The sequence below is a fragment of the Rhodococcus globerulus genome (assembly GCF_019334125.1).
GTDB lineage: Bacteria > Actinomycetota > Actinomycetes > Mycobacteriales > Mycobacteriaceae > Rhodococcus_F > Rhodococcus_F globerula.
Genome location: NZ_CP079698.1, coordinates 6206215 through 6263885 on the forward strand (window position 1 = coordinate 6206215; position 57671 = coordinate 6263885).

Consider the following 57671-nt stretch of genomic DNA (forward strand, 5'->3'; position numbering starts at 1 on the left):
ACTCGAGACGGGACTGGCCGGGTTTCTGTTTGGCTCCGGCTGTCACTACAACCAGATCGGACCCTGCGGTGACCGCGATGTCGTCACCACCGTCCACCGAACACGGTGGGGTGAACTGAGTGCCGTGGTTGAGATCGAGCACTTCCGCTCGCACCTTCGCGGCATTTGTGTCGTAGAGGGCCAGTACGTCCGCTGATCCGCGGATGAGGCACGCATAGGCGATAGCCGTGCCGACACTGCCGGCGCCGACGATGGAAACCTTCTTCTTCCGAGAGCGATATGCCGTCGTCATAGCTTTGATGGTGCGCCCTTTATAACGATTCTGCAGGATATCGGGATTGCCAGCGTTCTCTCAGGCTTTGATCGCAGACCTCTCAGAATTGCCGTAGACCATGGTGAACATGACAGAGGTAACGGTTTTTGCAGTCGGCGGCACCGGCGAGTCGTACGACGGTGACACCCGCACCCACGTTGTCGGACTACTGAGCGCTGTCACACGTGAACTCGACGATAGGTTCGACGCGAAGTGGGTGAGTTACCCCGCATCGTACGGACCTGTTGCCGACGGCGGCTCCAGTTTTCGCCGGAGCACCGAAATGGGTGCCCGGGCACTCTTGGCAGCTCTCGCCGAGGTCCGCGGACCCGTCATGCTCATCGGATACTCCCAGGGATGCTCGGTTATTCGCGCCGCCCTGCCAGAAGCGAACAGCAGCAACATCATCGCGATCGGGCTGATCTCCGATCCGCAGCAACCAGTGGGGGTTCTCCCAGGTTGCGACGGGTACGGCGTTGCCGGCGACGGCCCGGAAATCCCGTCGTGGATTCCCGCCAAGTGGATCGGACACCCGCAGGACTTGATCTGCAATGCCAGCGACGACAGCTACATTCGCGACATCGCCGACCTCACCGGCTGGATGTCCTTCACCCAAGCGCGAGTGTGGGCGAACAAGGTGTGGGAACTACTCCGCAGCAACACATTTCAGAACGCACAGAAGACTCGCTTCAGCCCGAGCCAATGGCGCAAAGATCTACGACGCCTACGCACCGCCTTCCTCGAAGTCCTCGGATACCTACCGAGCCTTGTGAGCTGGCGACGCTTTCAGATCCGGAACCCCCGTGGCGGCCGGCATGTCAGCTATGCGAGCGAGGCCTTCGACGCCAGCGGACGCACGGGCTGCCAAGTGCTGGCTGATTGGATGACGGCACAGGCTCAGGACGTCAGGGAGCACGTCGCCGCAGCATAAATGCGCAGCCCTGCGGGTAGTCGTCGTTATGCCGGCTCTCTCATCACTCCGATATGGCGCACCGTCCCGGACAGACCCGGAAGCTCTTGCGCGTCAGACCACGTGCTCAACCCATCCGTGCTGTCGGAATAGAGATACCTCCCCTCGGTATAGGCGTCGAGATAGAGCCGCCAGGTGCCGTCCGGCAACTGAGCCAAGGCTGGGCCCTCCACCAAGGTGCCCCAATTTCCCGGCGGGACAAAGGAATAGGGTCCCGTTGCCGACGGCGCGACCGCATGCTCGATGACCTTCTTCGTCTCGTTCTTGGTGAACGCGTGATAGGTCGATCCCACCTTGACCACGGTGGTGTCGATGTGGTCCGCACCGATCCCGGCGAGCGGAACAGGCAGGCTCCACAACCGCAGCGACGGTTCCAGTGCCGTCATCAGATACGGCACAAATCCTCCACCGGTCGACATAGACACGATGACGTTGACGCGGCCGCCGTCGACGAACCACTCGGGCGCCCAGGCTTTGGTGACGAACGGTGACAACGACGGGCCGTCGCTGAAGCCGGCCGACCCCGAGAAACCCGGCGGGCTCGCTGAACCCGTGCCGTCCCCGGTGCCTGGCATGAAGGCACAGCAGAACGGGAGTGAATAGTTCGCCAGAGGTGTCCAGGTGATGCGGTCGCTACTGCGTGCGAAGCCGATACTCGTTCCGCCCGTTGTGTAGGTGAGGTAATACATTCCGTCTGTATTCCGGAAGATGCTCGGATCACGTACCAGCCCGGACGGGGGCCGATACGCCGACGGTTTGACGAGTTGGAATCCAGTGCCGTCCGCGGACTCGAATACATCCATGTCGCGATCGCTGGCATTGCTGAACGCCACCATCGTGTATCGCCAGGCCGACGGCTCAGCGCCGCTGGCCGGGGCCGCGACCAGCAATCCCGCGACAACAAGCATCACCATCGATACAGCAGAAAGGACGGTCCGTTTTGTCGGATTCACCGGTGAAGTATCTACGACAACAGGCGAACCATGCGCAACTTTGACCGCAGGTGTCGCTGGATCGTTACCGACAATGGCGAGGACGCCGTTATAGGTACCTGGATAGGTAGTTCAGCGGATGTCTCCAGCCGCCCCCCGCCCGCATTCTGAATCGGTACTTATTCAGGCGATGAAAGGTGACTTCAGGTGATGACCTTGGCGGATCAGCTGGACAACTGTGAATACCTACTGGCTGACGCGGAAATCGCCGGCAACGGTGATGCTGTCCGGAGGTTCAGAGAACATCGTCTCAGGTTGGTCGAACAGCTGTCCCGGCTGCGGGCCTCGGGTCGTCACGTGTAGGAATCAGACGCGCACTTCGGATTTTCCTGAACCGAGAATCTCTGGGTGGCCACCGCTCCGAGTTGGTCCCGGCGTCCCCGCGGGGACGTCTCCGTCAAGGCCCACACCGAATCACCGCTGATCAGCAGTCGATGGGATGATGACCTGCGTGTCCATGTCCCCACCGCTGCCCGTCAAGAACGGAGTTGGCCCGACGCGCCTACGCATCCCACCGTCCGGGCCGTGGGCGACGATCGCCGAGTACGTCGTGGCGAAGTTCGACCATCTGGACGCCGAAAACTTATATCGGCGGTTCGACGACGGCGAGTTCGTCGGTATCGACGGCCACCCGATCTGCCGGAGCACCGAGCTCAGCGCGCACCGGTTCGTCTGGTACTACCGCGAGTTACCGGCGGAGGACCCGGTGCCGTTCCACGAGGAGATCCTGCACGTCGACGACGATCTCGTCGTGATCGACAAACCACATTTTCTCCCGACCACCCCCAGCGGGCGTTACCTGCGCGAGTCGGCGCTCGTCCGACTGCGAGTCCGCCTCGACAACCCAGATCTGACCCCGATCCATCGACTCGACCGCGGCACCGCAGGGGTGGTGATGTTCTCGGCCCGCCCCGCGACACGCGGCGCATACCAGTCACTGTTCGAGAAGCGGCAGGTCACGAAGGTTTACGAGGCGGTGTCGGCGCGACCGCCCCGGTGGGTCCAGGGCGCACCGGGGCTCAGCGAATCCGACGGTCCCCTCGTCTACCGCAACCACATCGAAGCTCGGCGCGGCGAGTTGCGGGTCCTCGTCGACGACAGCCGGGAACCTAACTCCGAGACCATGATCGAGGCCCGAGGGACGGGCGTGAGCGCCTCCGGACGTACTGTGCTGCACACGGTTCTACGTCCGCACTCCGGACGGATGCATCAATTGCGGGTGCATTTGGCGGCTCTCGGCGCCGGGATCCTGGGCGACCGGCGATACCCCGACCTGCTTCCCGACGCCCCGGACGATCATTCCCTCCCACTCCAATTGCTCGCGCGGGAACTCGAATTCACCGACCCGTTGACTGGGAGAGCGCGGCGGTTTGTGACACGTCGGACGCTCAGCGAGATGCCCGCGTCTGACTGCTAAGCGCCCGCGGGTTGACCGTGCTCTCAGGCACCTGAGGACCGTCGCTAGCCTGGCAGCCAGGCGAAGTCATGCTGGCGGGTGGACGGCGACCGGACTGCTCCAGACACTCGCGGAGCGTGTTCGGCAGTTCATCGACGTTGTCGATCAAACGGCGTGATCGTTCCCGGTGTGAGCGTGCACTGCAACCTCTCCCGACGCAGACGGCAAACCCAAAGAGCCACGGATCAGTTGTTCCGGACGCTGCGGATTCTGCTGCGGACGGACGATGAATAGGCCGCTGACCAGGGTCCACAAATATTGAATCGGAATTCCACGACATCCCGGCACACGTAAGCATCTGCTGCGGACAAATCACGTGGACGCGGCTCATGAAGCACTCCAGTGGCAATCAGTTCGACGCCGGCGTCCACGGAGAAGTCTTTGTTGTTGCGGGAAGTACGCACAACCCGAGCGGTATTGGTCGGGCCAGCCTTCGCAGGCCGTGTTCTGTCGCACCAACCCGTCATAATGACCTTGTTCGGGCTGCGCGAGGTGAAGTGAGGTCAGCAGGTGAGCGAAGTGGACGCAACCGAGCGTCGGGTTCGGTTCTATGGCGTACATGACATGGCAACAGGTTTGCACTTCCCGCGCGTCGCAGAGCTTGCTGAGGGTTTCGACCCTAAGAGTGTCCCCTCGAGCACTGAGGACATGCTTGAACTCCACAATGTTCAGCAGTATCTCGAACATGGTTTCTTTCCGAACGCCTACTCCGAGGAGCAGTGCAACCACGCCAAGGCACTGATTCCTCAGATCCACAGTGCGGTGGCGCGGTACTTTTCGTCGGTCGACAACACGAACTTCGCAGCCACAGTGGCTGGTGTCCGCCACGACTATCACGGGGATCTTCTGTACTTGCTCGGCCGGAACAAGGCATTCGAACGCTGCGAGAGCGAAACGGTCCTTCCCGCGCTCTCCGCGGCAGGTGTACGTCTAGGGGAATTGCTCGCGAGCAAGAAGCTTGTGCAAGCCTATGACGCAGAGATGCGGGATGTGTTGCGCGCTTCACCTCATAGTGCTGAGTATTTGGTTCGAAAGTACCTGCAGGACGACGTGAAAGGAGAGATCCATCTTCCACCGAGCTTCACTCCAGTCGACGCTCGCGAACTGCTGGAGGACTACGTCGACAGCGAGGACGCTAACCCCAACTACGTTGGGCTGATTGCGACCGCCAAGGAGAGTTCTCTGTCAGGAATCGACGCCAAGCTCAAGCTGCGTGCGAAGCGACGCTCCGACGAGATAAGCGCGAGTTTCTTCAACGAGAACGCGGGCTTCAAGACTGGATGTGAGGTGGGCATCTCCGAAACCCAAGATGATCCGGTTGTGTTCGAATTGGACACCTCGGAGGAGTTAGTCTGCAGGTACACATATAGCAAGCGGTGGCTGGAAGAAAGCAGCGACAACCCCGGTATCTTCAACAACTTTCTGCACCTCTTCGAGTTCGCTGACCTTCAAGCGCTGCTGCTCCTTCCGTCCTACCCGGCGCATTTAGGCGTCATGGAACGCTTCATGGGGACCACGGGAAAGAACGAGTACAAGATCGGCGCAGCATTTCGAGCCATCGACATGAGCACCCTTCTCCAGACGCACCTCTACCACTGCTTCCTAGAGTCGAAGGACATCGATCTGGAGCAGGTCATCTCTTGGTTCTTCGAGGAGTACCTCGTTCAGGAATTCGGCGCCTCAAACTTCTCATTCACCCCGTCAGACAGAGGGTCGTCATACCTCCAGAAGGTGAGGCACCTCTTCGCCGAGATGGAAAGCGTCGCAAATCAATTCACCCTGTTCGCCAGAGACGGCGAACTCGACCGCGACCTGCTCGCCATGGGATCTGAGCAGGTCAAATACAAGGCGATACCAAGCCTCCTCGACGGTAAATACGTCTGCCCATCCGAAAGTGAGGAAATTGCTGACATCCTCCACCTCCTGTTCTCCGACCAATCGAGGCTCCAGTACATCAATGAGTCCCTGAACGCGGACAACGCAGCAACGCTTCTTCTGGAGAACCAGATCGCATACGACGACTTCGAGGACTACCAGAAGCCAACCGTCGACCACCTGATCAAGCTGGGGGTTCTTGAAGATACTGGAGCGCGAGTTCAGCTCGCGAACTCGGAGCAGTTCCTCATCCTCAAAGCACTGTTCGCCACTCAAGCAGCTAGCTACTATCACCTCTCCGATGCCGGGCGGGCGACTGCGGACGACATGGTGACAAAGGGCTGGGCAACGCGCTCCTCCTCGTTGCTGACAGATGCGGAAGGGAAGTACTTCAACTACTTCCTCAACGGGGTGGACTTCAGCAACGGACCCCAGCTGCGAAACAAGTACCTTCACGGGGCACAAGCCAGTATTGATGGAGACGATCCACACTTCAGGACTTACATCACCGCGTTACGACTGACTGTGGCACTGGTCATCAAGATAAATGACGACTTTTGTCTCGCGGCGCCCGACGATGGCAACACCTGTGGAGGCTGTCACACGCTTGATTCTATGTAAATTCTCTAGAGATAACGCAGCAGGCAAACGAGGTTCGAGTTGGCGGCGACAGCTGCCGCGTGCAGTCTCCAGGACCCAAATTCGGCATTCCAACTTATCCGACCAACTTGAGCGGTTACGGGCCCACAAATTCTGTCCAGCTCACACCAACTGCAGTCACGTCCACTGCGGGCGCTTCGCGATGGACGTGCACCCTCCGCAAAGCTACTGCGAATTTCAGCCTACAAGTGCGAGGAGCACTACCATTCGGATATGCTGAGCGCGCCCACGGACCCGGGTTGCTAGCGCACGTCCGGCGGGTTCGATGCGAACTGCGATTCGGCAGACCTAGTGTTTCTTACACCCGGCCCCTAGGACGACGTTCACAAAGCCCGAGTTCGGGTACCGAAACGCCTTCCGCAAGTACCCTTTCGGCGCCACGGCAAGGGTGAATACGCAAGATGTGCATCATTTGCTCTTCACTACTCACTGTCACCTTCGAAGGCCCCACTTCGAGAGAAATCGAACGGAATACTAGCGGAGCTAATGCCAATCGTCTGAGCTGCATTGTCCATTGCAACTCGCGCGTTCACCATCGCGTGAGGAATTGCTACCGATGAGGCAAACGCTCCAACGATGTCCTCGGGGGCAGTGACCGGACGCTTCCAGATGAACTGCATACCCATGTCGAGCTCAATGCGCCCCTCGGGATTGTCCGTCTCAACTTGAACACGCACCGTCAGATGCTCCGGCGCTTCAGAAACTCGCACCTTGATGGCGAAAGCTTGCGGCGCCCCATCCTCGATCTCTCCAGACTCAGCATCCCCGTCGGCATCACTTCTACGGCAGGACAACTCGAACAGTCTGGTCGGCGTCGCTGCGATCAGATCCGTCAAGCCCTCGACGGTCGACACCACGACTGTTTCCTCGTCTGCGACTGACTCACCCTTCATGTTCACTTCCCCCGCAAGCCGACGCGAGTAGTCGTACGGACAATGTTCTCGTACGTCCTCTGCCGGGCAGGGAAACCCCGCGTCGTCTGCCATTTCGACAGAGAACCTTGCATCAGATGAGGCTCCTGATCAAGGTAAATCGCACCATCGGCACGTACTATCGAATCATCGATCCACCGTGAGCTCTCAACAGTTGACTCGGCTACCACGACACGACGAGACCGCCCACTACGTTTCCGTGGAAGTCTCGGCAGCCCCTCCTCAACGGGGGTGGCTGAGATTGCAGTCTCGTACCCCAGCGCCCGGAGATAGCGCGCTAAGGCTGCGATACGAAGATTCCCGTCTCCGTTTACCACTTGAGACACACGCTGTTCGGTCACGCCAATCTTCTCGGCTAGCCTGCGTTGATCTAGCGGAGAGATTTCAATTGCGGCCGACAGTAGGCGAACAACCTGAGCAGCCAAGTCAGCGGCGGCAAGGCCCTGGGAACCCGCATCAGTCGCTTCATACTCCTCGATCAACGAGTGTTCACGATCTGTCATGTGCTAAGTCCTCCTCTCGCACAACGTCCGAATCGCCAAGATCTTCGGCCGAGGTCAACTCGCCCAGCTTTGGAAACGCATGCCCAAGTCGAATCTGTTCATCAAAGCCCGGAATGCGCCAATGTTCACTATCAGGAAATTCCGCTTCCGCATGATTCTCAATTCGCAGCTTCATCTCAAAGCCACCAATGCCATCAGTGTCAAAAAACGAGAGCCTCTTTCCACCCCGCTTGAACTCCCAGACGCCGTCGTTTAGATCGTTGACGGCCCTGCTGTAGATCGGCTCGCCCTCATTCGCCCAGTACTTGATTGCAGCCAAGAACCAATCCCGATCTCGAATCTGCTCATCATCAGGCAGTTTCTCGGCATCCGGATCTGGCTCCCACATGCCATTCTTCAGGAGATCCAAGAACTCACCAGCTGGACACGACCAGTCGCTACGGATCGCGCAACGCACCTCATGCAACCGTCCCTTCACGATGAGCCTTCGCTCTACCCCTGGGGAATCGACTTTAGCCACAGCTTAAGTTCCTGTCTATGGATTGAGACATATCTGCAACATCCAGTAACCTGCACGCTCAGCAGTAGCCATCAAGAGGCGCGGACACGATGCCGGCAGATGCCCACCTTTGACCACATGCCGACGACAGAATCCGCAGGGCCGCGGACGCATTGGTCCGAACCTCGGCGTGTTCTACTGCAGATGCCAGCCCGCAAATCGTCTGGCCAGGGCGCCTATACGTTGAAGCGGAACTCCACCACATCGCCGTCGGCCATGATGTAGTCCTTGCCCTCCATGCGGACCTTGCCGGCAGCCTTGGCTGCGGCCATGGAACCGGCCTCGACGAGGTCGTCGAAGGACACGATTTCAGCCTTGATGAAGCCTCGCTCGAAGTCGGTGTGAATGACGCCGGCAGCCTGGGGCGCGGTATCGCCCTTGTGGATGGTCCAGGCGCGAGCTTCCTTCGGACCGGCCGTCAGGTAGGTCTGCAGCCCGAGGGTGTGGAAGCCGGTGCGCGCGAGCGCGTGCAGGCCGGGCTCGGTCTGACCGATCGAGTCGAGCATTTCCTGGCGGTCTTCCTCGTCCAGCTCGAGGAGTTCCTGCTCGACCTTTGCATCGAGGAACACGGCGTCGGCCGGAGCGACGGATGCGCGCAGTTCTTCGACCTTCGCTGCGTCGGTGAGCACAGACTCGTCGGCGTTGAAGACGTAGAGGAAGGGCTTGGTGGTGAGCAGGCTCAGTTCACGCAGCAGCGAGAAGTCGAGCTTGTCCTTGACGCTGAAGAGCGTCGTGCCCTCGTTGAGGAAGGCCTGAGCCTTGAGTGCCTCGTCGTGGGCAGGCTTGAGCTCCTTGTTCTTGCGAGCTTCCTTGTCCAGACGCGGGAGAGCCTTCTCGAGCGTCTGCATGTCTGCGATCACGAGCTCGGTCTCGATGACCTCGATATCGGAGGCCGGGTCGACCTTGCCGTCGACGTGGATGACGTCGTCGTCGGCGAAGACGCGCACTACCTGGCAGATTGCGTCAGCTTCACGAATGTTGGCGAGGAACTTGTTTCCAAGGCCTGCGCCCTCGGAGGCGCCCTTCACGATTCCGGCGATGTCGACGAACGACACGGTCGCGGGAAGGATGCGCTCGGAGCCGAAGATCTCGGCGAGCTTCTGCAGCCGCGGATCGGGCAGCTCGACCAGGCCGACGTTGGGTTCGATGGTCGCGAACGGGTAGTTCGCAGCCAACACGTCGTTGTTGGTCAGTGCATTGAAAAGGGTGGACTTGCCGACGTTGGGCAGTCCGACGATTCCGAGGGTAAGGCTCACGGTCTGTGGATTCTACGGCCTCGCGGCGACGCGACGGGTACTCGCCCCACCGTCACGTCGCCGCAGGTGATCAGTTGTAGTTGTAGTTGTCGACGGACGCCACGACTGCGACCAGGAAGATGACGTAGAACGCGATCAGCAGAATCCATCCGATGACGGCAATCAAGAGCGCGATCTGGCCGAGCTTCTTCACCCGCTCTGACGCGTACTGCGCGCCCTGGTGATCGCCCATCGCCCACTTCGGGTAGATATCGTGCAGATGATTGAACGCGGCAAACGCGACGGGCCAGAAGAAGATGATCGCGGCGACGGCCCAACCTGCATTCGATTTCGGCGGACCGTATTGAGGCTGCGCGTAGGACTGCGGGGCGGCGTACTGCTGCGGCGTGCCGTACTGCTGACCTGACGGATACTGCTCGGTCGGGTACTGCTGATACTGCTGGCCGGCGTTGCCCGATTGGTCGTAACTCGGTGTCTCGCCGTAAGTCGGTTTAGGTTCCTGCGGTTCGGTCATCGTTCCCCCAAAAATTCGGTTTAAGTTCCTCTACTGCAGAACCTAACGGAAGCAGGCGTTGCCGTGTCGTAGTGAGCGCCTACGCTCGCGGTGTGACCCGGATGCTGATCGTGCTCGCCATATGGATAGCTGGCCTCGGAGCCGCGACGCTTGCGAGCGTCGTCGTCCCGGGGTGGTGGGTGATCGCTGTCGTCGCGCTCGCTCTGGCAGTGGTGGGCACGTACGACCTGAGTCAACGGCGGCACAGCATTCTGCGCAACTATCCCGTCATCGGACACGCCCGCTTTCTGCTCGAAAAGATTCGACCGGAGATTCAGCAGTACTTCGTCGAATCATCCACCGATGGAACGCCATTCGATCGCGAGACACGCGATCTGGTCTACGAACGCGCCAAAGGCACTCTGGCTGAGGAACCGTTCGGGACCGAGCGCGACGTCAATGCAATCGGCTACGAGTTCATGACACATTCGATCCGGGCCCGCAAGGCCCCCGACACTATTCCGCGAGTGCGTCTCGGCGGACGCGATTGCACCAAACCGTACGACATCGCTCTTCTGAACGTCTCCGCGATGAGCTTCGGGTCGTTGTCCGCCAACGCAATCGAGGCACTCAACGCCGGCGCCGCGAAGGGCGGATTTGCCCACGACACCGGCGAAGGAGCCATCAGTCCGTATCACCGCAAACACGGCGGCGATCTGATCTGGGAAATCGCGTCGGGATACTTCGGGTGCCGAACCGCTGACGGGCAATTTGATCCGGACCGCTTTGCCGAGCGTGCGGCTCTTGACCAGGTGAAGGCCATCTCGATCAAGCTCTCGCAGGGCGCCAAGCCCGGATTGGGTGGGGTACTTCCCGGAGTCAAGGTCACCCCCGAAATCGCCGACACCCGAGGCGTTCCCGTCGGCCGGACCGTCATATCGCCGCCTGCGCACACCACATTCAGTACCCCTGTCGAACTGGTCGACTTCGTTCACACTCTGCGGACATTGTCCGGCGGCAAGCCGGTCGGACTGAAACTCTGCGTGGGCTCGCGTCGTGAGTTCCTCGGCATCTGCAAGGCGATGATCGAGCGCGGCGTCACGCCCGACTTCATCATCGTCGACGGTTCCGAGGGCGGAACCGGAGCAGGTCCGGTCGAGTTCGAGGACCACATGGGTATGCCGCTGACCGAGGGATTGATGTTGGTCCACAATGCGTTGGTGGGGACGGGATTACGGGGTCTCGTGAAGGTCGGCGCGTCCGGCAAGGTTGCCAGCGGCTCCGACATCGTCAAACGCATCATTCAGGGAGCCGATTTCACGATGGCCGCCCGCGCCATGATGTTTGCCGTTGGCTGTATTCAGGCCCAGATGTGCCACACCAACCGCTGTCCCGTCGGCGTTGCGACTCAAGACCCGGCCCGCACCCGTGCGCTCGACATCCCCGACAAGAGCGAACGCGTGTATCGATTCCAGAAGGCAACCGTCGCAAGCGCGCAACAGATGATCGCGTCGATGGGTATCGACTCCTTCGATCAGCTGGAACCGGCGATGCTCAACCGCCGGATCGACGGCCTCACAACCCGGACGTATGCCGATCTCTTCGACTGGCTCATGCCTGGCGAACTCCTCGACTCCCCGCCACAAAGCTGGCTCACCGACTGGATCGACGCCGACGCCCATCGATTCTGAAATACCGGCCAGGTGCCGCGCGGATTCACTCTTCTAGTCCTACAGTGACAGATGGCCCGCTGTGACGGCGGCCACATCTGAACTAGTGGACGGAGTTCGACGATGAGCCTGACGACGGCGCCGGAACCGAATGTCGAGTACCTGAAAACAGACCCTGACCTGCCACCCGTCGGCGTGGTGGACCGCACCCCCATCTCACCGACTGCGCGCTTCGTGTTCCTGGTCATCGGACTGGTAGGCGGCCTCGCCTGGTACATGATCGCGATAGTGCGAAACGAACACATCAGCGCCGTCTGGTTCGTGTTGGCCGCAATCTGCACCTACCTGATCGCCTATCGGTTCTACGCGCGGTTGATCGAACGCAAAATCGTCAAACCACGCGACGACGTCGCCACCCCTGCCGAAATCATGGAAAACGGCGCGGACTACATGCCGACGGATCGACGGGTTCTCTTCGGTCACCACTTCGCAGCCATCGCGGGCGCCGGCCCACTGGTCGGTCCGGTCCTGGCCGCGCAAATGGGTTATCTGCCAGGCACTCTGTGGATCATCATCGGAGTCGTCTTTGCCGGTGCCGTACAGGATTTCCTGGTTCTGTGGATCTCGTCCAAACGACGCGGCCGCAGCCTCGGTCAGATGGCTCGTGAAGAACTCGGCCTCGTCGGCGGCGTCGCGGCACTGATCGGCGTTTTTGTCATCATGATCATCCTCATCGCCGTTCTCGGACTTGTGGTTGTCAACGCGCTCGCCGAAAGTCCCTGGGGCGTCTTCTCTATCGCGATGACCATCCCCATCGCACTGTTCATGGGCGTCTACCTGCGTTACCTTCGCCCCGGCAAGGTCTCCGAGGTGTCGCTGATCGGCGTGGTCCTGCTGCTGCTGGCCATCGTCTCCGGCGGCTGGGTCGCCGATACCGGTTGGGGCGCAGACTGGTTCACGCTGTCCAAGGTCACCATCGCGTGGCTGATGATCGCGTACGGATTTGCCGCCTCCGTCCTGCCCGTGTGGCTTCTCCTCGCACCCCGCGACTACCTGTCGACGTTCATGAAGGTCGGCACAATTGCCCTGCTGGCCATCGGAATTCTGGTTGCGCGACCAGCACTGAACATGCCTGCCGTTACGCCCTTCGCTTCCAACGGAGAGGGCCCTGCCTTTGCCGGCGCGCTGTTCCCGTTCCTGTTCATCACCATCGCCTGCGGCGCACTCTCGGGGTTCCACGCACTGATCGCGTCGGGAACCACACCGAAGCTGCTGGAGAAGGAAAGCCAGACCAGGATGATCGGCTACGGCGGCATGCTGACCGAATCGTTTGTCGCCATCATGGCCCTGGTTACCGCCTGCATCCTCGATCAGCACCTGTACTTCGCGCTCAACGCTCCCGCCGCACTGACCGGCGGAACACCGGAAACCGCAGCAGAATACGTCAACAACCTGCCCCTCGGAATCGCTCCCATCTCCCCCGACGTCCTGTCTCAGGCAGCTGAGGCCGTCGGAGAAGAATCGATCATCTCGAGAACGGGCGGCGCTCCGACGCTGGCGTTCGGCATGTCCGAAGTCCTCAGCGACGTGTTCGGTGGTGACTCACTGAAATCGTTCTGGTATCACTTCGCGATCATGTTCGAGGCGCTCTTCATTCTCACGACGATCGACGCCGGTACCCGAGTTGCGCGGTTCATGCTCTCGGACTCACTGGGTAACTTCGGCGGTCCCGCAAAGAAGTTCAAGGATCCGTCGTGGCGCATCGGTGCATGGCTCTGCTCGCTGATCGTTGTTGCGGCTTGGGGCGCAATCCTGCTGATGGGCGTCACCGATCCACTTGGCGGCATCAACACGCTCTTCCCCCTGTTCGGAATCGCCAATCAGCTACTCGCAGCCATCGCACTGACAGTGGTCATGACGATCGTGATGAAAAAGGGACTGTTCAAGTGGGCCTGGATCCCCGGAGTTCCGTTGGTATGGGACTTGATTGTCACCATGACGGCGTCGTGGCAGAAGATCTTCTCCGACAATCCGGCAATCGGATACTGGGCTCAGCACAACGTATTCAAGGACGCAAAAGCCGCCGGCGAGACGTCGCACGGCTCCGCGAAGACTCCCGAGGCAATCGACGCCGTCATTCGCAACACGTTCATTCAGGGCACGTTGTCGATCATCTTCGCGTCACTCGTCATCGTCGTGGTGATTGCCGGAATCATCGTGTGCATCAAGGCAATCAGGGCCGGTGGTCTACCCACTACCGAATCCCCCGAGGAACCGTCGAAGATCTTCGGTCCCGCGAGCTTCATCCCGACACCGGCAGAAAAGGAAGTTCAGAAGGAATGGGACGAGCTCATCAAGGCCGGTAAAGTTCGCGCACCCGGCGCCGCACATGCGGGTGGGCACTGATCATGACTGCACACGTCGCAACAACCCTGCGCGGCATCCTGTGGTGGATCCGTTCGGTGATGGGCGATCTGGACTACGCCCGGTACGTCGAACACACACGGCGGAACCACACCGATGCGCCGGTTCTGAGCGAGCGTGAGTTCTGGCGTCGACGTCACGCAGCAGCGGACAGCAATCCTGGTGCCCGCTGCTGCTGACTGACGATCAGGGGCAGGCTGCCTTGGCCAGAGAGTAAATGTGGTCGGCCTGCTCCTGAGTCGGAACAGTTCCGTTGTTTTCCGCCAGAGTGATGATCTCTGCCTTCACTTCTGCCTCGTCGGTGCCCTTGGCGACTTCGTCACACGTTGTCGTCAGGATCTTCTCGATGTCCGCGTCATCACGATCAGCCGCCAACGGCGCGTACGCACCGCGGAACGTTGCCACGAACAGGGCAGATTTTCCCTGATCGATGGCATTGCCCGCTGACTCTTTTGCAGTCTCGAAAGCCTGCTGCCCACTGGTGATCGCGCTGTTGACCTTGTCCTGTGCATCGTTCGTCTGTTCCTCGCTGCACGCGGTGAGACCCAGAACGACGATTGTTGCTGCCACAACTGCTGCTGCAATTCTCATAACGGAAATGGTAGCCGCGCACCGACGCCGCCAGATACCGATCAACCGTTAGCGTCGCGCGTACTGCACCAAATCGGACAGCGTTACGATCAGGCAAGCGAAACCACGTCAATTACATCGGCGGGGAGAACCCCACGCCGACCGAAAGGACGATCAGTGAGCGAGCAAGGCAACGAGGTAGCTGGGCCGACTCCCGTGCGTACACGCGACCGCGGCGAGATCATCGGACAGGGCGGCCTGTGGCTCGCCAAATGGTCGTTGGTGCTGGCATCCATTTCGATCGGCGCGTTGATTTTCGGCTGGCTCGTCGAAAAGCTGTGGGTAATCGTGCTGCCCGTGGCTCTGGCGATCGTCCTTGCGACTGTCATGTGGCCGCCAACTCGCGAAATGGTCAAACGCGGATTACCGCCGGCAGCCGCTGCCGGCATCACCCTGCTGCTGTCGATCGGAGTGCTCGCAGGTGTGATCGCCGGGATCATCCCGTCAGTAGTCGGGCAGGCCCCTGAACTCGCGAACAAGACAACCGAGGGCATCAACCAAGTTCAGGACTGGCTCCAAGGACCGCCGCTGAACTTGCAAGACGATCAGATCGACAACGCCATCCATTCAGTTGTCGCCAAGGTCCAGGAAAGTGGAACCGCTATCGCCTCAGGCGTTTTCAGTGGCGTGAGTACCGCTGGTTCCCTTCTCGTCACCCTGGGCCTCGTTCTGGTCCTGTCGTTCTTCTTCATCAAGGACGGCCCGCGGTTCATCCCGTGGCTCCACGCGGTGGGCGGCGGAAAGGCCGGACGGCACCTCGAAGAAGTTCTGACGCGCATGTGGGACACCCTTGGTGGATTCATCCGCACCCAGGCTCTGGTGAGTCTGATCGACGCAGTGTTCATCGGCGCCGGACTGTTGATCCTCGGCGTCCCTCTGGCACCCGTGCTCGCGATTCTCACCTTCATCGGTGGCTTCATTCCGATTGTGGGCGCATTTGTTGCCGGCGCCCTTGCGGTGCTGGTTGCGTTGGTAGCCAACGGCCTGACCACGGCGATCATCGTGTTGATCATCATCCTGCTGGTGCAGCAAATCGAAGGAAACGTCCTTCAGCCTGTCCTGCAAAGCAAGTCGATGAAGCTCCATGCCGTTATCGTGCTTCTCGCCGTCGCGGCGGGTAGCTCCCTCTACGGAATCATCGGCGCATTCCTCGCAGTCCCCGTGGCCGCTGTCGCCGCCGTCGTCATCCGCTACATCGGCGAGCAGATCGACGAACGCGCCACCGACAACGAACCTATGCCGAAGGGCGACGCGGCCGACCTGGTCGAGCAGTCCGAGAACGGTGCAAACACCGCCGGAGACCAGAAGGCCTGATCAGCCGGCAATCAGTTCTACCGAGGAGCCTGCACGTCCCCGAATGACGTGCAGGCGACTCGGGATTCGCTGTCGCATTTCGTCGACGTGACTGACTATCCCGACAACACGTCCACCGTCGCGAAGTTCGTCCAGTACACCCATCACCGAGTCGAGTGTGTCTGCATCGAGCGTTCCGAATCCCTCGTCGATGAACATGGTGTCCAGCACAACGCCACCGGATTCAGCCGCAACAACATCGGCAAGCCCCAATGCCAAAGACAGCGACGCCAAGAAGGACTCACCGCCCGACAGCGTTTTTGCCGACCGCACGACGCCCGTGAAATCGTCACGGATATCAAGCCCGAGCCCACCCCGGCGACCACGGGATCCGGCTTCGTCACTGTGAACGAATTCGTATCGTCCACCGGACATTCGACGCAGGCGAACCGACGCGGACAGTGCAACTTCCTCGAGTCGCGACGCCAACACATATGACCGCAATGACATCTTGCGGTTGTTCTGCCCCTTGCCCGCGATCACGTCTGCCAGCGCCGCCAACTCGTCGTGGCGCGCACGCTGCGGCGCGATTGCCTCGTAGGCTTTCTCGAGTTGGCCGTTGAGCCGCTCGAGGTCCGAAACCCGATTCTCGGCCAAGGACGCCGCTGCCACAGCCTCGTTGACCGCCGCCGCGCATTCACGCGACACCAGTGCTGGTCCATCCACATCCACGGTCGCAATATCAGCCGTAGCAGCAACATCCGGATCGTCGAGAACTGAACGCGCAGCGACTCTGCGATCACGTGCCCGGGCAATGTCAGCCTCTAGAGCCGCGATACGTGCGGGCGTCCGGACAGCTGCCAGCGCGGCCGGAGCCGACTCGAAACCAGCGGAGCGTGCCGCATCCACCAGTTTTGCCGACAACTCGACAGCTCGAGCCTGTGCTCGGGCCGCGTCGTCGCGGGCTTCCGAAGCCGTCACAGCTGCGTTTGCCCAGGTCTCGAACCGGGCCCGCCTGGCGGAGATGCTCGAATCCTCGCCCGCTGCAGAGACAATCGCGGCACGAATCTCCTGCGCTCGCAGCGTCAGAGCAGAGATACGCTCGATGACTGTGGCCGCCTCCGTGGCCAACGCTGCGGACTCCTGCTCGAGTGTGTTGTCGCGGCCGCTGAGTTCCGCTGCCTTTGCAGCCAAATCGGCTGCCCGACGCGCCATGGATGTTGCACTCTCGAGCGCCGCTTGTGCCCACTCTCGCACTGCCTCGAGTTCCGTGACATCACCGTCGCCGCCGCGGGCGATCAAACGCTCGATCTCCAACGCCAGAGCGCTCTCCTGCTCGAGAACGACCGTCAAAGCACCTTCTGCGGCGCGTTCGAGAACTGCGGCTTTCTCCACGTCCACCTCGGTCACGGTGTCGGTTCCGGGCTGCGCAAGTGCGGGATGCTCCGGAGAACCACACACCTGGCACGCGTCACCCGGTTTCAGTGAACCGGCCAGTTCCGCCGCCATTCCCTCGATACGCGTTTGCACGCGATCAAGCCAGCGACCGCGCGCCGCTTGATGGGCGTCCCGCGCATCAAGCACTGTGCCGCGCATTGCCTCGGCCCTTGCCCGCACACCAACGATGTCGCGCGCAGCCGAAGCACTGTCCGCCGCCGCTGCGTAGGCAGCTCGAAGGCCCGGCAACGACGCTTCGCAGCGCTGCGCATCGGCGAGTTCCGATGCGGCAGAGCTCAATTGTTCCGGCAGCTGCGCGCGCTGGCGGGCGATATCCTCGGTACGGGCGATCATCTTGGCGTGCCGCGCCGACAGTGTGCCGATCTCCGACTCCGCCGCATCCGCGATCCGCGCCTGCTCGGCCACCGAATCCAGTCGCACGATCTCGTCTCGCCAGTCTCGGACCTGGGCCAAGACCTCGCCGCGTTCACCGTCTCGCGCCGGCCACCCTCCCCCACCGAAGATGTCGGGACCGCCGTGCTCGGAGTAGAGCGTCACCGCCTTCTCAGCCTGTGCGAGTGCCGACGCCATTGCCCGTTGCGCCGAATCCGAATCCTGAGAGATTACCGAAACCGGTTGCGCCCGTGTGGCTGTAGCCAACTCGTCTGCAATGACCGCCAGGTCTGCCGAACCCTCGTCCAGTGCAATGATCTCTGCGCGCGCACGGTCTCGACGACGCACCAAATCCGCAGTACGCTCGGCAACCCCGAGAATTCGGTTTGCCTCCGCTGCAGCAGCTTTGGACTTCTCGAGTACTCCGTTTGCCAGATCGCGGCCGTCTTGCGCCTCCGCGAGCAACTTGCGCGACCATTCGAGCGGATGTGCTTCCGCTCCCACTTCCAAACCCGCCGCAGTCTCGACGCGCGCAAGTAAGACCTGCACGGCCTGCTCTTTGTCGGCGAGAGCGCTGGCACTGGCTTTCTTCTTCTCGTCGAACCACGCCTCGACCGACACAAATTTCTTGGTGTCGAACAGTCGCTCGAGCAGCTTGCCGCGCTCCTCGTTCTCGGCGCGAAGGAATTTGGCGAACTCCCCTTGTGGGAGCAGAACAACCTGGAAGAACTGATCGGCGCTCATTCCCATCAGTCGGTTGATCTCGTCGCCGATATCCGGAATTCGCGAGAGGTTCTCGCCGCGGCCGTCGAGCCACGTCAGAGTTGCCTTGGCGTTCTCGACGATCGAACCGGATCCACGTTTTTTCGGACGCGAAAACTCGGGACTACGAACAAGTTTGAGGCGTCGACCGCTGATGGTCGCTTCGAGCGTCACCTGCGGTACGGACCCGACCGGAGCATGATCGGACAGCAACCGCTTGCCCTCGTTTCGAGCACCGGGCACGCGGCCGTACAACGCAAAGGCCACGGCGTCGAGGACAGTGGTTTTGCCCGCGCCGGTATCACCGTGCAACAGGAAAAGTCCGTCGGCCCCCAGCCTGTCGAAATCGACCGTGACGGCGTCAGCGAACGGGCCGAAGGCCCTGACCTCGAGCGTATGAAGTCTCACGCGCTCACGCCCAGTTCAGCTGTGGCTTCGTCGGCTCGATCAGCCGAACCGAGTGCAGCTTTCATCAGAGAGATTTCGCCCTCGGTAGGCTCGCTGCGGACCGCGGAAACAAACCCCCGGGCGATTTCGATATCGTCTCGACCACGCACTGCGTCGCGGTATTTGAGTTCCGAATTACCTTCTGGCCGCTGCCATTCGAGATGAACGGCAAACGGGAACCTCGTGTGCAACGCGCGCATCGCATCGATCGGGCGAACCGGATCGGTAAGCAGCGCCGAGACGTAACAATCCTCGGCATCGTCGTAATCCGACGAGCTCAGCAACACCTCGAGGGTGCCCGTCAACTGTCGCAATCCCCGAACAATCGGAAGATCGAGACGCGACGTCGAGACGAGGCCGCTGCCGTCGAGTTCAACCAACAACGCCGCTTTCCTATGGCTGCGCTCACCGAACGAGTACGGCAAAGGCGAACCTGAATACCAGACCCGCTCCGACAACATCTGCGGCGAATGGAGATGCCCCAGCGCGACGTAATCGACACCGTCGAACTCCGCTGCCGACACCGTCTCGACGCCACCCACAGAAATGGAACGCTCCTCACCCGTCGCCTCGCCGCCGACTACAAAGGCATGTGCCAAAAGCACCGACCGGGTTTTCGGGTCACTCTCTTGCCGACCCGTCAGGTCTGCCCGCACCCGGGCCATAGCCGCCCCGAGAACGTCCGAGTGGCTACGCGCACGGGGCACATCCAACTCAACTCTCGTAATCTCCGGTTCGAGATACGGAATTCCGTAGAACACCACGGGGCCGAACTCGTCCTCGGCCACAACCGGTGAATCGACCTGACCAACTCGAGTGATCAGATGCAGCCCGCCGGCCGCGGCAAACGACGCACCGGCACCCAAGCGCACGGCCGAATCATGATTGCCGGACGTGGCGACGATGATCGCCCCGGCATCACGTATGGCCTCGAACCCTCGATTGCACACCGTGACCGCGTCGGAACTGGGAATCGAGCGATCGTAGATATCCCCCGGAACAACCACGACGTCCACGCCGTGCTCACGGACCAGAGCCGCAATGGTGTTCAACACACTCGCCTGATCGGCCAACAAGTCCACACCATGGAAAGTGCGACCTATGTGCCAATCGGACGTGTGCAGGATCTTCATTCCAGTGACGGTAGAGGACCCCACCGACAGATAAACCCGAAGCCACGACCGGCACAAACACTGCTCACACCGAGAAAGCGGCTAATGTCAATGTGTGTCTGCAACCCAACGTGCTCGCTCCGGGGTACCGCTGGACAAACGATCTCTGGTCGTCACAGTCCCCGGCCTGCCCTGGTGGGGAGTCATTCTGCTCGCTGCCGGAGTCACTTCGATCGGTGTCCTGATCGATGCATCCGGCGGTGGCGGCGAGCTGACCTCCGTCTTCTCGACGTTCTACTTCCTCGGTTGCCTGTTCGCCGTGGTTGCCGCCGCAAACAAGTCACTGTTCACGGCGATGGCGCAGCCCCCACTCCTGCTTCTGGTCGCGGTACCGGTTGCTCAGACCCTGATCGGCAAGGAAAACAGCACTTCACTCCGCGACATTGCCATCAACATCGCATACCCGCTGGTAGACCGCTTCCCCGTCATGCTGGCTACCAGCATCGTGGTCCTGATTATCGGCTGCCTGCGTTACTTCCTGCTGCAGCAGCGTCCGACGGGTCCGGTTCGATCCACCCGAACCCGGCGCGACACGCCGCCGGCCAAGAGCTCACGTAGTACGGGCGACGATTCTGCGCAACGTCGTCGCCGTCGGCCGGAACCGAGCCGACCGGATGCCGCAGAGGCAACGGACCTGATCCCGCCGCAACCCCGGCGACGCGAGGCCGATCGCCCGGCGTACAGCGAACGTCCCGTCTACAACGAGCGGCCGTCGTACCGCCCGGCTGCCGCGCCTGATCGCACACCACCGCGTCGTAGCTCCGCTCCCGTCGACCACGATCGCTACCAACCAGACCACGATCGCTACCAACCGCCGCGACGCAACCAGCCGGTCAGCGAGCGGAGCGACTCCCCTTCGTACGAGCGCCGCGAGTACCCGTCGTACGGAGAGCGTCGTACAACTGAAGCCGGTCGACCCTCCGAAGAACGCATGGAACCGTTCTTTGCCTCGGGTGGGGCCGACGACGTGCCGCTCCCCCCGCGTCGGCGCCCAGCGGGCGCGGACCTGCCGGCCTACCCGGCTCCGCGCGTGCGTTACCGCGACCGCGACGAAACGCCGACCTGACGCACTTGTACCAAACGAAAAACCCCGAACCTGTGTGTGCTGGTTCGGGGTTTTTCGTAGCGACTACTAGGTGCGAGCTGCTCGCAGCTCGCGCGGGAGCGCAAACACCAGCGTCTCGTTGGCTGTTGTCACCGACTGCACATCCTTGAAACCATGATCTGCCAGCAGGTCGATCACTCCGCGAACCAGCACCTCCGGGACGGAAGCGCCGGACGTGATTCCGACCGTCTCGACGCCCTCGAGCCAGCTCAGATCAACTTCACGGGCATAGTCGACCAGGTACGACGCCCGGGCGCCCGCACCGAGTGCGACCTCGACCAACCGAACCGAGTTCGAGGAGTTGCGCGAGCCGACCACGATCACCAGATCGCATTCGGGCGCCATGGCCTTGACCGCGACCTGACGGTTCTGCGTCGCGTAGCAGATGTCGTCGGACGGCGGATCCTGCAGATTCGGGAAGCGATCTCGCAGACGAGCGACAGTCTGCATCGTCTCGTCGACGCTCAACGTGGTCTGCGACAGCCAGATCACTTTGTTCTCGTCGCGGACAGTGACCGCATCCACAGAGTCGGGGCCGTCGACGATCGTGACGTGGTTGGGTGCCTCACCTGCGGTGCCTTCGACTTCCTCATGGCCTTCGTGGCCGATGAGCAGGATGTCGTAGTCGTCTCGTGCAAACCGCTTTGCTTCCTGGTGCACCTTGGTGACCAGTGGGCACGTCGCGTCGATGGTGCGCAGATTGCGTTCGGCAGCCGATTCGTGGACGGCCGGTGAGACGCCGTGCGCGGAGAAGACCAGAAGGGAACCCTCGGGAACCTCGTCGGTTTCGTCGACGAAGATCACTCCCTGATCTTCCAACGTCTCGACGACGTGACGGTTGTGAACAATTTCCTTGCGCACGTAGATGGGCGCGCCATGCTTTTCCAGCGCCTTTTCGACGGTCTCCACCGCCCGGTCGACGCCGGCGCAGTAGCCGCGTGGCTCAGCGAGAAGTACCCGCTTGCCTGTGCCCTTGCGAATGGACGCCGAATCCGCGGAGTGCGCGATACCGAGATTGAGAGGAACAGCCGAAGACATGGCACCAGCCTACTGGCAGCTTCCTTGTGCAACACTTCGGCGAAGGTCTACCTCCGCGCTAGCGCCGAGTCGGCTACCGATTGTCGGTGCTTTACGGCAAGCTGTTGGAATGATTCGACCCCCGTTCGTGGCACGTGTGGCTGCAGGACTCGCCGTCACCGCGTTGGAAGAAGCCAAGAAGCTTCCGGAAACCGCAGTCGCCCTGCCCATGACCGCCGTCAGTCAGATGCTTCAGACGAGCATGCGGCTACAGCAGTCCATCACGTCGCTCGCAATCAAGGGCGATCAGGCGTTTGCGCTGCTCAGCTGGTCCGGCGACGACGAGCAGCCGGAGTGGGCCGTTTTCGACGAGGACGTGAAGCCGTCGTCGCCGAAGACTCGGGAGAGCCCGACCAACGCCGGACGGTTCGCTCTCTACTCGGTCGATCCCACAGCTGATACCGCGCCCCAACCGGACGCGGAGGCTGATCTCGACAGTGATACCGATAACACTGCTGCGTCGGAACCGCCCATTGTTGCCGAACTGGACTACGCCAACCTCACGCTCGCGGAGCTGCGTGCCCGCATCAAGTCGTTGAGTGTCGAGAACCTGACGACGCTGCTCGACTACGAGAACGCAACTCGTTCGCGCGCGCCGTACGTCACCATGTTGACCAACCGCATCACCACAGCCAAGGCAAAGTGACTTCCGCCCAGCGTCCGCCCGCACAGCAACGCCCGACAGGTTCGGGTGCCAGCTCCCCCGAACAACCGTGGCCGGTTCGTACCGTCTCGGCCAAGGTCGCAGGATGGATCGACCGTCTCGGCAGCATTTGGGTCGAGGGCCAGATCACCCAGATCAATGCGCGCCCCGGCACCCGGACGGCGTTTCTGATTCTTCGTGATCCGTCAGCTGACATGTCGTTGTCCGTGACGTGTTCACCGCAACTACTGCACAACTCTCCCGTCCCGTTGACGGAAGGTTCTCGGGTAGTGATGTTCGGGAAGCTCTCGTTCTACACCGGACGCGGCACCGTCTCGCTGCGCGTAACCGAGATCCGGGCCGTCGGCATCGGTGAACTGCTCGCGCGCATCGAACGACTACGCGCACTGCTTGCCGCCGAGGGGCTGTTCGATCCCCGGCTCAAGCGTCCGTTGCCGTTCCTGCCCGGGACAATCGGGCTGATCACCGGACGAGCCAGTGCTGCCGAGAAGGACGTCGTGTCCGTCGCCCATCGTCGCTGGCCCGCTGTCGCAATTGCTGTGCGCAACACAGCAGTTCAAGGTCCGACAGCCGTGCCTCAGATCATCGAGGCGTTGAAGGATCTCGACGCGAACCCCGACGTCGATGTCATCATCCTCGCGCGCGGCGGCGGAAGCGTCGAAGATCTGCTTCCGTTCTCCGACGAAGCGTTGTGCCGGGCCATCGTCGCCTGTACGACGCCTGTCGTCAGCGCAATCGGCCACGAACCCGACAGTCCGTTGAGCGACCACGTCGCCGACCTTCGCGCCGCCACCCCTACCGATGCTGCCAAGCGGGTAGTTCCCGACGCCGTTGCGGAAGCAGCGCTGGTCTCCGAACTCCGCGATCGCAGTGCCGCAGCGCTACGCAGCTGGGTCAAGCGCGAATCGCACCTCATCGAGCAACTGCGCACCCGCCCCGTGATGGCGTCGCCGCTACTGGCCATCGACCGTCGGGCCGAGGAAATCGAACGACTCCAAGCCGCAGGCCGACGCGATGTCACCAGGCTGATCGACTCCGAATCCCGAACCGTCGAGCACTTGCGGGCACGCCTGACAACTCTTGGTCCGGCAGCCACACTGGCCCGGGGCTATGCCGTGGTGCAGCGCATCATCGCCGACGGAGATCCGGAAGTGCTGCGCTCGGTCGAGGATGCGCCGCCCGGCACGCAGATACGAGTTCGACTTGCAGACGGCGCTGTTCGCGCCGCAGTAATGGGAAGAGAAAAATGAGCAACGCCGAGAACAACCCCGCAGACGTCGACATCAGCGAACTCGGGTACGAAGCTGCCCGCGACGAACTGGTGGGCGTCGTGAAGATCCTCGAGCAGGGCGGCCTGGACCTCGACGCCTCGTTGGCCCTGTGGGAGCGTGGCGAAGCGCTCGCCAAGCGCTGTGAGGAGCACCTGGCGGGCGCTAGGGCTCGCGTGGAGACGGCACTGTCCGGGTCGGACGAGTAGAGGCTGTCCGCGTCGGACGAGTAGCTAGGGAACGATCGGCTCGGCCTGGCCGGCGTTGCGCGCCAAGGTCGTGAAGTCCTCGGCCGGAGCGGCGCCGGTGATCAGGAGACGAACTCCGTCGACGTCGGTAACCCAGATCGATTCGACGCCCTCGCCGCCGAAGACGTTCCAGGTATGGCCGTCGATGTCCTCGACACCCGTCGCGAAACGCTGTCCGCCTGCTACGTAGGACACCAGGGGGAATTCTTCGGCATTGCTCTGCGTCAGCTGAATGTAGCTACCGTTGGTCGTGATGAATCCCACAGTGCTGGAATCGCCGCCGCCGTCGCCGGTGATCACTTTCCGACTACCCGAGTTCGGAGTCCAGCCCTCGGGAACTTCAGGCTTGCGGATCGGGAAACCCAGTTCCTTGGCGTCGTAGTTCAGCGCTGCGTCGATGTCGACGCTCGGGATCGGTCCCTGAGTGGGGCCTCCGGGGCTGAACGTGCACTGGCTGGCGATGCCCGCGATGATGATGCAAAACAGCACCAGCGGTACGAGAGACCAGACCATGTCTTTGTTGTCTTCGAGAATGCGGGGTTTCTTCGATGCCACACTCCCAGTATCCAGGTACCGGCCGCTTGTAACGATTCCCGGTACCCCTAAGCGTGACAAATCACCACGCCCCTGACCCAGCAGCGCACACAGTGGCTCCCATCTGGGACAATCACGCCTGTAGAAACCACTTGCGTCGACACACCCCGTCGACCGCGACCGCGCCAGGAGGCACCGCACATGACGGCCAGCAGCATTCATCGTGAGACCCCGGACCGTAACCTTGCTCTCGAATTGGTCCGAGTCACCGAAGCCGGCGCGATGGCTGCAGGTCGCTGGGTAGGACGCGGCGACAAGGAAGGTGGCGACGGAGCTGCCGTCGACGCGATGCGTCAGCTCGTTTCTTCGGTGTCCATGCGCGGCATCGTTGTGATCGGCGAAGGCGAGAAGGACGAAGCGCCGATGCTGTTCAACGGCGAAGAGGTCGGCAACGGCGACGGCCCGGACTGCGACTTCGCTGTCGATCCGGTTGACGGAACCACGCTGATGTCCAAGGGCATGCCCAACGCCATCTCGGTGTTGGCTGTTGCCGAGCGCGGCGCGATGTTCGATCCGTCTGCTGTGTTCTACATGGAGAAGATCGCTGTCGGACCGGACGCTGCAGATGTCATCGACATCAGCGCGCCGATCGCCGAGAACATCAAGCGCGTCGCCAAAGTCAAGAAGGCGTCGGTCTCCGACATCACGATCTGCATCCTGGACCGTCCTCGCCACAACCAGCTGATCCAGGACGTTCGCGACACGGGCGCTCGTATCCGCCTGATCTCCGACGGTGACGTTGCCGGCGCTATCGCCGCAGCGCGTCCGGAGTCCGGCACCGACATGCTCGTCGGCATCGGCGGCACCCCTGAGGGCATCATCGCCGCTGCGGCCATGCGCTGCATGGGCGGATCGTTGCAGGGCAAGCTGGCTCCCACCGACGACGACGAGCGTCAGAAGGCCATCGACGCCGGTCACGATCTCGATCGCATCCTGACCACCGAAGATCTGGTCTCGGGCGAGAACGTCTTCTTCTGCGCCACCGGCGTCACCGACGGTGACCTGCTGCGCGGTGTCCGCTACTACGGCGGCGGCGCCAGCACGCAGTCCATCGTGATGCGCAGCAAGTCCGGCACCGTCCGCATGATCGACGCGTACCACCGCCTCGAGAAGCTCCGCGAGTACAGCTCGGTGGACTTCGACGGCGAAGAGGGCGCGGTTCCGCCGACGTTCTGACAGGCTCCGCCCTGTGCGCCTTTCTGGTAGTCACCGCTACCAAAAAGGCGCACAGGGGCCGAAGGCCCCTACTCTGGAACCATGACGGAAAGCAACGAACAGCAGTTCCGGATCGAACACGACACCATGGGTGAAGTTCGGGTGCCCATCGACGCACTGTGGCGAGCGCAAACCCAACGCGCAGTCGAGAATTTCCCGATCAGCGGCCGACCTCTCGAACGCACTCAGATTCGTGCGATGGGCCTTCTCAAAGCCGCGTGTGCGCAGGTCAACAAAGATCTTGGCCTGCTCGACGCGGACAAGGCCGATGCCATCATCTCGGCAGCCAATGAAATCGCCGACGGCAAGCACGACGATCAGTTCCCCATCGATGTCTTTCAGACCGGCTCCGGCACCAGTTCCAACATGAACGCCAACGAGGTCATCGCGTCGATCTCACAGGCCAACGACGTGGATGTGCATCCGAACGATCACGTCAACATGTCACAGTCCTCCAACGACACCTTCCCGACGGCCACGCACGTCGCAGCGACGGAAGCCGCGGTCACGGATCTTGTTCCGGCTCTGGAGCATTTGCACGCTGCACTCGCCGCGAAGTCCGCGGAGTGGAAGTCCGTCGTCAAGTCCGGACGCACCCACCTGATGGACGCAGTTCCGGTGACCCTCGGCCAGGAGTTCGGCGGTTACGCCCGCCAGATCGAGGCAGGCATCGAACGAATCAAGGCAGCGCTCCCCCGACTCGGCGAACTACCGATCGGCGGCACCGCGGTGGGTACCGGACTCAACGCGCCGGACGGATTCGGGCCCAAAGTTGTTGCAGAACTGGTCAAGTCGACAGGCGTCGACGCATTGACCCCGGCAAAGAACAGCTTCGAGGCGCAGGCTGCCCGTGACGGACTGGTGGAAGCGTCAGGCGCCCTGCGCACCATTGCGGTCTCACTGACGAAGATCGCCAACGATATTCGCTGGATGGGGTCGGGACCGTTGACGGGCCTCGGCGAGATAGCGCTCCCCGACTTGCAGCCGGGTAGCTCGATCATGCCGGGCAAGGTCAATCCGGTTCTGCCGGAGGCTGTTACGCAGGTAGCCGCACAGGTGATCGGAAACGACGCGGCCATCGCGTGGGGCGGCGCTGCCGGCGCTTTCGAGCTCAACGTCTACATCCCGATGATGGCACGCAATCTACTCGAGTCATTCACGTTGCTGGCCAACGTTTCTCGGTTGTTCGCGGACAAGTGCGTCAGCGGTTTGGTTGCGCATGAGGAACACCTCAAGACTCTCGCCGAGTCCTCGCCGTCCATCGTGACGCCACTCAACTCGGCTATCGGATACGAGGAAGCCGCGTCCGTTGCCAAGCAAGCATTGAAGGAGAAAAAGACGATTCGGCAGGTTGTGCTCGAGCGCGGACTGGTTCCGGACAAGCTCAGCGAAGCCGAGCTCGACAAGCGCCTCGACGTGCTCGCGATGGCGAAGGTCAAGGACTAACCCACCGGCCCCGCGGCGGTTCCGCATTCGGGAACCGCCGCGAGGCACAGGTCAGTCAGTCACTCCGCGACAGCCCGCCACTCGTCCGTGCGCTCGGGAGTTGCCTCCGCCAGCGCCTTCAACGTAGCGTCGCGACCAAAATCCTTGCCGTAGACCGGAGTTCCCGGCTGCTGACGCCACGAGTCTTCGATAGTGCCCGCATCGACGGGGTCGAAGCCGAGCTGATTGATCAGGTCGAAGACAACCTGCTTCTTCAGCTCGTCGTCACCGGCGATGGGGAGCGCGATGCGGCCGCTCGACCCTTCCGGTAGACCCTTCTCGAGCAGGTGCTTCCACCAGATTCCGTTAAATGCCTTGAAGACCGGAACTCCGAGGCGCTCTTGCACCCAATCGCTTTCTGCCTGACCGTCTTCGATTGCGGCGATCAATCCGTCTCGCTGCTGCGGGTAGTAGTTGTTGGTCTCGATCACCGGAGCGCCGTCGGCAGCGCCCGCGAGAATGCCGGCGGGAAGGTCCACGACGTTCTTCTGCGGGATGCTCACGATCACCAGGTCTGCACCTTCGGCGGCTTCGGTGTTCAGTACCGCTTTTGCACCGGTTTCCGCCTCGAGGTCTGCCAGAGTGTCGGGCGTCCGAGAGTTCGAGACGCGCACGTCGTGACCAAGCGCGGTCAGCCTGCGGGTAAGCGTTCCACCGATCTGACCAGCTCCGATAATTCCGATGCGCATATTCTTGTGCTCCTTCGTCGAGTGTCGCGACACTCCGCGACTGCTGCATGCCTCAACAACGGATCACCGCGGGCTAATTCCGCACCGGCACATTCAATTCGCACTGATTCAAATGCTTGCCTTGGGCCGCGTGGGGCGCGCTGTTCACAGCTCGGCACAAAAAGGCCATTTTCGGCCATCAATGCCCTCTGGCCTAAAATGGCCAGCAAAAATGGGCGTTTTGTGCCTCCCCGCCCGTTATCGTCACTGCGTGGTCACTAACCGTGGCCGCACCGCCCTCCCGGCGGAATCCGCCAGGAAAGGCACACCACGATGGCACCACTCGATCACCGTCACAGACCTCACCGAGGCAGACGACTGCGAGGGCTCACCGCTCTCATTGCCGCTGGAGCACTCGCCCTCGCCGCTGCGACCACTGCCGCGGCGGAAGGTGTGCCGGTCACCGATCCCGGCACAATCACAGGTTGGGGCTACGGGGTAGGGGGAAACAACGACAACGGGCAGCTCGACAACTTCCCGGCGGGAGGCGGTTACACCGCCATCGCGGCCGGCTACTCCCATTCGTTGGCGTTGACCGCCGACGGCTCCATCGTGGGGTGGGGGAACAACAATGACGGTCAACTCGACAACATCCCGGCCGGCAGCGGCTACAAAGCCATCGCCGTCGGCGCCTTTCATTCAGTGGCCTTAACCGCCGACGGCACCATCGTGGCTTGGGGAGCCAGCAGCCTCGGGCAACTCGCTAACATCCCAGTTGGTAACGGCTACAAAGCCATCGCGGCCGGCGGTTACCATTCGTTGGCGTTGACCGCCGACGGCACCGTCGTGGGCTGGGGTTACAACTACTGGAAACAGGCCAACACGCTTCCTGGCAACGGCTATAAAGCCATCGCAGCCGGCAGCCTTCATTCGTTGGCGTTGACCGCCGACGGCGCCATCGTCGGCTGGGGATACAACTACGAAGGTCAGACCAACACTCCGACCGGTAACGGCTACACCACTATTGCTTCAGGAGGTTTCCATGGGTTGGCGTTGACCGCCGACGGCACGATCACAACCTGGGGACAAAGTGGCAACGGGTTAGGCACCGTCCCAAGGGGCAACGGCTACACCGCCATCGGTGGCGGCGACTTCCATTCACTGGCTTTGACTGCCGACGGCACCATCGCAGAATGGGGAAGCAGCGGTGGTGGGCAGCTTCCCGCCCCGACCGGTACCGGCTACACCGCCATCGCCGGCGGCGGCAACCGTTCATTGGCATTGAAAACTGCAACCGCTTCTGCGTTCACCGATGCGGGCCCCGTCACCGTAAACGGTATTGCCGGAACAGCAATCTCCCACGCGTTCACCACCACCGGAAACCCCACCCCCGTTGTCACCGCCACCGGACTCCCGGCCGGACTCACGCTCAGTGAAACTGGGGCTCTGACCGGAACACCCACCACCGAAGGATCGTTCCCCTTCACGGTCAGCGCCACCAACGGCGTCGGAAATCCGGCAACGCTCAACGCCACCCTCATCGTCGCAGCAGCACCCGCCGCCCCGATGTTCACCGATGCCGGACCCGTGACGCTCGATGCTGTTGCCGGAACAGCACTTACCCGTGAATTCACCGTCACCGGTAACCCTGCCCCCACCATCACAGTGATCGACCCGGCAAAACTGCCCACCGGCATGGTTTTCACTAACGGAACACTGTCCGGAACACCCGCCGCTGCAGGCTCTTACACGTTCACCCTCAACGCCACCAACGGCGTCAATCCCGACCTGACCCTTGTCGTTACCGTCAATGTCGCCGAGGCCCCGATCACACCCGAACAACCCACCACAGGATCCCTGGGATCACTCGAGTTCACCGGATTCGGTAGCTGACCTCACGGGATCTCCCAGATAGTCGATCGAACAGAACCATCCCGAGCCATATTCGACGGAAACTCGCTAACCTTGGGATACTTCGACAGCGACGGTTTGGGCACATTTGTCAGAGCACCGAATGAACACAGGCTCGTGATGAACAGGGGTTTCGATGAACACTGATTCGGTCACCACAGTTCGAAAGATGTTCCGCGCCCTCACCGATTTCGATGTGGACGGCGCCGCCGAGTTGATGACCGAGGACATCATCTGGCAGAACGTCTCGCTGCCGACGTTGCGCGGGAGAAATGCCGTGGTCCGGGCGCTTCGAATGGTCACGAAGCCGTCACTCAAGTTCGAGGCCGACATGCATCACATCATCGGCGACGAGTTCACCGTCCTCACCGAACGCACCGACATCCTGACCGTCGGACCACTGCGCATCGAGTTCTGGGTGTGTGGAACTTTCGAATTACGCGACGGCAAGATCGCCGTGTGGCGGGACTACTTCTCGCTGCGCGACGTTGCGTGGGGTGTGGTGACCGCGATCGGGCAGGCGGTGTTGGGTATCGGCTCTCGCAGTAGGCTGGCTCCGGCCTGACAACACCTGCCGGAAGAGAGCACTCGCCCGATGACCGAATACAACACATCTGATTCCTTCGACGCCGGACTGGCCGTGCGCACAGAAGTCATGGGTGCCGATTTTGTCGACGCAGCGTTCGAGCGCACCCGCGGAACCGACAGCGAAGAATTGCAGAACTTCGTGACGGCCAATGTGTGGGGATCGGTGTGGACGCGTCCAGGCCTCGATCGACGCAGTCGCAGCCTGATCAATCTGGGAATGCTGATCGCCCTACGGGCGGAGAACGAACTGAAAGGCCACGTCCGTGCCGCTTTGCGAAATGGCCTGACGCGCACCGAGATCGTCGAAACAGTGATACATGCCAGCGCGTACTGCGGCGCCCCGGCCGGACTCGCTGCTATGCGCGTTGTCCAGGAAGTCCTCAACGCGGAATTGGGACCGCTGGAGAACTGAGCCACTCCCCGTGCGGCAAGAATGCCGCACGGGGAGAACTATTCTCAGGGAGTCGGTCCGAACTCCTCCAACATTTCGGTAACCAACTCGGCGATCGGCGAACGCTCGCTTCGAGTGAGCGTGATGTGCGCAAACAGTGGATGCCCCTTGAGTTTTTCGATCACGGCGGCAACACCGTCGTGGCGGCCGACTCGCAGGTTGTCACGCTGCGCGACGTCATGCGTCAACACCACTCGCGATCCGGTTCCGAGTCGAGAAAGCACCGTCAGCAACACATTTCGTTCGAGGGACTGCGCCTCGTCGACGATCACGAACGAATCGTGCAGAGAACGTCCACGAATGTGCGTGAGCGGCAAGACTTCCAACATCCCCCGAGCTTGGACCTCTTCGAGAACTTCGGGTGACGCCAACCCGTCGAGTGTGTCGAAGACGGCCTGAGCCCACGGGCCCATCTTCTCGCTCTCGCTGCCCGGGAGATATCCGAGTTCCTGTCCGCCAACGGCATACAGTGGCCGGAAGACCACCACCTTGCGTTGGCTTCGACGCTCGAGTACCGCTTCGAGTCCCGCGGTCAAGGCCAGCGCCGACTTTCCGGTACCCGCTTTGCCGCCGAGAGAGACGATTCCGATGCTTTCGTCCATCAGCAATTCCAGTGCAATCCGCTGCTCGGCGCTGCGGCCGTGCAGACCGAATGCCTCACGCTCACCGCGGACAAGCTGAATCCGTTTGTCCGGTGTCACCCTCCCCAAGGCACTGGACGAACCGCCGAGCAGCCGAACCCCGGTGTGACACGGCAGATCTCGCCCCTCCTCGAGATCGAGAAAGCCCTCGGAGAACAGTTCGTCGATGTCCGTCGACGCGACATCACACTCAGTCATACCGGTCCACCCGGAGGGAACGACGTCGTGCGCGTGGTACTCGTCGGCGGGAAGCCCCACGGCGCCCGCTTTGACTCGGAGCGGAATGTCTTTGCTGACCAGGACTACATCTTTGCCTTCGGCCGCAAGATTGAGCGCGCAGGCAAGTATCCTCGAATCATTACTGTCCGTGCGGAATCCGACGGGGAGTACTGCGGGATCAGTGTGATTGAGTTCGACTTGCAAGGTACCGTTCTCGCTACCGATCGGCACCGGACGGTCGAGCCGGCCGTATTCGATCCGGAGGTCGTCGAGCATGCGGAGTGCTTCTCGCGCAAACCATCCCAGTTCGTGATGATGTCGCTTGCCTTCGAGTTCACTGACCACAACAAGGGGCAGAACCACATTGTGCTCGGCGAATCTGGTGACGGCCCACGGATCGGACAGTAAGACCGACGTATCCAAGACATACGTGCGAAGTGCATCTACCGAATGACTCCCGGCTGAATTACCGGCTGAAATACTGCCCGGAACCGAGTGGGCAGAAACGGAGCGTGATGCAGTCACGGTGGGCTCCTAGGTCTGCGCTACGCCGCACAAACTAGTTCTCGCTGGACCGGTCGGCTCTTGTGTCAGGTGACACGAGGGCCGGGCGCCGGCCCCCTCGCACTGAATGTTTCAGTCACGATCAGAACCTCCCGCACAAGTAACTTCTGCGCTACTCGATACTGCCGACGGTACTGTGCTTCGGGCCATCCCGCCACGAATTCCGACACACAATGCGTGAACGCCAGGTTACAAAATGCCACTCGTGTCATTTACCGCCACAGAGGTGCTTGTCGACGCCGTCCGCACTATCGACGCGTGAGCTCAGAAATCCTCGGCATCGAGCGCCGACTCGGTCAAAGCCCGACCGATCGCGATCATCTCGGTAGCCCGCGCAAAGTCGAGACTCCTGGCCGATTTGCGGGGTACCTGGATAAGAATGTCCGGTGGATACACGGCGAGCTGGTACCTGGCCAGCGCGGACTGCACGACCTCGAGTGAACGACCCATGATCTCCAAACGCCCGATCTTCGGAGCGATATCACGACCCGTATCGACGACTCCCTCGTCCAGGCTCACCTCGTCCACACTCACCTCGTCCACACTCACCTCATCCAGGCCCACCTCTTCAAGACCCAGGCCCGTCGAGTGACCACCGAATCGAGACACCACAGACTTCACTGTCTCCCGATCGAGAAACTGGGCGGTCCCCCGTTTGAATCGGCCGACCCACTCGTCGACGGGCCGTGGCTCCGTACCCACCCGCGCGGGCGTTCGATTCTCACGGGCGTCCGCGCCCAAACTGACACCGATCGTCAGGTCTGCACGAATCGAGAGCGTCGGCGCGACGGGAAGCGGATCGAGGATGCCGCCGTCCACCAGCACCCGGCCGTTGAGAACCAAGGGAGTGATGACTCCGGGGATAGCGATGGACGCACGAATCGCGGCGTCGACCGGCCCGTGCTGAAACCACACAGACCTACCCGCCGCCAGGTCGGTGGCCACGGCGGTGAACGGGATGCGCATGTCTTCGATGCACGTTTCGCCCAGGATCTCTCGAACCCGCCCGAGCACCTTCTCCGCGTGGATCGCCCCGGGTGCCGACATCGATACGTCGAGCAACCGAACAACATCGCGGGCCTTCAGCGTCGTCGCCCACTCGGTGAATTCGTCCAGCTTTCCGGCTGCGTACAACCCACCGATCAACGCACCCATCGACGAACCTGCCACTCCGACTATCGAGTAGCCACGTTCCTCGAGCACCTGGACGACACCGATATGGGCGTAGCCTCGCGCGCCACCGGAACCGAGTGCCAATGCAACTGTCCGCGACTGAGCCATTGGCCCATCGTAGGCGCCGTAAGAACGCCGACAGCCCGGCACCACAACGGGTACCGGGCTGTCGGGAACTACTGCTTAGACGTTCTTGCTGAGCAAGCCCCAGTCCTCGAGGCCGTCGTACAACGGGACGTCGAGAGCGAGCTTGGCAACGCGGGCGCGCAGGGCAACCAGATCGGCATCGCCGGCGAGGGCGGTGCCGATAATGTCGGCGACCTCGGTGAACTCGGCGTCGCCGAATCCGCGAGTAGCCAAGGCTGCGGTACCGATACGCAGACCTGACGTGGTCATCGGCGGGCGGGGATCGAACGGAACTGCGTTGCGGTTGACGGTGATGCCGACCTCGTGCAGAAGATCCTCACCCTGCTGGCCGTCGAGCTTGGAGTTGCGCAGGTCGACGAGAACGAGGTGAACGTCCGTGCCACCGGTCAGAACGCTGATGCCCTGATCTGCCACGTCCTTGTTGCCGAGACGCTCGGCGAGGATGCGGGCGCCGGAGAGGGTGCGTACCTGACGGTCCTTGAACTCTTCACCGGCAGCGATCTTGAAGGTGACGGCCTTGGCTGCGATGGCATGCATGAGCGGTCCACCCTGCTGGCCGGGGAAGACTGCGGAGTTGAGCTTCTTGGCCCATTCCTTCTTCGCCAGGATCAGACCGGAGCGCGGGCCACCGAGGGTCTTGTGGACGGTGGAGGACACGACGTCTGCGTACGGGACGGGCGACGGGTGCAGACCAGCGGCAACCAGACCGGCGAAGTGCGCCATGTCGACCCACAGGTACGCGCCGACCTCGTCGGCGATGGCACGGAAGGCTGCGAAGTCCTGCTGACGCGGGTACGCGGACCAACCGGCGACGATGACCTTGGGCTTCTCGGCGAGGGCGATGGAACGCACCTCGTCCATGTCGATGCGGTGATCTTCCTTGCTGACGCCGTAGGACGCGACGTCGTACAACTTGCCGGAGAAGTTGAGCTTCATGCCGTGTGTGAGGTGACCACCGTGAGCGAGGTCGAGGCCGAGCAGCTTCTCACCCGGGTTCATCAGAGCCATCAGAACGGCAGCGTTGGCCTGTGCGCCCGAGTGGGGCTGCACGTTGGCGAACTCGGCGCCGAACAGTTCCTTGGCGCGGTTACGCGCGAGGTCCTCGATGATGTCGACGTTCTCGCAGCCACCGTAGTAACGGCGTCCCGGGTAGCCTTCGGCGTACTTGTTGGTCAGGACACTGCCCTGAGCCTGCAGAACCGAGCGGGGGACGAAGTTCTCCGACGCGATCATCTCGAGAGTGTCGCGCTGACGAGCCAATTCACCCGCCATAGCTTCGGCGACCTCGGGGTCGAGTTCGGCGAGTGGTGCAGAGTTGACGTCGGAGCCAGGCACAGCGGTCATCGAGGAATCTCCAAGGTGGATGCGGGATCGAATGTGTCCAGTCTACGAAGGTCACCCGACGTGTCTCCACCCGGTGCCGAACGCAGTGAGCTCGGCACCAGCGGCTCGTCCAACAGACGCCGGAATCGGTCTGTGCGGTCGGCTGGCGTTGCAGCCTGATCGAGCCACCCGCCGAGCAACCGGTATCCCTCGACGTACGTGCTGGTGTACGCCCGCCACAACGGGGAGGACAGGAATCGCAGCGACTGCCGTGCCCGCTCCGGCGTCGACAGTGACCACCGCTCGAGGAATCCGGCAACGTCGTCGTGGCTGCGTCCCTCGTCGTGCAGCATCAGCGCAGCGTCCTGCCGCACGCTGATCAGCTGGCCCGATGCCGCCGACAGTTGCTGGGCCTTCTCTCCGTCGAATGCCAGCCCCAGATCCGCGTAGATCTCCTGCGCCCACAGTCCCCAGTCGTGGCCGACTATCGCTTCGAGTGCCAAATCCGCCAGGCCCTCCGCCATGAGGCACTGCGGCGTGTTCACCAGGAAGAGCGTCTGCTCGAGTTGCCCGGCACCCACCAATCCGGCTTCCTTGCGGCAATGTTCGGTGTGATGGCCCGGATACGACTCGTGGGCAATCAGTCTCGGCAGGTTCGCCATGAACTGTGGGAGATCGGAATTGATCGCAACTTTGGAGCGATAGTCACCGAGGTAGTAGTTGAACCCGGACCACGGCTTGTCCCCCACCACTTCGTATTCGACGGTTTCCGACGCCGGCAGCGGGAACGTGCCACGCACCAGATCACGCAGGGCACTGGACATCGCGTCGACGCACTCGGCCAGTTTCGCAGCCGGAATCTCGTCGGCCTTGCGATGTGCCTGCACGCGCTCCACCAGCGTTCCCGGGCCTGGTAGCACCTCACCCATCAGGCGGTGAGCATCGCCGTATGCGTCTTCGTTTCCCTTCGAAATTCGCACGTCGAAGTAGGCCTCGACCTCGTCGACAAACCCGATCTCCTCGCCCGCGAACTTGCGGCCGGAGCATTCGAGAGCCCGTAGGTGAACGTCGATGAAGTGAGCCCGGTCGGCGTTCAGACCACTTGCCGGCAACTCGGCGCGAAGCTCTCGAGCGGTGCGGGCGAGTACGCCCGGATCGGGCTTCGTTGCATTTTCAACTTGCTGACGGAGTGCCGGATCGCCGGTGAACGCGTCGACAAACCCTTCCTCGAGTCGATCGAAACCTAGTCCCAGCAGCAGATATCGGCGAACGAGCGAGTCTGGATCCATAAGGCACAAGCCTAGCGCCCGCGCCCGGAATGCGACCCGACGACAACTCCTTACGTGGCACCAAGCACAATTCGGTTATGCACTTGGATCGTGCGCACTCGCGCCTGGCTTGCTCGCACGCTTCGCCCGTACCAACGGCATCACAGTTCCTCGGCACCGGCGAGCTGCGCTGATGGCACGCGCCGGCGAATCCAGCCCGTATGTCGAGTTCGACCGTAAGCAGTGGCGCACACTGCGTAAGTCGACTCCGCTCGTCCTGACGGAGGACGAACTGTACGGCCTCCGCGGCCTCGGTGAGCAGATCGACCTCGAGGAAGTTGCCGAGGTGTACCTCCCGCTGGCTCGACTGATCCACCTACAGGTTGCCGCAAGGCAGCGACTGTTTGCCGCTACCGCAACGTTCCTCGGCGAGAAACACCCCGATCGACAAGTTCCCTTCGTCATCGGCGTGGCCGGTTCGGTGGCCGTCGGCAAATCCACGACGGCCCGTGTGCTGCAAGCACTCCTGGCCCGATGGGACCATCACCCGCGCGTCGATCTTGTCACCACCGACGGGTTCTTGTACCCCACCAAAGAACTGCACCGTCGGGGCATGATGCACCGCAAGGGTTTTCCCGAGAGCTACGATCGCCGCAAACTCCTGCGATTCGTGACCGAGGTGAAATCGGGCGCCGAAGAGGTAGCGGCCCCGGTCTATTCGCATACTCTGTACGACATCATCCCCGGCCAATTCCACCTGATCCGTCAGCCCGACATCCTCATCATCGAGGGCCTCAACGTGCTGCAGACCGGTCCGCGTCTGATGGTCTCGGATCTGTTCGACTTCTCCATCTACGTCGATGCCCGGATCGAGGACATCGAAGCTTGGTACATCGAACGGTTCCTGGCACTACGGAAAACGTCGTTTGCCGACCCGAACGCGCACTTCCACCACTACTCGGGACTATCGGACCGCGACGCGACCAGCGCCGCCAAGGACATCTGGAACTCGATCAATCAACCGAACCTGGTGGAGAACATCCTCCCCACCCGTCCGCGAGCAACGCTGGTGTTGCGCAAGGACTCCGATCACACGATCAACCGGCTGCGCCTGCGCAAGCTCTGATACTGCTCAGGCGCCGAACCGGCGGTGCCTTGCCGCATAGTCACGAAGGGCCCGGAGGAAGTCGACCCGGCGGAACTCGGGCCAGTACGCCTCGGTGAACCAAATTTCCGAATAGGCACTCTGCCACAACAGGAATCCCGAAAGCCGCTGCTCCCCCGACGTGCGGATCACCAGGTCGGGATCGGGCTGACCTGACGTATAGAGGTGGCTGTCGATACCGTCGACGGTGATCGCCTGGACCAGTTCGTCGCCGCTGAGTCCTTGGCTGAGCTTCTCAGTCAGCAGCGACTGAACGGCGTCGGCGATCTCCTGGCGGCCGCCGTATCCGATCGCGATGTTGACGTGAGTTCCGGTGCGGCCTTCGGTTCCGTCCGCGGCATCACGAAGGCGCCGCGACTGCTCGGCCGGCAACAGGTCCAGAGCGCCGACGATCTGCACACTCCAGTTCTTGCTCGGCCCGGAAATCTCCTCGACCACATCGGTGATGATTTCGAGGAGTGTGTCCAACTCTTCGGGGTCCCGGCGCAGATTCTCGGTGGAGAGTAGGTAGATCGTTGCCATCTCGATTCCGGCGGCATCGCACCAGTCGAGCAGTTCGGAGATCTTGAGTGCGCCCATCCGGTGCCCGTGACTGACGTCCGTGAAACCGTTCTCGCGCGCCCAGCGTCGGTTACCGTCACACATCACCGCGACGTGCCTCGGATGGGTGAGTCCATCCAAATGCTTCAAGAGCCGTCGCTCGTAGATGCTGTACAGCAGTCCGCGCACCTTCACCGTGACATCACCATGGTGACAAAGACTACGCCGGGACCTTGTCCCCACTTGCGAGCGCCGTCACGCTTTATGGGCGCGTCGAAAAGCTGCAGGTAGGTTATGCTACTGACACGTAACCTACGGTACCGTAGGTTCTGGCAGCGTTGCCGAAAGGAGTTAAACGATGACAGCACTCGGGTTGGATGCACTTCCGGTCAAACCACGCATGCGCGGATGGATCCATCTGTGGGCACTCTGCGTTTCCGTCGTAGCGGGCATCGTTCTCGTCGCGGTGGCGGGCGCTCAAGTCGGAGCCAAGGCGGCCTTGGCCACGGCGATCTACAGCATCACCATCTGTGGCCTTTTCGGCATCAGCGCGACCTATCACCGCATCCACTGGAAAACCGTCGACGCCCGCATCTGGATGAAGCGCGCCGACCATTCGATGATCTTCCTGTTCATCGCGGGCAGCTACACACCGTTTGCGATGCTGGGCTTGCCCAGCGAGACCGGCACTGTCGTCCTTGCGGTCGTCTGGGCTGGTGCACTCGCAGGCGTTGCGCTCAAGATGCTGTGGCCGACAGCCCCTAAGTGGGTGGGTGTGCCGCTGTACCTGATTCTGGGATGGGCCATCGTGCCCGTCGCCGGTGAGATGACCCACCAGGTTGGCGTCGCGCCGATGGTGCTGTTACTGGTCGGCGGAATCCTCTACAGCGTCGGAGCAATTCTCTACGCCACCAAATGGCCGAACCCGTGGCCCACGACGTTCGGACATCACGAGTTCTTCCACGCCGCAACGGTCGTCGCGGCAATCTGCCACTACATCGCCGTCTGGCTCGTCGTCTTCAACTGACGCATCACCGCTGCGCTGGTCCACCGAACAGAACTGCCGAAACCAAGCAGTGAACTTTCCACACATTCTCCGGCCCAGGATCGAATCCGAGCAGACGGCCGACATCGGGAACCACGTTCAGCGCAGCATGCACGACGAACATGCTCTCGGGCTCCGTGAGCTCCGGTCGGATCTCACGGAGCAATCGCGCCCATTCGACCACGTAGAGTTTTTGCCGACTCTTCAAGTCATTTCGATGACTGGGCAACAGATTGTGCATCTCGGAGAAGTAGATGGACATCAACTCGTGTTGCGCAAAAGACAAGTCGACATACATCAACGACAGTGATGCCAGTGCCTCGGCCGGCGAATCCGACGCGTCCAGCACCGACACCGTAGCGACGTCCAGGCGATCTGCAGCCCGGTAGAAGATGGCGGAGAGAAGGTCGGCTTTGCTCGGGAAGTATCGGTACATGCCGGACGCGTTCAAACCAGCTGCGGCAGCTATCTCTTCGATCTTGACGTCGTGGTAGCCATGGGAGTCGAAGAGCCGCACCGCTTCATGCAGTAGACGCTCCCGCTTGTTGTCCCCCAGCGGCGCAAGCACCGAGCGGCGGCTTTGTGGATTGTCCTGGCGACCTCGCGCAAATCTCGCCTGATCTATCGCCACACATGCACTCAGCAGGATGCGTTCAATTGTCTTCTGCGGCAAGACGAGATTGTGGGCCGTGATGCTTCCGATCGCGCTGAACATCGCGGCCACCACAAGCCTTGCGTCGCGCTCACTGACCGGAGTGTCCGACGGTGACAAATGGGCACCCACCCGGCGATTGATCAGAATCGAATGCTCGCGAATCACCGCTTTGTCTGATGGTTCGAGAAACCTACTCTCCCAACGGTAGATACCCGCGGTCCGGCGATTGCTGATCGTGGTTCGGATTACAGCCAGCAGATCGCGCTGAAGCCGATCGGCATCTTGCCCGCTGCTCTCCACCGCATCGAGAGCGTCGGTGAGCGCTTCCATCAACGACAGCGCCGAATACTGAAACAGTGCGTACTTCTTCGGAAAATGGCGGTAGAGAGCCGAGGGCGAGATGCCCACCGACGACGCGATGTCTTCGACACTGACACCGTGGTAGCCGCGCTCACTGAAGGCGATTGCCGCTGCGGCCGCAATTTGTGCCTTGCGGTCTTTCGGTCTCTTCTTTGCTTCGACCGCACGACTCCGACCGACGGCCGGAGCAACCCTCAGGTCTCTTGTTGTCACTGTCTCCGGCCTGCTTCCGTATCGAGAATAGTCATACACATCTTGCGCGCACCTACCGTGCACGCACTCGAAGATGCAGCTTTCAACTGTAGTTATATCAAGTTTCCGTCGCCAACCAGACAAGTTCTGAGAAGAATTCCCATTCACATAACTATTGCCGCACGCGAGTTGCTGTGAAATGATTCACACATAATCCGCCACGATCGCACCCCTGCACGTCGGCCCGTCTCGACGCCTGAACACACTCGACATCTTCAATGAAAGAACTTGAGCTGCAAAGGAATAGAACCAGGTGACGTACGAACTGCCAGCCTCGAAAGGCCCGGTACGAGACGTAGCGCTCGAGGGCGGCTACCTGATCGGATTCTCGGTGCAGGCACTGTTCGGCCTGTTCACGGCCATCATCCGCAGGCGGCTCTCGTTGCACGAGACGATAACTCAAACGCTCTTCATCGGCCGGGTGAGCACCGGTCCGTCCCTGCTGCTCATGATCCCGATCGGGGTCTTCATCGCGGTATCGGTCGGTGAGCTCGCGGGGCGAATCGGCGCAGGCGGTTACTCCGGTGCAGTTGTCGCGTTCATCATCGTGGGTCAGGCCGCAGCACTGGTGTGCGCGCTGATGATGGCAGGGGTTGCCGGATCGGCAATCTGCACCGATCTGGGCTCACGGAAGATCCGCGAAGAGATCGACGCCATGGAAGTCATGGGTATCGACGTCATCGAGCGTCTTGTTGCTCCGAGATTGGTTGCAGCGGTAGTTGTTTCCCTAGCTCTATGTTCCATGGTCACGTTCGGCGGAGTGATTGCGTGCTACCTCTACCACATCTACGTTCAGCATCTGCCTGCCGGAACATTCATGGCGACGTTCAGCCAGTACGGCCGGTCATCCGACTTTGTCATGGCCTTGGTCAAGGCCGCGATCTTCGGTATCGCTTCGACTTTGGTCGCCACCTTCAAAGGACTCCACGCCAAGGGCGGCCCCCGCGGCGTCGCCGATGCCGTCAACGAAGCCGTGGTCATCGCCTTTGCTCTGGTCTTCATCGCCAACACGGTTCTGTCCGCGCTGTATACCGTGATAGTTCCGGCAGTCGGTGAATTCTGATGTCGCTCGTCGATCTACGGATCAGAGCCCACCAGGCGAGCAGACCGCTGCGGACCGCTGCCGACGGTTTGGTGTCGCTCGGTCAGCATGTGACGTTCTACGTCCGTACAGTCGCGTCAATTCCGTTTGCCCTCACCAAGTATCGCAAGCATGTACTCGGCCAGATCAGCGAAGTCAGCTTCGGCACGAACTCGCTGCTGTCGGGCGGCGGAACTATCGGCATCGTGTTCGCGATGTCCCTGGCAGCCGCAATGATGCTGGGTGTCGAAATGCATCGAGGACTCGAACTCGTGGGCATGACCTCACTGTCCGGAATGCTGTCGGCCGTTGCCAACACACGTGAACTTGCGCCGGTTGTTGTTGCAATTGCGTTGGCCGCCAAGGTCGGAACGGGCTTTACCGCGCAAATCGGCGCCATGCGCATCTCCGACGAGATCGATGCCTTGGACTCGATGGCGATCAGATCCATCCCGTTCCTCGCCGGCACTCGGGTGATCGCGGCAATGATCTGCGTCATTCCGATCTACATGATCGGTCTGCTGGCCAGCTACCTGTCGACCCGCCTTGTCGTCGTGTTCTTCAATGGCGCATCGGCGGGAACGTACGACTACTTCTTCCACCTCGCGATCTCCCCACAGGATCTTCTCTACTCCGGTCTCAAAGCCGTGGTCTTCGCAGCCGTTGTCGCGCTTGTGCACTGCGCCTACGGATATTACGCCTCCGGTGGACCGGCGGGTGTGGGTCAGGCGGCCGGCCGCGCGCTCCGCACTGCAATCCTGGCGATCGGAATCCTGGACGTCATCATGACTTTCGGCCTGTGGGGTCTCGTTCCCCAAATCCCCGGAATGGGGGTCTGAGCCGTGGACAGACTTACTACGCGCACCAAGATGGCCTACGCACTGCGCGGCGCGGTGGCTATAGCGGTAGCCGTCGTCGCCGCCGTCGCCATGGTGTTGCGCGGCTCGGGCAATCTCGAACGCAGCACCGATGTGTACGTCGCGGTTCCTGCCGACGCCGGGTTGATCAGTGGCGAGGCCCCGGTTCGATACCACGGGGTCAATATCGGCCGCATCGGCGACATCGATTCGGGTACTACAGAATCGGTGGTGCAGCTGCAGATCGATACCGGTGAAGCGTCGAAGATCCCGGCAGACGTCGTGGCACGGGTAGTACCCCGGACATTTTTCGGCGACATCTACATGCAGCTTGTCGACAATCCGAATGCCCAGAGTCAGACAACGCTGTCGCAGGGCGACACCATCCCCATGGACACCGGTCCCGAAGCCGTCGCACTCTACGACGTGTACACCGAACTGGTGTCGGTACTCACCGCGATGCGCCCCGAGAAAATGCACACCGCTCTGACCGCGCTGGGTCAGGCCTTGGACGGGAACGGCGCCGAAATCGGTGCCACTATCGACAATCTCAGCGCCGCCTCGGCAGTGCTGACACCGGCGGCACACCAATTCCTCGATTCGACACCGGAATTCACGTCGGTTGTCGACGCATTGGACCGCGCAACTCCCGACATACTCGACACCCTTGCAGCGGCCACGTCAGTCTCCAACAGCATGGTCGCCAACCAGGAAAACCTCGAGAGGTCGATGAGTGCGGCCGCGGTCTTCGCCGCGACGCTCGACAACTTTGTCGCCGAGAACACCGGCAACATCATCACCGTCATCGACTCCACCGGAAAGATACTCGCAACAACAGCAGCCAACCCCGAAGGCCTACGCTCCACTCTGGCCAATGCCGGCGCTTTCGGCGCCGCCGGTGCGCGGGTATTCTCCACCGGAAAATTCAACATCACAGCAGTTCCCACGTTTGCCGATCCGCTTCCGTACACAGGCGAGGATTGCCCTCAGTACGTGGATGAGCGCGGCGCGCAGTGTTCGGGTACCAATCTGAGTTCGGGCACCACTCTGATTCCGGTTACCGGTGGCGCTGACGAAGCCTCAGCGCTTCTCTTTCTCGAGGATCAGCTGCTCGGCAACCCGCCACTCGACAACACGCCACTCGACAACACGGCCGGCGATGCCACCGCTCCCAACCCCGCAACAACTCTCATGTTGGGGCCGTTGGTCCGGGGAAACGAGGTGAGTATTCCGTGAAAATTCGGACCGCTCAGGTAGTTCGCTTGTCACTGTTCTGTATCACCGGGCTCGCGTGCGCGTCGTTCGTGGCAAACACGCTGTCGGTACCGGTTCGTGGGGACACCGCTTCCTATTCGTTCGAGTTCACGGACGTGGAGGGCTTGAATCCCGGTAATCCGGTGACCATGTCGGGTGTCCGGATCGGCAGGGTGGACTCGGTCGCGTTTGCCGACAACGGTGGTGGCACAAGCAAAGCGATCGTCGACGTGGAGATCGAATCGCAGTATTCTCTCGCGTCCGACGTTCGGGCTACCGTCCGCTACGGCGACATGTTGGGCGCCCGCTACCTCGCACTGACTCACAATGACGATGCGCACTCGGGACCAGCATCGGTGTCAGCGAGAACGCTGGAACCTGGTGGGACTGTTCCGCTGACGCAGACAACGCCCCCGATCAACCTGACCGCGTTGATGAACGGCTTCAAACCACTGTTTGCCGCATTACAACCCGAGCAGGTCAACACACTCACTCGGAGTTTTGTCGAAACGTTCAACGGGCAAGGTGGCGCGATCTCCGCGCTTCTCGACCAGATCGCCGTCATGACATCAGGTCTCGTCGACCGCCAAGATGTTTTTGCGCAACTGTTGACGAACATGAACACACTCCTCACCTCCGTCGACGATCGCCAACCCGAAATGGTCAGCCTCCTTGACGGTTTGAACGGTCTCAGTACCTCGGTTGTCGAACAGAACGACCAACTTGCCACACTTCTGGATCAGGGAAACCGCACCGTCTCGTCGTTGGCTCAGCTGATGACCGGATCGAACGGATCTTTCGGCACGACGGTTGCGCAACTCGAAAATGTGACCGCCGGTTGGATTGCGAGCACCGACGAATTCAATCGACTTGTCGCGAACCTCCCCCAGTTTGCCGATGCCGCAAACAGGATCGGCAGCTACGGAAGTTTCATCAATCTTTATCTGTGCAATTTCACACTGAAGGCAGGGGACGTGGAAGCCAACATCTTCGGCGCAACACATTCGCCGGTGTGCTCATGATGTTTCTGGTCAAGCTGATCGACGTTTTTGTCGGCATCATGCTCTTTCTGTTCAAAGGGGACCGTCGCCAGAGCGGCAGCGGAACTGCTTTGGCGTTGGGCAGCCTCGGGATCTTTGTTCTGGTGGTCGGACTGGCTGCCGCGCTGGGTATTCCGAAACTCTGGTACAACGTTCGAACGTCGGCATACACAGCTGAATTTGCCAATGCCAGTGGCCTTTCCGACACCGACCCGGTGTACGTAGCCGGAGTTCCCGCCGGACGGGTGGATTCCATCGAACTTGCCGGAGACCACGTGATCGTCAGCTTCCGCCTGGACAAGGATCAACCGTTGGGCAACCAGAGCACCGCCACCGTCCGACTCAAGACCGTCCTGGGTAAGCGTTACCTCGAAGTGGTGCCTGCCGGTGTTGTGGACGACAACGACGGACGCGTCATCCCACTCTCGCGAACAACGGTGCCGTACAGCCTCGACGACGTCAGCGCCGACGCAACCCACGCGGCAACCGGCGTAGATCTGCAAGCGATGGAGTCGATGATGGACACTCTCTCGCAGGTGATTCCGACCGACTCCGATCAGGTGGGCCGAGCGCTGGCCGGAATCAGTGGTGCCTCCGCAGCCTTCGCACAGAACGGCGAGCAGATCGACCAAATTCTGACGATGTCGCGAGAGCTGTCGGACATGGCTGTGGCGCAGACTGATTCGATAGTGAACACGGCTGCAAACGCTCAGACCATCGTGCGCACACTTGCCATGCGCAAGGACGCCCTCACTCAACTCGTCGACAACCTGACGATCATCATCTCGAAGCTTTCCACTACGTTCACCGCACGCGAGGGCGAATTCGGAGCACTGACAGACAACCTGGTCGCCGTCACCACAACGCTGAAGAACAATGCCGATCAGATCGACCTGCTGATGACACGTCTTCCGTCTGCATTGCGCTCGGTCACCGACGCCACCGGCACGGGCGACTGGACCGACGTCAACGCACCGGCAGCCGTGATTCCGGACAATCTACTCTGCGCGCTCGGCATCATGGAGGGCTGCAAGTGAATCCACGAAAAGCCGTCACTGCCCTGCTCGTCGTGACCCTCGCGATCGCGCTGCCAGGCTGGTACATCTTCGGACGAACCGATCAGTCGAAGACCGTCTACGCCGATTTCAGTTACGTCGGGGGGATCTACGAGGGAAGCAAGGTCACAGTTCTCGGTGTCGGCGTCGGGACAGTCACGTCGGTCGAGCCCCGCGGAACATCGGTTCGGGTGGCGATGTCCATGCCGACCTCCGTGGAACTTCCGGCAGATGCGTCGGCGTATGTTCTCAATCCTTCGGTGATCAGTGATCGCCACATCGAACTCGGACCGGCGTACACCGGCGGAGACACTTTGGAAGACGGCGATCAGATTCCCGTCGAACGCGCACATTCCCCAATCGATTTCGACGGTTTGATGGGAAGTGTCAGCACCTTGGCCGAAGCGTTTGCGGGCGATGGCGGCAATCTCGGGGATCTTGTCAGTCGCGGTGCGGCCGGGTGGGCGGGCCAGGGCGATCAGTTCAACATGGCAATCCGAAACCTCAGTACGGCAACGGGAGTAGTCGGTGCTCGGTCCGAAGACATCGGCGCACTCGTCGACAACCTCAGCACCTTGATGGCCGCTCTCGACGCCCGGCAGGTCGGTCTCGACGAACTTGTCGGCGACTTGGGCCAATTGGGTGATCAGTGGTCGAGCCAGAACATGGACATCTCCCAACCACTTCAGGATTTGCAGGTGGTGTTCGATCAGCTGGAGCGCTTCATGACCACTCACGGCGACGACGTCGGTGCCATCGCCGGCAACGTTGCGGTCCTCGGCGACGTACTGGCGGCAAAACAACCGGGTCTCGCCGAATTCATGGACCTTGTGCCGTTGATGATGGCAAACCTGTCCGGCACCATCGGCCCCGATCAGCGTGGACGTATTCGACTCAATGTCTCGACAGCACTGACGCAATTTGCTGTGGCGCAACCGTTGTGCGAGACGTACAAGCTGCCGATCTGCACCGGTGCCGGCTTCACCAACCCCATTTCCTTCCCGCTCAGTGCGTCCGATCCGCTCGGAATCGCGTCTGCGGTATCCGGCGGCGTGGCCTCGGGAGGTGGCAACTGATGCGACAGTCTGTTCGGATACTCACCGCAGTCGCGGCAGTAGGTGTTGGTTGCGCGGTGGTCTTTGCGTTCGGCGGTTGCAGCGCCGGTATCCAGGATCTTCCGTTGGGCCGCTCGGCAGACGGTGATGCGTACACCGTGGCAGTGCAGTTGGCGGGCGCTGACGGTCTTGTTCTGGGAGCCGACGTCCGCAGTGGTCAGAAGGTGATCGGACGGGTATCCGCACTGTCCGCAGACGTGGTCGGAGCCCGGGTGAGTCTGAGTCTGGACACTGCGACTCAGTTGCCGGACAATGTCGAAGCATCCGTCGAACTTCCCTCAGCGCTGGGTAATCCGTTCATTCGACTACTTCTGCCGGAAGTACCATCGAGTTCGGTGTTGAGCGACGGTGACACCATTCCGGAGTCCCGCACCGAGATCGGCCCGCAGGTGGAAAGTGCACTCGCGACACTCGGGACAGTTCTCACCGGGAGCGGCATCGACCAACTCGATACCGTCGTGAGGGAACTCAACACTGCGTTCTCCGGCCGGTCCGGTGAGGTGCGCTCCCTGACCGATACTCTCACCTCGCTCATGGCGGAAGCCAGTAGTCATCAGGACGAGTTCAACGAGGCCGTCGATCTCGCCGCTCGGGTCTCCTCGCAGCTTGCCGGGCAACGCGAGATCATCGACAACTATTTGGATTCCGTCCCTCAGGTGGTGTCGATTCTTGTCGGTCAGAAGGATCAGATTTCCAGCCTGTTGAACTCGACGGTTCAACTCGCCGTCAACGCGAACACGATTCTCGACTCCTCTCCGGGCGGGCTCGACAGCATGCTCCAGGATGCGTCGACCGTTGTCGGGACTCTCGATTCGTTCAACTCCGAGATGGGCCAGACACTGGCAAATATGAACGGAATGCTCGAAAGTTTCACCTATGCGGTGCGCGGCGACTACCTGATGTTCGACGGCGCCCTCGACATTCCCGGCACGATCGACAAACTCTGGACCGGTGGGATGGCCGGCGGCGCAGCCGCTATCGCGGCGCCCGGAACTCTGACCGATCTTCTGCAGGGAGGCCGACGATGAAACGTCTTGCGCTCGTGCAACTTGTCTTGTTTGCGCTCACCGCTGCCGTCGTCATTCCGTTCGGCATCGTCTACGTCGTCGGTCCACAAGGTTTCGGAGATCACATCCGGCTGCACGCCACCATGTCCGACGCTTTCGGCCTGACCGCGGGAACGGTGGTCACGTACCGCGGGGTGCAGGTGGGAAAGGTCAGCGACGTTGCTCTCGACTCGAGTACCCGTTCCGCTCGCGTAGAGCTCTCGCTCAACGAAAACGCCGAGATACCCGCCGACAGTGTTGCCAAAGTGACGATGGGAACTGCCGCCGGAATCCAGAACGTGGACATCTATCCCAACACCGATCAGGGACCTTACCTTCAGGACGGCGACGAGATCGCGATGCCGGCGGATCAACAGCCGGTTCAGATGAGCCAGTTGATGCTTCAGGCGTCGGATGTGCTCGAGGGTCTCGATCCGCAGGCGATCAGCGACATCGGAACCGAATTGGGAAACTCGTTCAACGGACTCGGCCCAAGTCTGTCCACGATGATCGAGAACGGTGGGACGCTGTCCGCACAGTTGAACGATCAGTCCGCGGAACTCGCGGCGCTGCTCTCACGCACCTCGACCTTGGTTGATTCCATGGCAACACAATCGGATTCGTTTGTCCGCGGGATGTCGGCTGCCAAGAACTTCACCGAGCAACTCGATTCCAACGCGCCGGTGCTGATCTACCTCACCGATCATTCACCGGCAGCGTTGAGCAGTGCACAACAGTTGTTCGACCAGTACCACAACACTTTTGGAGCCGTGTTGGCCAATCTCGTGACAGTTGCTCCGATCATCTCCGACCGCACGGATGCCCTGGAAACGGGATTGGTCACGATCCCTCGAGGCCTCGCGGATCTGGCTTCGATCGTGAAGGGTGATCGCGCCGATTTTGCGCTGGTCGCCACACAAGGACCGGTATGCAACTACGACACTCCCAGGCGCGAAGTCGGTGATCTCTCCCCCACCAGCCCGAACCTCGCGATGTACTGCCCACCGGCCGATGATCTGGTCCAACGCGGAGCGCGGAATGCTCCGCGACCGAACGATCTCGGATTGCAGAATGCCACCATCCCCGGCACGCCGATCGGCCCGCCGGTTGTCGATGATCCCATTCTCATTCCGACCGGCGTAGACGCACTGGACTATTGGAGATCGATGTTGGAAGGACTGGGAAATGGCACCCGCTGAGAGCACACTGATGGAAACGACCGAGCAGGAATCGGGTGACCAGCCGGACCGTCCGTCGTTGCTGCGACACCTGAAGACGCCGCGCACCGCCCTGACTGCCGTATTGGCGCTGGCACTGGTCGCAGCAGTGGCGGCGTGGGGATTTCAGATGTATTCGGAAAGCCAGGACAACACTCTGCGCCAGGAAGCTCTCGACACTGCCCGCGAATACTCGGTCATCATGTCTTCCTTCGATTACCAGGATCTGGACGCGAACAAGGACTCGATTGCCTCCATGTCGACCGACGAGTTTGCCGGCACTTACCGAACCATGGTCGATTCGCTGCGCGATGTTGTCGCCGGCGGGCAGGGGCAGGCAACCGCTACGGCGGCACACGTAGGTATCGAGTCCATGGACAGTTCATCGGCAACAGTTCTGGTGTTCGTCGATCAGGAAGCCAAAAATGTTGCTGCGCCGCAAGGGAATGCGCAGAAGTATCGGATGGTCATCTCGATGGTCCGATCGAACGACCAGTGGCTCGTCAGCAACGTAGAGACGAAATAGGAGGGTCGATGCCCACTCATTACCTGGATTCCGAACAGACCGAGTCGTCACTTCGAACCGATCAGACGCGAATCACCATCACCGGCCTGCGCCGGCGGTGGGCCCGGAAACCTGCTCACATCACCGATGCGCTCGACTTCTGGTCGTTTGCCGGCGCCGCCGCCAACGTCGTCCTGCAACTCGGCTGGCCGGAAGTGGCGTACGGCGTCATGGAAAGCAAGGTCGAGTCAGGTGCTCTGACGGCACATCCGTGGAAACGCGCGCGGACCACCACGCAATATCTGACTGTGGCGATTCTGGGTAACGAGGAAGAGCGTCTGGCGTACCGCGAAGCAGTCAACTCGGTGCACCGGCACGTACGGTCAGATGCAAACAGCCCGGTCAAGTACAACGCCTTCAACCGTGAACTCCAATTATGGGTCGCGGCTTGCCTGTTCATCGGATTCGAAGACAGTCACCAGTTGCTGCACGGTGTGATGTCCGAAGAACAAGCGGAGTCGTTCTACCAATCCGCCTCTACTCTGGGAACCACTCTGCAGGTTACCGAAGAGATGTGGCCGGCCACGCGCGCGGATTTCGAACGGTACTGGAACATCGGCTGCGAACGTGTGATCATCGACGAACGCACCAGCCGGTATCTGAACGATCTGATCGACTTACGCATGATTGCCTGGCCACTGCGCCTGGTGTTTCGAAACCTGCTGCGATTCCTGACAATCGGGTTTCTTCCCCCGATCTACCGTGACCAACTCGGACTCGAGTGGACCGAGGACGACCGTCGACGCTTCGAACATCTCTTCATCTTCGTGTCCTTCGTCAACAGATTCATACCTCGATCGATCCGGCAGGCAGGCAACACCATTCAGATGCGCGACCTCCGTCGCCGGATCAAGCGAAGCAAGAACCTCGTCTGAACTGTGGACTGTCCCGTCAGACCAACGGAATCCCCTTGGCTATCCGGCGACGCACATCCCACAGGTAGAAGTTGTACGGGAACATGCGAATGACCTTCGGGGTAACTCGATTGACTGCCGCCGCGACGCGCATCGATCGGTCGAATCCGCGCTGCCTCCGTTCGGACCACGGGAGGCGCATTTCGTCCCGGAAGGATTGCGGCAGGAATCCCGTCGTGAGAAAGCGATTGAGCGGGCCGACCAAGGGATGCAACAGCTTCGGGGTGAAAGTAGCCGATGCGATCCCGTACAGGTGCTCACGGATCGTGTCGTCGATGCTGACCTTGTTCAGGTTCTCGTTCCAGTAGACCTCGAACGCATCTCGGTCCACCGGCCACATGTCTCGGCGCATCTGGAGGGTGGTGCCGAAACTTGAACTACGCTGATAGAAGGCGTCCTGGGTTGCGGGGTCGAGATCTCCGTACAGTGCCTTGTAGACGTCCTCGAAGCCGCGGTACAGGCAGGCAGCAACCCACAACTGGAGTTCGGGGTCGAACGCGTTGTACTCGACGGCACTGTTCTCGTCCGAACGGACATACTTGTGTGCTCCGTTGACTGCGCGCCGGTACTGCTTCTTCTCGTCCTCGGTGGCGAGGCTTGCCACCGCCAGGTAGGTCAGCGTTGTGCGAGTGCGCTTGACCGGATGACGGTCCAACCTGCCGGTCTCGACCTTGCTCTCGTACACGCCGTAACCCACCGCGGGGCGCGCAAGTTGCATGATCACGTTTGCGCCGGCGGCCAACAGTCCCAACCCGGACATCGCCTTCTCGACCTCAGCATCGATGTCGATCGAATCTCTACTCACCGTCACGGCATTAACCCCTTCGAGTCGGATATCTGCGAACGCGTGTTCTCAGATGAGTGAAGCGCTGAAACCTCACGATGTCAATAGCTTCGAGATGCCAAGATGGTCTACATGAATGACCAACCGCGTTTGTACGGTGGCGTCGACGGCGCCCTCCGCGTCGCTGCGCGCCGCGAGACGCTGATCGAAGCCGGGCTCGAACTGATGGGATCAGCCGAACCCGAACTGACAGTGCGTGGGGTGTGCAAACAGGCTGGTGTAGCTGCCCGGTACTTCTACGAGAGCTTCACCGACCGCGACGCTCTGATCTCCGCGGTGTACGACACGGTCATCACGGATATCGCCGTCTCCACCCAGGCAGCAGTGGACGCGGCCGACGCCGAACGAGACAAGGCAGTGGCGGCCATAGCCAACATCGTCCGCACCGTTGCCCGCGACCCAAGGCGCGGGCGACTACTCTTCTCGAGCGCGCTCACAAGCCCGCTCCTCGTCGAGAAACGCCGGGCGTCGACCACGATATTCATCGGTCTCCTCGCCGCCAACGCCAAGAGCTTCTACCGACTCGGCGACAGCGGCCAGCTGACGCTGACGGCAACCTTCCTGGTCGGCGGCCTCGCTCAAACGCTGAGCGCATGGCTCGACGGATACATCGACGTCACGGAAGACGAACTGGTTGCCGAATGTGCGGCGATCCTGCTCGCTCCCGTAATGCCGCCGTCCTGAGGGCCCTACTCGAAGCTCAGTCCCAGAGGCCGATGTTGTCGAGGTGGGCGAGCAGACGAGCGGCACCGTCGGAGAACTGAACTCGCATCTGCGCGTCCACTTGCTCGAGGTCTCGTTTCTCGAACGCCTCGATCAACTTGTCGTGGCTCGACACCGCAAGCTCACCCCAGCCCGCGTCGGTCGCGTACAGCCGCGCCGGGGTGTAGCGGATTGCACCGAACAGGAACCACGCCAATTTTGCCCCGCCCGCAGCAAGATTGATCAGGCGGTGAAATTGGAATTCGCACTGCTCGATCGCAGCCGCATCCGACGCGTCGACCGCTGCCCGTAAATCGGCATTGAGCTCGACCAACTCTGCAAGCTGGTCAGCGGTGATCTTGTCAGCGGCCCGCAACGCCAGTTTGACTGCAATCTGCCCCTGCAACCAGAAGATGTCTTCGATGTCCTGGCGACTGAGCGGCGATACCAGATAGCCACGGTGGGGAACCAACTCGACCATCCCCTCGCCGCGCAACGCGACCAGAGCCTCCCGAACTGGCGTGACGCTGACCCCGAGGTCGGCTGCGGTTTCGTCGAGGCGAACGAACTCGCCCGGACGAACCTCCCCGGACATGATGAGGTTGCGAACATGGTTCGCCACATCCTCGGACAGCTGTGGCCGTCTCCTCAGCTCAGACGTCACCCTCCGAGTGCGTGCAGACGTTGCCACAACCGATCCTCACAGTCCGTACGTTTTGCCGATGATGTCTCGCTGAATCTCGTTGGTACCACCATAAATGGAAGACACCAGAGTCTTTCGCACATGATGCTCCATGTCGAATTCCGTGGCGTAACCGTACCCACCCATCATCTGCATGCCCTCGAGCGCAACCTTCTTGGCGGTTTCGGTGAGCTTCAGTTTTGCCATCGACGCCTCGCGCGGGAACATCTTCGTCGGATTGGCGTCGACCATCCTGGCGACGCTGTAGACCAGCAGTCGGCCGCATTCGATCTCCGTAGCCAGATCCGCGACGCGGTGCCGAAGCGCCTGGAACGAACCGACAGGACGACCGAATTGCTTACGGGTGGTGATGAATTCGAGAGTGTCGTCGAAAGCGCGCTGCGCCGTTCCGAGCATCATCGCCGCGAGGATGAGCCGTTCGATGTTGAGTCCGGCCATGAGTTGACGCCAGCCGTTGCCGACCTCGCCGACCACAGCGTCGTCAGGCAGCAGGACGTCGGTGAAGTAGAGGTCGTTGACCTCCTTGCCGCCCATCGTGGCGATTCCGCTGATCTTCAGGCCGGAAATATCTGCCGGAACGTGGAACATCGTCAGGCCCTCGTGCTTGCCCTCACCTCTCGACGTACGAGCGACGAGCAGGATGTTCTCGGCGAAGTGCGCATTGGAGCACCACGTCTTCTGTCCGTTGATCAGCCATCCACCGTCGACCTTCTCGGCACGGCAACTCAAGTTACCGACGTCCGAGCCCGCCTCGGGTTCCGACATCGAGATCGACTGCGACGCCCCTCGAACGATGCCGCCGAGTACCGCTTCCTTCTGCGCCGGACTGCCGAACTTCTCGTACGCCGCCCCCGTGATAACCGTCGGGCCGAGTCCGCCGATCGGCGCCATCCCCTTGGCCGCTTCCTCGAGGAAGATGCACAGGTCAACCGTGCTGCCGGCCGATCCGCCGTACTCCTCCGGCACAGTCAGTCCAAGCCATCCCAGTTCCGCCATTTTCTCGTAGTACGCCTGATTGTGGTTGTGCGCTCCGTGATCGGTCAGCAGGTCTCGCTGCTCGCGCGTACCGCTTTCCTTCTTGCAGAACGCGGCCACCGACTTGGCAAAATCAGACTGCTCCTGCGTGAAATCCATGTGCATCGAAAACTCCCGGGTGAGAAATGGCTGGAGGCTTGTCGGAGCTCCGTCCGACGCATACTGTGACTACCAGCACAGTAAATCACATCACATATATGTGATGCGTCGACTCCTGGAGGATCTGAGAAATATGACCGAACAGCTCGGCCGACACAGCACGTCCACAGATTCGACGTCAGGCGATCCCACCTTCGCGAGCCTCGACCCTCGCGATGACACCGTGATCGCGCAGTACCCCGTCGCCGATCAGCAGGCGGTCGACAAGGCCGTGGCCGCAGCACACACCGCAGCGGCGTGGTGGGATCAACTCGGTTTTGCAGGGCGAAAGAAAGTCCTCGGTGACTTCCGGGCTGCCATTGCCTCCCATGCGGATTCGATGGCGTCGATCATCTCCGCGGAAACCGGAAAGCCGAGCGACGACGCGCTACTCGAAGTGATGTTGGCAGTCGAACATCTCGACTGGGCCGCCCGCAACGCACAGAAGGTCCTGCGCCGCAGACGCGTCGGTGCAGGCTTGATCAGCGCCAACCAATCCGCCTCCGTCGGCTATCGGCCGATGGGCGTCGTCGGTGTGATCGGTCCGTGGAACTATCCGCTGTACACACCGATGGGGTCGATCGGCTACGCACTGGCCGCCGGCAACGCCGTCGTCTTCAAGCCAAGCGAACTCTCACCAGGCGTCGGCGTCGAACTGGCTCGGCTGTGGAACCTCGCAGCACCCGGACATCCTGTCCTCCAAACGATTACCGGCGACGGCAAGACCGGCGCACTGCTGTGTTCGTCCGGGGTGAACAAGATTGCGTTCACCGGCTCGACGGCCACCGCAAAACGCGTCATGGCTGCCTGCGCCGATACCCTGACTCCCCTGGTTGCCGAGTGCGGCGGCAAGGACGCCATGCTGGTGGATTCCGACGCCAATCTTGATGCCGCCGTAGCCTTCGCGGCATTCGGTGCGGTCGGCAACGCCGGTCAAACCTGCGCCGGTGTCGAGCGCATCTACGTCGCCGCCCCGGTCTACGACGCCTTCCTGTCGAAACTCACTGCGGCGCTGCGCGATGCCCACGCCGGTTCGACCTACGGCCCCATGACGCTGGGCAAGCAGACGGCGATCGTGCGAGGTCAGATCGAAGACGCGCTCGGCCGAGGAGCCAAAGCTGTTCTCGGCGGCCTCGAGTCCTTCCGTGGCCCGTTCATCGACCCGATCGTCCTGACCGACGTACCGGAAGATTCCACCGCGGTCACCGAGGAAACGTTCGGACCGAGCGTCGTGGTGAACAAGGTTGCCGACATGAACGAAGGCATCGAGCGCGCCAACGCGTCGAAGTACGGATTGGGCGCGTCGGTGTTCACGAAGAGCACATCGAAGGGGCGGGCAATTGCCGAGAAACTCGAATGTGGTGTGGTCACCGTCAATTCGGTTCTCGGATTTGCCGGAATCGCCGCCCTCCCGTTCGGCGGTGTCGGTGATTCCGGATTCGGCCGCATCCACGGGGCAGACGGACTGCGCGAGTTCAGCAGCGTCAAATCGATGGCAGTTCAGAAGTTCAGCGCACCACTGGATCTACTGACCATCGAGCGGAAGGCGCGCGACATGAAGATCTCGCGCTGGATGTTGGCAAAGCGGCACGCCAAGTCCTGACCAGGTTACTGCGCCAGCGCAAGCGCCAAGCCTGCTTCGTCTGTGACCGGGCGGTCACAGACGAAGCCTCGGCAGACGTAGGCCGCTTGAGCGCCGTCGACCAGAGGCCGATCTGCCAGCAGCGGTGAGGAATCCGGCTCACCTGCGACGATCACGGCGCCGCCGGGGGCGAGGCGACGGGCCGCGTCCAGCAGATCACCGTCACCCACAACAGCTACCTGGATCGGCCCGCGCAGCGATGCTTCCGCCACCGCGAGCCAATGCCCGGCCGAGCGCGGAGCCCGCTCGAGCGGCAACGTTGCGCGTGCAAGGGAGTCGGATACGGCTTGGGCATAGCGGGAGGCACGCTCGGGTTCGGTGAGCGCAGCCGCCGTCAACAGCGCCTCCGTGACAGTTGACGCTCCCGACGGTGTTGCGCCGTCCATCGGATCGCGGGGTCGGGTCACCAAGCTTTCGGCAAAATCTGCTGTGTCGAACCAACTTCCGGGCTCGGCTGGGTCGGCAAAATGATCGAGAGTGAGATCGAGCAACTGCCGGGCGGTGTCGAGCCACTCCGATTCCCCGGTTGCCTGGTACAGCGCGAGGAGTCCGGTGGCCAGGGCTGCGTAGTCCTCGAGGACCCCGGCGGGCTCACCGACAACGCCACCGAGAGATGCGCGGCGCAATCTGCCGTCAACGAGATGCAGGCCGAGAAGGGCGTGCGCGCACACCCGTGCAGCGTCAATCCATTCGGGTCGATTCAGTGCAAGCCCGGCTTCCGTCAAGGCGGTGATGCTGAGCCCGTTCCATGCGGTCACGACTTTGTCGTCTCGGCCAGGCTGCGGACGGTCTTTTCGCACTGCGCGCAGTGCGTCGGAAACCTTCTGCCAGCGCGACCAATCGTCGGGATCGCTGAGCAACTGCAACACCGATGCACCTTCTTCGAAGGTTCCGTCGTCGGTGACGCGGAACAACTCTGCCGCCCACCGTCCGTCGTCCTCGCCGAGCGCATCGATCAGCTGGCTGGGCGTCCACACATAGGTCAATCCTTCGACGCCGTTGGTGTCCGCGTCCAGAGCCGAAGCGAAGCAGCCGTTTTCGGTTCGCAGATCGCCGAGAATAAATCCTGCGGTTTCCTCCGTGATGCGGGCTGCCAACTCGGAACCCGTCCGACGTGCCCAGTGCGCGTAGAACCGGAGCAGCAACGCATTGTCGTAGAGCATCTTCTCGAAATGCGGAACCACCCACTCCGCGTCGACGGAGTAACGGGAGAAACCGCCGCCCAACTGGTCGTAGATGCCGCCGCGCGCCATGGCTTCACCAGTGCGCTGCAGTCCACCGAGAATATTGTTCGAACCGGTCCGCTCGAACTGCCGCAGCAGTCCTTCGAGCAACGCGGACGGCGGAAACTTCGGGGCGCCGCCGAAACCGCCGCGGGGCAGGTCCTCATCCGCCAATACTGCCTGGCCCGCTCCGTCGAGGAGCGCGGCATCGATCGGCGCACCGCTGTACGGGATTCCACCCGACGCGCGCGCCAACTCCGTCACGATCGACGACGCAGCATCGTCGACCTCGCCGCGACGGTTGGCAAATGTCTCGGCAATCGCTTCGAGAAGCTGTATGAACGAAGGCATTCCACCGCGCGGCGCCGGCGGGTAGT

The 57671-nt window shown here is 61.5% G+C and carries 53 protein-coding genes (2 of these 53 only partly in view); 30 read left to right on the forward strand and 23 right to left on the reverse strand.

Features of this window, described 5'->3' with window-relative positions; genetic code table 11:
• A protein-coding gene (locus KYT97_RS28225; protein ID WP_219111361.1) for an L-lactate dehydrogenase crosses the window boundary here: on the reverse strand, positions 1 to 292 show its start. It extends 674 nt beyond the left edge of the window; the window shows 292 of its 966 coding nt (coding positions 1-292); the start codon lies at positions 290 to 292; its stop codon lies beyond the left edge, outside the window.
• A 109-nt stretch (positions 293 to 401) separates the two neighbouring features.
• Here KYT97_RS28225 and KYT97_RS28230 point away from each other — a divergent pair, with 109 nt between their 5' ends.
• Entirely contained in the window at positions 402 to 1244 is an 843-nt protein-coding gene (locus KYT97_RS28230; protein WP_219111363.1) for a PE-PPE domain-containing protein, read from the forward strand.
• 26 nt (positions 1245 to 1270) lie between these two features.
• Here KYT97_RS28230 and KYT97_RS28235 read toward each other — a convergent pair whose 3' ends face one another.
• A complete protein-coding gene (locus KYT97_RS28235) occupies positions 1271 to 2197 on the reverse strand; it encodes a glycoside hydrolase family 43 protein (protein WP_219113171.1) in 927 nt (308 codons plus the stop codon).
• 517 nt (positions 2198 to 2714) lie between these two features.
• Between KYT97_RS28235 and KYT97_RS28240 the strand changes: the two genes are divergently transcribed.
• A complete protein-coding gene (locus tag KYT97_RS28240) occupies positions 2715 to 3692 on the forward strand; it encodes a pseudouridine synthase (RefSeq protein WP_219111365.1) in 978 nt (325 codons plus the stop codon).
• A gap of 558 nt (positions 3693 to 4250) precedes the next feature.
• Positions 4251 to 6227, forward strand: a complete 1977-nt coding sequence (locus KYT97_RS28245; protein WP_245005946.1) for a hypothetical protein — start codon at positions 4251 to 4253, stop codon at positions 6225 to 6227.
• 461 nt (positions 6228 to 6688) lie between these two features.
• On the opposite strand, the gene KYT97_RS28250 is transcribed toward KYT97_RS28245, so the two are convergent.
• The 5 genes from KYT97_RS28250 to KYT97_RS28270 form a co-directional block, all read right to left on the reverse strand.
• Positions 6689 to 7123 (reverse strand): hypothetical protein, encoded by a 435-nt coding sequence (locus tag KYT97_RS28250; protein ID WP_219111367.1) that lies wholly within the window; start codon positions 7121 to 7123, stop codon positions 6689 to 6691.
• Positions 7124 to 7161: 38 nt separating this feature from the next.
• Positions 7162 to 7701, reverse strand: a complete 540-nt coding sequence (locus KYT97_RS31310; RefSeq protein ID WP_195790669.1) for a helix-turn-helix domain-containing protein — start codon at positions 7699 to 7701, stop codon at positions 7162 to 7164.
• Positions 7688 to 8221, reverse strand: coding sequence for a hypothetical protein (locus KYT97_RS28260; protein ID WP_219111369.1), 534 nt, complete (start codon positions 8219 to 8221; stop codon positions 7688 to 7690). Before KYT97_RS28260 ends, KYT97_RS31310 begins: the two co-directional genes overlap by 14 nt.
• A 215-nt stretch (positions 8222 to 8436) precedes the next feature.
• Complete coding sequence (gene ychF, locus KYT97_RS28265) at positions 8437 to 9516, reverse strand: redox-regulated ATPase YchF (protein ID WP_033234488.1); 1080 nt, start codon at positions 9514 to 9516, stop codon at positions 8437 to 8439.
• A 70-nt stretch (positions 9517 to 9586) separates the two neighbouring features.
• Positions 9587 to 10030, reverse strand: coding sequence for a CD225/dispanin family protein (locus tag KYT97_RS28270; protein WP_033234489.1), 444 nt, complete (start codon positions 10028 to 10030; stop codon positions 9587 to 9589).
• Positions 10031 to 10122: 92 nt separating this feature from the next.
• On the opposite strand from KYT97_RS28270, the gene KYT97_RS28275 reads away from it, so the two are divergent.
• From KYT97_RS28275 to KYT97_RS28285, 3 genes are all read left to right on the forward strand, one after another.
• Positions 10123 to 11700, forward strand: coding sequence for an FMN-binding glutamate synthase family protein (locus KYT97_RS28275; protein WP_219113176.1), 1578 nt, complete (start codon positions 10123 to 10125; stop codon positions 11698 to 11700).
• Positions 11701 to 11802: 102 nt separating this feature from the next.
• Positions 11803 to 14085, forward strand: coding sequence for a carbon starvation CstA family protein (locus KYT97_RS28280; protein WP_033234490.1), 2283 nt, complete (start codon positions 11803 to 11805; stop codon positions 14083 to 14085).
• Between the two features lie 2 nt (positions 14086 to 14087).
• Complete coding sequence (locus tag KYT97_RS28285) at positions 14088 to 14282, forward strand: YbdD/YjiX family protein (RefSeq protein ID WP_141486266.1); 195 nt, start codon at positions 14088 to 14090, stop codon at positions 14280 to 14282.
• A 7-nt stretch (positions 14283 to 14289) separates the two neighbouring features.
• Here the strand turns inward: KYT97_RS28285 and KYT97_RS28290 are convergent, their stop codons facing one another.
• The gene (locus KYT97_RS28290; protein WP_033234492.1) at positions 14290 to 14694 is read right to left on the reverse strand and encodes a hypothetical protein; all 405 of its coding nucleotides are present in this window, start codon (positions 14692 to 14694) and stop codon (positions 14290 to 14292) included.
• A gap of 156 nt (positions 14695 to 14850) precedes the next feature.
• Here KYT97_RS28290 and KYT97_RS28295 point away from each other — a divergent pair, with 156 nt between their 5' ends.
• Positions 14851 to 16047 (forward strand): AI-2E family transporter, encoded by a 1197-nt coding sequence (locus tag KYT97_RS28295; protein WP_116102088.1) that lies wholly within the window; start codon positions 14851 to 14853, stop codon positions 16045 to 16047.
• Here the strand turns inward: KYT97_RS28295 and KYT97_RS28300 are convergent, their stop codons facing one another.
• Positions 16048 to 19026: an AAA family ATPase gene (locus KYT97_RS28300; RefSeq protein WP_219111371.1), complete on the reverse strand. Its 2979-nt coding sequence runs from the start codon at positions 19024 to 19026 to the stop codon at positions 16048 to 16050. It lies immediately after the preceding gene.
• Positions 19023 to 20198 carry an exonuclease SbcCD subunit D gene (locus tag KYT97_RS28305; protein WP_219111373.1) on the reverse strand — a complete coding sequence of 392 codons (1176 nt, stop codon included), beginning with the start codon at positions 20196 to 20198 and terminating at the stop codon, positions 19023 to 19025. Before KYT97_RS28305 ends, KYT97_RS28300 begins: the two co-directional genes overlap by 4 nt.
• Before the next feature lie 94 nt (positions 20199 to 20292).
• Between KYT97_RS28305 and KYT97_RS28310 the strand changes: the two genes are divergently transcribed.
• A complete protein-coding gene (locus KYT97_RS28310) occupies positions 20293 to 21303 on the forward strand; it encodes a DUF6542 domain-containing protein (RefSeq protein ID WP_141486269.1) in 1011 nt (336 codons plus the stop codon).
• A 66-nt stretch (positions 21304 to 21369) separates the two neighbouring features.
• Here the strand turns inward: KYT97_RS28310 and KYT97_RS28315 are convergent, their stop codons facing one another.
• Complete coding sequence (locus KYT97_RS28315; RefSeq protein ID WP_033234497.1) at positions 21370 to 22380, reverse strand: 4-hydroxy-3-methylbut-2-enyl diphosphate reductase; 1011 nt, start codon at positions 22378 to 22380, stop codon at positions 21370 to 21372.
• Between the two features lie 109 nt (positions 22381 to 22489).
• On the opposite strand from KYT97_RS28315, the gene KYT97_RS28320 reads away from it, so the two are divergent.
• Genes KYT97_RS28320 through KYT97_RS28330 form a run of 3 tightly spaced genes read left to right on the forward strand, consistent with a single transcriptional unit; the run spans position 22490 to position 24560 of the window.
• The gene (locus KYT97_RS28320; protein WP_033234498.1) at positions 22490 to 23065 is read left to right on the forward strand and encodes a lipid droplet-associated protein; all 576 of its coding nucleotides are present in this window, start codon (positions 22490 to 22492) and stop codon (positions 23063 to 23065) included.
• Positions 23062 to 24333 (forward strand): exodeoxyribonuclease VII large subunit, encoded by a 1272-nt coding sequence (gene xseA, locus KYT97_RS28325; RefSeq protein WP_219111375.1) that lies wholly within the window; start codon positions 23062 to 23064, stop codon positions 24331 to 24333. Before KYT97_RS28320 ends, xseA begins: the two co-directional genes overlap by 4 nt.
• Positions 24330 to 24560, forward strand: a complete 231-nt coding sequence (locus KYT97_RS28330; RefSeq protein WP_033234500.1) for an exodeoxyribonuclease VII small subunit — start codon at positions 24330 to 24332, stop codon at positions 24558 to 24560. The genes xseA and KYT97_RS28330 overlap by 4 nt, the downstream gene beginning before the upstream one ends.
• A 24-nt stretch (positions 24561 to 24584) precedes the next feature.
• Here KYT97_RS28330 and KYT97_RS28335 read toward each other — a convergent pair whose 3' ends face one another.
• Positions 24585 to 25154 carry a DUF4245 domain-containing protein gene (locus tag KYT97_RS28335; RefSeq protein WP_045069392.1) on the reverse strand — a complete coding sequence of 190 codons (570 nt, stop codon included), beginning with the start codon at positions 25152 to 25154 and terminating at the stop codon, positions 24585 to 24587.
• A gap of 180 nt (positions 25155 to 25334) precedes the next feature.
• Here KYT97_RS28335 and glpX point away from each other — a divergent pair, with 180 nt between their 5' ends.
• Both glpX and KYT97_RS28345 read left to right on the forward strand, forming a co-directional pair.
• Positions 25335 to 26369: a class II fructose-bisphosphatase gene (gene glpX, locus KYT97_RS28340; RefSeq protein WP_219111378.1), complete on the forward strand. Its 1035-nt coding sequence runs from the start codon at positions 25335 to 25337 to the stop codon at positions 26367 to 26369.
• 81 nt (positions 26370 to 26450) lie between these two features.
• Positions 26451 to 27854, forward strand: coding sequence for a class II fumarate hydratase (locus KYT97_RS28345; RefSeq protein WP_219111380.1), 1404 nt, complete (start codon positions 26451 to 26453; stop codon positions 27852 to 27854).
• A 59-nt stretch (positions 27855 to 27913) separates the two neighbouring features.
• Here the strand turns inward: KYT97_RS28345 and KYT97_RS28350 are convergent, their stop codons facing one another.
• Positions 27914 to 28615: an NADPH-dependent F420 reductase gene (locus KYT97_RS28350; protein ID WP_255285230.1), complete on the reverse strand. Its 702-nt coding sequence runs from the start codon at positions 28613 to 28615 to the stop codon at positions 27914 to 27916.
• Between the two features lie 279 nt (positions 28616 to 28894).
• Here KYT97_RS28350 and KYT97_RS28355 point away from each other — a divergent pair, with 279 nt between their 5' ends.
• The 3 genes from KYT97_RS28355 (at position 28895) to KYT97_RS28365 (ending at position 31472) form a co-directional block, all read left to right on the forward strand.
• Positions 28895 to 30454 carry an RCC1 domain-containing protein gene (locus KYT97_RS28355; protein WP_219111382.1) on the forward strand — a complete coding sequence of 520 codons (1560 nt, stop codon included), beginning with the start codon at positions 28895 to 28897 and terminating at the stop codon, positions 30452 to 30454.
• A 154-nt stretch (positions 30455 to 30608) separates the two neighbouring features.
• A complete protein-coding gene (locus KYT97_RS28360) occupies positions 30609 to 31037 on the forward strand; it encodes a limonene-1,2-epoxide hydrolase family protein (RefSeq protein ID WP_033234505.1) in 429 nt (142 codons plus the stop codon).
• A 30-nt stretch (positions 31038 to 31067) separates the two neighbouring features.
• On the forward strand, positions 31068 to 31472 hold the full coding sequence (locus KYT97_RS28365) for a carboxymuconolactone decarboxylase family protein (RefSeq protein WP_095888503.1): 405 nt from the start codon (positions 31068 to 31070) through the stop codon (positions 31470 to 31472).
• A gap of 44 nt (positions 31473 to 31516) precedes the next feature.
• Here the strand turns inward: KYT97_RS28365 and phoH2 are convergent, their stop codons facing one another.
• From phoH2 to KYT97_RS28385, 4 genes are all read right to left on the reverse strand, one after another.
• The gene (phoH2, locus tag KYT97_RS28370) at positions 31517 to 32896 is read right to left on the reverse strand and encodes an RNA 5'-3' helicase PhoH2 (RefSeq protein WP_033234507.1); all 1380 of its coding nucleotides are present in this window, start codon (positions 32894 to 32896) and stop codon (positions 31517 to 31519) included.
• A gap of 303 nt (positions 32897 to 33199) precedes the next feature.
• Entirely contained in the window at positions 33200 to 34216 is a 1017-nt protein-coding gene (locus tag KYT97_RS28375) for a patatin-like phospholipase family protein (RefSeq protein WP_219111384.1), read from the reverse strand.
• A gap of 75 nt (positions 34217 to 34291) precedes the next feature.
• Positions 34292 to 35599, reverse strand: a complete 1308-nt coding sequence (gene glyA, locus KYT97_RS28380; RefSeq protein ID WP_045069374.1) for a serine hydroxymethyltransferase — start codon at positions 35597 to 35599, stop codon at positions 34292 to 34294.
• A complete protein-coding gene (locus KYT97_RS28385; protein WP_045069373.1) occupies positions 35596 to 36867 on the reverse strand; it encodes a hypothetical protein in 1272 nt (423 codons plus the stop codon). Before KYT97_RS28385 ends, glyA begins: the two co-directional genes overlap by 4 nt.
• A 172-nt stretch (positions 36868 to 37039) precedes the next feature.
• Here KYT97_RS28385 and coaA point away from each other — a divergent pair, with 172 nt between their 5' ends.
• Positions 37040 to 37972, forward strand: coding sequence for a type I pantothenate kinase (coaA, locus tag KYT97_RS28390; protein WP_033234510.1), 933 nt, complete (start codon positions 37040 to 37042; stop codon positions 37970 to 37972).
• Between the two features lie 6 nt (positions 37973 to 37978).
• On the opposite strand, the gene KYT97_RS28395 is transcribed toward coaA, so the two are convergent.
• Positions 37979 to 38746 (reverse strand): isoprenyl transferase, encoded by a 768-nt coding sequence (locus tag KYT97_RS28395; protein ID WP_219111386.1) that lies wholly within the window; start codon positions 38744 to 38746, stop codon positions 37979 to 37981.
• 163 nt (positions 38747 to 38909) lie between these two features.
• Here KYT97_RS28395 and trhA point away from each other — a divergent pair, with 163 nt between their 5' ends.
• Positions 38910 to 39578 carry a PAQR family membrane homeostasis protein TrhA gene (gene trhA, locus KYT97_RS28400; RefSeq protein WP_033234512.1) on the forward strand — a complete coding sequence of 223 codons (669 nt, stop codon included), beginning with the start codon at positions 38910 to 38912 and terminating at the stop codon, positions 39576 to 39578.
• Positions 39579 to 39582: 4 nt separating this feature from the next.
• Here trhA and KYT97_RS28405 read toward each other — a convergent pair whose 3' ends face one another.
• Positions 39583 to 40824: a TetR/AcrR family transcriptional regulator gene (locus KYT97_RS28405; RefSeq protein ID WP_219111388.1), complete on the reverse strand. Its 1242-nt coding sequence runs from the start codon at positions 40822 to 40824 to the stop codon at positions 39583 to 39585.
• Positions 40825 to 41116: 292 nt separating this feature from the next.
• On the opposite strand from KYT97_RS28405, the gene KYT97_RS28410 reads away from it, so the two are divergent.
• Genes KYT97_RS28410 through KYT97_RS28455 form a run of 10 tightly spaced genes read left to right on the forward strand, consistent with a single transcriptional unit; the run spans position 41117 to position 50968 of the window.
• Positions 41117 to 41926, forward strand: a complete 810-nt coding sequence (locus tag KYT97_RS28410; protein ID WP_033234514.1) for an MlaE family ABC transporter permease — start codon at positions 41117 to 41119, stop codon at positions 41924 to 41926.
• Positions 41926 to 42783 (forward strand): MlaE family ABC transporter permease, encoded by an 858-nt coding sequence (locus KYT97_RS28415; RefSeq protein WP_033234515.1) that lies wholly within the window; start codon positions 41926 to 41928, stop codon positions 42781 to 42783. Before KYT97_RS28410 ends, KYT97_RS28415 begins: the two co-directional genes overlap by 1 nt.
• Before the next feature lie 3 nt (positions 42784 to 42786).
• On the forward strand, positions 42787 to 44037 hold the full coding sequence (locus tag KYT97_RS28420; RefSeq protein ID WP_033234516.1) for an MCE family protein: 1251 nt from the start codon (positions 42787 to 42789) through the stop codon (positions 44035 to 44037).
• Positions 44034 to 45077 carry an MCE family protein gene (locus KYT97_RS28425; RefSeq protein WP_033234517.1) on the forward strand — a complete coding sequence of 348 codons (1044 nt, stop codon included), beginning with the start codon at positions 44034 to 44036 and terminating at the stop codon, positions 45075 to 45077. The genes KYT97_RS28420 and KYT97_RS28425 overlap by 4 nt, the downstream gene beginning before the upstream one ends.
• A complete protein-coding gene (locus tag KYT97_RS28430; protein ID WP_092807367.1) occupies positions 45077 to 46132 on the forward strand; it encodes an MCE family protein in 1056 nt (351 codons plus the stop codon). The genes KYT97_RS28425 and KYT97_RS28430 overlap by 1 nt, the downstream gene beginning before the upstream one ends.
• Positions 46129 to 47226 carry an MCE family protein gene (locus tag KYT97_RS28435; protein WP_092807124.1) on the forward strand — a complete coding sequence of 366 codons (1098 nt, stop codon included), beginning with the start codon at positions 46129 to 46131 and terminating at the stop codon, positions 47224 to 47226. Before KYT97_RS28430 ends, KYT97_RS28435 begins: the two co-directional genes overlap by 4 nt.
• A complete protein-coding gene (locus KYT97_RS28440; RefSeq protein WP_245005947.1) occupies positions 47226 to 48293 on the forward strand; it encodes an MCE family protein in 1068 nt (355 codons plus the stop codon). Before KYT97_RS28435 ends, KYT97_RS28440 begins: the two co-directional genes overlap by 1 nt.
• On the forward strand, positions 48290 to 49510 hold the full coding sequence (locus tag KYT97_RS28445) for an MlaD family protein (protein ID WP_219111389.1): 1221 nt from the start codon (positions 48290 to 48292) through the stop codon (positions 49508 to 49510). The genes KYT97_RS28440 and KYT97_RS28445 overlap by 4 nt, the downstream gene beginning before the upstream one ends.
• On the forward strand, positions 49497 to 50054 hold the full coding sequence (locus KYT97_RS28450; RefSeq protein ID WP_219111391.1) for a mce associated protein mas1a: 558 nt from the start codon (positions 49497 to 49499) through the stop codon (positions 50052 to 50054). The genes KYT97_RS28445 and KYT97_RS28450 overlap by 14 nt, the downstream gene beginning before the upstream one ends.
• Positions 50055 to 50062: 8 nt before the next feature.
• A complete protein-coding gene (locus KYT97_RS28455) occupies positions 50063 to 50968 on the forward strand; it encodes an oxygenase MpaB family protein (RefSeq protein WP_219111393.1) in 906 nt (301 codons plus the stop codon).
• 16 nt (positions 50969 to 50984) lie between these two features.
• Here KYT97_RS28455 and KYT97_RS28460 read toward each other — a convergent pair whose 3' ends face one another.
• Positions 50985 to 51767: an oxygenase MpaB family protein gene (locus KYT97_RS28460; RefSeq protein ID WP_219113178.1), complete on the reverse strand. Its 783-nt coding sequence runs from the start codon at positions 51765 to 51767 to the stop codon at positions 50985 to 50987.
• Between the two features lie 147 nt (positions 51768 to 51914).
• Between KYT97_RS28460 and KYT97_RS28465 the strand changes: the two genes are divergently transcribed.
• Entirely contained in the window at positions 51915 to 52535 is a 621-nt protein-coding gene (locus tag KYT97_RS28465) for a TetR/AcrR family transcriptional regulator (protein WP_219111397.1), read from the forward strand.
• Positions 52536 to 52551: 16 nt separating this feature from the next.
• Here KYT97_RS28465 and KYT97_RS28470 read toward each other — a convergent pair whose 3' ends face one another.
• Together KYT97_RS28470 and KYT97_RS28475 are read right to left on the reverse strand one after the other, a co-directional pair.
• The gene (locus tag KYT97_RS28470; protein WP_033234523.1) at positions 52552 to 53244 is read right to left on the reverse strand and encodes a GntR family transcriptional regulator; all 693 of its coding nucleotides are present in this window, start codon (positions 53242 to 53244) and stop codon (positions 52552 to 52554) included.
• A gap of 9 nt (positions 53245 to 53253) precedes the next feature.
• Positions 53254 to 54396, reverse strand: a complete 1143-nt coding sequence (locus KYT97_RS28475) for an acyl-CoA dehydrogenase family protein (protein WP_219111399.1) — start codon at positions 54394 to 54396, stop codon at positions 53254 to 53256.
• Positions 54397 to 54523: 127 nt separating this feature from the next.
• On the opposite strand from KYT97_RS28475, the gene KYT97_RS28480 reads away from it, so the two are divergent.
• Positions 54524 to 56032 carry an aldehyde dehydrogenase family protein gene (locus KYT97_RS28480; RefSeq protein WP_219111401.1) on the forward strand — a complete coding sequence of 503 codons (1509 nt, stop codon included), beginning with the start codon at positions 54524 to 54526 and terminating at the stop codon, positions 56030 to 56032.
• Between the two features lie 5 nt (positions 56033 to 56037).
• On the opposite strand, the gene KYT97_RS28485 is transcribed toward KYT97_RS28480, so the two are convergent.
• On the reverse strand, positions 56038 to 57671 hold the 3' portion of the coding sequence (locus KYT97_RS28485; RefSeq protein WP_219111403.1) for a thioredoxin domain-containing protein. Its footprint extends 376 nt past the window's final position; only the last 1634 of its 2010 coding nucleotides appear in the window; the start codon falls outside the window, past its right edge — the gene reads right to left on this strand; the stop codon is at positions 56038 to 56040.

Coding starts and splice junctions, on each gene's coding strand:
- KYT97_RS28235 (WP_219113171.1), bottom strand. CDS start 2,197: ATGGTGATGCTTGTTGTCGCGGGATTGCTGGTCGCGGCCCCGGCCAGC.
- KYT97_RS31310 (WP_195790669.1), bottom strand. CDS start 7,701: ATGACAGATCGTGAACACTCGTTGATCGAGGAGTATGAAGCGACTGAT.
- glyA (WP_045069374.1), bottom strand. CDS start 35,599: ATGACCGCTGTGCCTGGCTCCGACGTCAACTCTGCACCACTCGCCGAA.
- KYT97_RS28285 (WP_141486266.1), top strand. CDS start 14,088: ATGACTGCACACGTCGCAACAACCCTGCGCGGCATCCTGTGGTGGATC.
- KYT97_RS28465 (WP_219111397.1), top strand. CDS start 51,915: ATGGTCTACATGAATGACCAACCGCGTTTGTACGGTGGCGTCGACGGC.
- KYT97_RS28415 (WP_033234515.1), top strand. CDS start 41,926: ATGTCGCTCGTCGATCTACGGATCAGAGCCCACCAGGCGAGCAGACCG.
- KYT97_RS28355 (WP_219111382.1), top strand. CDS start 28,895: ATGGCACCACTCGATCACCGTCACAGACCTCACCGAGGCAGACGACTG.
- KYT97_RS28360 (WP_033234505.1), top strand. CDS start 30,609: ATGAACACTGATTCGGTCACCACAGTTCGAAAGATGTTCCGCGCCCTC.
- KYT97_RS28315 (WP_033234497.1), bottom strand. CDS start 22,380: ATGTCTTCGGCTGTTCCTCTCAATCTCGGTATCGCGCACTCCGCGGAT.
- KYT97_RS28270 (WP_033234489.1), bottom strand. CDS start 10,030: ATGACCGAACCGCAGGAACCTAAACCGACTTACGGCGAGACACCGAGT.
- KYT97_RS28230 (WP_219111363.1), top strand. CDS start 402: ATGACAGAGGTAACGGTTTTTGCAGTCGGCGGCACCGGCGAGTCGTAC.
- KYT97_RS28290 (WP_033234492.1), bottom strand. CDS start 14,694: ATGAGAATTGCAGCAGCAGTTGTGGCAGCAACAATCGTCGTTCTGGGT.
- trhA (WP_033234512.1), top strand. CDS start 38,910: ATGACAGCACTCGGGTTGGATGCACTTCCGGTCAAACCACGCATGCGC.
- KYT97_RS28365 (WP_095888503.1), top strand. CDS start 31,068: ATGACCGAATACAACACATCTGATTCCTTCGACGCCGGACTGGCCGTG.
- glpX (WP_219111378.1), top strand. CDS start 25,335: ATGACGGCCAGCAGCATTCATCGTGAGACCCCGGACCGTAACCTTGCT.
- KYT97_RS28375 (WP_219111384.1), bottom strand. CDS start 34,216: ATGGCTCAGTCGCGGACAGTTGCATTGGCACTCGGTTCCGGTGGCGCG.
- KYT97_RS28445 (WP_219111389.1), top strand. CDS start 48,290: ATGAAACGTCTTGCGCTCGTGCAACTTGTCTTGTTTGCGCTCACCGCT.
- KYT97_RS28455 (WP_219111393.1), top strand. CDS start 50,063: ATGCCCACTCATTACCTGGATTCCGAACAGACCGAGTCGTCACTTCGA.
- KYT97_RS28240 (WP_219111365.1), top strand. CDS start 2,715: ATGATGACCTGCGTGTCCATGTCCCCACCGCTGCCCGTCAAGAACGGA.
- KYT97_RS28280 (WP_033234490.1), top strand. CDS start 11,803: ATGAGCCTGACGACGGCGCCGGAACCGAATGTCGAGTACCTGAAAACA.
- KYT97_RS28475 (WP_219111399.1), bottom strand. CDS start 54,396: ATGCACATGGATTTCACGCAGGAGCAGTCTGATTTTGCCAAGTCGGTG.
- KYT97_RS28385 (WP_045069373.1), bottom strand. CDS start 36,867: ATGGATCCAGACTCGCTCGTTCGCCGATATCTGCTGCTGGGACTAGGT.
- KYT97_RS28330 (WP_033234500.1), top strand. CDS start 24,330: ATGAGCAACGCCGAGAACAACCCCGCAGACGTCGACATCAGCGAACTC.
- KYT97_RS28345 (WP_219111380.1), top strand. CDS start 26,451: ATGACGGAAAGCAACGAACAGCAGTTCCGGATCGAACACGACACCATG.
- KYT97_RS28480 (WP_219111401.1), top strand. CDS start 54,524: ATGACCGAACAGCTCGGCCGACACAGCACGTCCACAGATTCGACGTCA.
- KYT97_RS28450 (WP_219111391.1), top strand. CDS start 49,497: ATGGCACCCGCTGAGAGCACACTGATGGAAACGACCGAGCAGGAATCG.
- KYT97_RS28320 (WP_033234498.1), top strand. CDS start 22,490: ATGATTCGACCCCCGTTCGTGGCACGTGTGGCTGCAGGACTCGCCGTC.
- coaA (WP_033234510.1), top strand. CDS start 37,040: ATGGCACGCGCCGGCGAATCCAGCCCGTATGTCGAGTTCGACCGTAAG.
- KYT97_RS28430 (WP_092807367.1), top strand. CDS start 45,077: ATGTTTCTGGTCAAGCTGATCGACGTTTTTGTCGGCATCATGCTCTTT.
- KYT97_RS28305 (WP_219111373.1), bottom strand. CDS start 20,198: ATGAAGATCCTGCACACGTCCGATTGGCACATAGGTCGCACTTTCCAT.
- KYT97_RS28440 (WP_245005947.1), top strand. CDS start 47,226: ATGCGACAGTCTGTTCGGATACTCACCGCAGTCGCGGCAGTAGGTGTT.
- KYT97_RS28460 (WP_219113178.1), bottom strand. CDS start 51,767: ATGTCCGGGTTGGGACTGTTGGCCGCCGGCGCAAACGTGATCATGCAA.